Genomic DNA, 57671 nt, shown 5'->3' with positions numbered 1-57671 from the left:
TAACGTTGGCTACCTTGCGCTCGCTTTTGCTCAGGCAGCTGGGGTTGGATTTGAGACGCTCCAGAATGTTCACAGACATGGACTGACAATCCTTGGTTGATTGCGTGGGGTGCTGCAGAGGCACCAACCCCGGGTTGAGTGTTCGCGATTGTAGGGAATTCAACCCGTTGGCGAAAGCACACTGTGTGACTATCTTCCGCCCAAGGCCCTGAATCGTCATTCTCATCGGGCATTATGGTCGTCAATCGTATTGTTGTAAAATTACAAATATGGGCGACATGGGGGTTTATTTCCCGTAAAATTGAAAATAAATTACAACACGGTGGCGGTCTCTGGCGAACAGTCGGGGGTGTATGAAGCGACCGGAATGGCATTTGACCTGGAGTGATCTATGCAACACAACACGACCTGCTACCCTTGCAACGTCGTCATTTTCGGCGGCAATGGCGATCTGGCCATACGCAAACTGCTACCCGCGCTGTACAACCTCGACCGGGGCGGCTATCTGTGCGAGGGCACTCAGGTCATCGGTGCCTCACGGACCGACCTGGGCCGTGATGGCTACATAGAGATGGTCCGTCAGGGCATCGACGAATTCGGCGATCCGGACTGCTGGGACGAAGCGGTTTGGGAGCGGTTTAAGGAGCGTCTTAACTACGTTGCCGTCGACGCGCGCAATGTCGACAGCTTCAAGCTCTTGAAGAAAGCGTTGGGCAAATCCTTTACGCAAAACGACACCGTCTACTATATGTCGACTGCGCCTGACTTTTTTGGCGACATTACCGATAACCTGGCCGCAGCCGGGCTGGTCAGTGAACGTACCCGGGTGGTGATGGAAAAGCCCATTGGCAAAAGCCTGGCGTCATCCAAAACCATCAATGACGCGGTGGCTCGTTCCTTCCCTGAGAAAAACATCTACCGGATCGACCACTACCTGGGCAAAGAGACCGTACAGAATTTGCTGGCGGTGCGCTTTGCCAATGCGTTGTTCGAGCCGGTCTGGACCAATGCCCACATCGACAACGTGCAGATCACGGTGGCCGAGACCGTCGGTGTCGAAGGTCGTTGGGGCTACTACGACGACTCCGGCGCGCTGCGCGACATGATTCAGAACCACCTGCTGCAATTGCTTAGCCTGGTCGCCATGGGTGTACCCGTCTCGCTCGATGCAGAAGCCGTGCGGGCGGAAAAACTCAAGGTGCTGAAGTCGCTGAAGAAAATGTCGGTCGATCGGGTTCGTCGCAATACGGTTCGGGCGCAATACACGGCCGGCAACATGGATGGCCGCAAAGTACCCGGTTATAAGGAAGAAGAGGGCGGCGTGCCCGACTCGCAAACCGAAACCTTCGTCGCCATTCGAGCCGACATTCATAACTGGCGCTGGCGCGGTGTGCCGTTCTATTTACGCACGGGTAAGCGCTTGCCTGCCCGCTACAGTGAAATCGTGATTCAATTTAAAGACGTGCCGCATTCCATTTTCCCGGGCACGGCCAACATGAGTCCGAACAAACTGGTTATCCGGCTGCAGCCGGAAGAATCGATCCAGCTGTATATGATGAACAAGCTGCCGGGTCTGGGCGAAGGCATGGAAGTCACGCCGGTGACCCTGAACCTGACATTGCCTGACCGCATCGCTGACTCACGGGTGCCTGAAGCCTATGAACGCCTGATCCTCGATGTAATTCGCGGCAATTCGACGCTGTTCGTCCATCGTGATGAAGTCGAAGCGGCCTGGGTATGGGCTGATGCCATACTGGAAAGCTGGGCGACGGCAACGGTTGATCCGCACGTCTACCCGGCCGGAAGCTGGGGCCCGCAAGCGGCGTTCGAACTGGTCGCACGCGATGGTCGCAGCTGGCATGAGTCAAATTAAGGAGTCCGACATGACGTTGACACAACACGACTTTGACAGCCGTGAAACTCTGACCGAAGCCCTGGCGGGTGAGATTCTTAAGCGACTGAAAGCCGACATCGATGCGAACGGTGAAGCCGGTTTGGCGGTCTCTGGCGGGCGCACGCCAGTGGCTCTGTTTCAGACGTTAAGCCAGGCAGATCTCGACTGGAGCAAGGTGACAGTTACTCTGGTCGATGAGCGCTGGGTAGCACCCGACCACGATGACAGCAATGAGAAGCTGGTGCGCACTCACTTGTTGCAAAACAAGGCTGCTGTGGCCCGTTTTATTCCCCACAAGACCGCCGCAGACTCTCCGTTTGAAGCCGAGTCGGAATTGAATAAAGCACTGGCCGGTTTGCCGGATAAGTTGACCGTTTCGATTCTGGGCATGGGAGAAGATGGCCACACTGCCTCTTTCTTCCCGGGTGCCGATACCCTTGAGAAGGCCCTCGATACCGACGTGCACAGTGATTGCTGTGCGGTGGTGCCGAAGACCGCACCGCACCCGCGCATGACACTAACGCTGCAACGTATTTTACGCAGCGACTGGATAGTCCTGCACCTGACCGGCGCCGGTAAAAAGCCGGTGCTTGAGGCGGCACTGAAAGACGGACCAGTGAACGAGTTGCCAGTGCGCAGCGTGCTCAAGCAACAACAGGCGCCAGTCGCGGTTTACTGGGCGGAATAAAGGTCATTTGAAGGAGGCCGGGCAGCCATCGCAATGCGTCAGGCTGGTGGTATAGAAGACCGCAGCAGCGAGACCGGATTGTCCGAAGAACATGCCGCGGGCCACTTTCAGAACAGGAGCTAACGATGAATACAGAATTGAACCGCGTCACCGAACGCATCATTGAACGCAGCCGTGCCTCGCGTCAGTTGTACCTCGCGCGCATGAAACAGGCGGGCGATAACATTCCGGATCGCAAACAACTCAGCTGCGGCAATCTTGCGCATGGGTTTGCGGCCTGTTCGGAAACCGAGAAAAATACCATCAAGATGATGAATGCCGCAAACCTCGGCATCGTTACCGCCTACAACGACATGCTCAGTGCGCACCACCCCTATGAGCGTTTTCCCGCTCTCATCAAGGCGGCGGCGCGCGAAATGGGTTGCACGGCGCAGGTAGCGGGCGCGACGCCGGCAATGTGCGACGGCGTAACACAGGGTCAGCCCGGTATGGAACTGAGCTTGTTCAGCCGTGACAACATCGCCATGTCGGCGGGCATCGGTCTGTCGCACAATATGTTTGATGCCGCGCTCTATCTGGGTGTGTGCGACAAGATCGTGCCGGGGCTGGTGATGGGGGCCCTGCGTTTTGGCTACTTACCCACGGTCTTTGTGCCAGCCGGTCCAATGCCATCGGGCTTGCCCAACAGCGAGAAAGCCCGGGTTCGACAGGAGTACGCTCAAGGTAAAGTCGGACGCGATGCATTGCTGCAAGCCGAATCGGACTCCTATCACAGTGCCGGTACCTGTACCTTTTATGGCACCGCCAATACCAACCAGATGCTGATGGAATTCATGGGGTTGCACCTGCCCGGCAGCAGCTTTGTGAACCCCGAAAACAGCATGCGCGATGCGCTGACCCGCGAAGCCACCCAACAGGCTGTGCGCATCACTCAACAGAACGGTCAGTACACGCCGCTGTATGATGTGCTTACCGAGAAAGCATTCGTCAACGGCCTGGTCGGGCTGCTCAGCACGGGCGGGTCCACCAACCTGACCATTCATCTGATCGCCATGGCGCGTGCTGCCGGTATCATTCTGACCTGGGAAGACTTTTCGGATCTGTCCCGTGTAGTGCCATCGCTGGCGAAGGTCTACCCCAACGGCATGGCCGATGTGAACCACTTTCATGCCGCCGGTGGCCTGGGCTACCTGATCGGCGAACTGCTCGAAGGCGGTTTGCTGCACGATGATGTCAACACCATTATGGGCAGCGGTCTGCGCAAGTACACCGAAGAACCGTTTCTGGACGGTGATGAGATCGTGTTCAGGCCCGGTGCTGGCAAGTCGCTCAATGAAGACATCGTTCGGCCAGTCAGCAACCCCTTCAGCCCCGAAGGCGGTTTGCACGTCATCAAAGGCAACCTGGGCACCGGTGTCATCAAGGTTTCGGCGGTCAAGCCGGAGCATCAGCACATTGAAGCGCCAGCGGTCATTTTTGAGAGTCAGCATGATTTGCAGGCCGCTTTTGAAGCCGGTGATCTGAATAAAGACTGTATTGTCGTGGTTCGTTTTCAAGGGCCGAAAGCCAATGGCATGCCCGAGCTGCACAAACTGACGCCGCCGCTTGGCGTCTTACAGGATAAAGGCTACAAGGTCGCCCTGGTCACCGACGGGCGCATGAGTGGTGCCTCGGGCAAGGTGCCCGCAGCGATTCACCTGTCACCGGAAGCCAGTGAGGGTGGGCCGCTTGCCCGGGTTCAAGCGGGTGACATGATCAAACTCGACGCCCACACCGGCGATTTGAACATTCAGGTCGACCCAGCAGAATTTGCCGCGCGCGCGCCCGTTGTCGGCGACTTGTCGGCCAATCAGTTTGGTGTCGGTCGTGAGCTTTTTGGTCACATGCGCAGCGCGGTCAGCACCGCTGAAGAGGGCGCAACGGTATTCCGGTTTGAAGATTCCGAGGTGGCGCATGGCTGAATACGGACTGGTCGCCGACATTGGCGGCACCAATGCGCGCTTTGCTCTGGCACCGATCAAGCAGTTTGACCCGGTAGCCGGGCTGCCACTGACCGAGCAGGATCTGGTGGCCGTTGCCGCCTTGAACGGGGCCGAGTACGAGACCATTGCCGATGCAATTGCGGCCTATTTGTCCGGGCCTGCCGCAGGCTATGACCGGCCGCTGCATTCGGTAATGGCGATTGCCTGCCCGACTGATCAGGACCAGATCACCATGACCAATCACACCTGGTCATTCAAGGTGAGCGAATTGAAAGCCACGCTAGGGTTTGAATCGCTGGTGTTTGTGAACGATTACAACGCCCTGGCCAATTCGATCCCGCAACTCGATCAGGACGGCCTGGTCAAAGTCGGCCGGGGTGAGGCTGTTCCGGGTTTGCCCATGGCCGTAACAGGCCCGGGAACCGGGTTGGGTCTGGCAGGCCTGGCGTTTGGCGATGCGGGCCCGGTTACCCTGCAGACCGAAGGCGGTCATGCGCATTTTGCCCCGACCGACGAGGTCGAGATTGGCATTCTGCGGTTCCTGCTGAAAAAGTACGAGCGCGTGTCGATCGAGCGACTGGTATCGGGCATGGGGCTCGAAAATATTTATCAGGCGTTGTGTCATTTGCGTGGCGTTGCGGCTGAAAGCCTTAAGGCGCCCGATATTTCGACGCGTGGCCTGGAAAAAACAGACCCTTTGTGTGAGGAAGCGCTGGCGCGATTCTGCGCCATTCTTGGCAGCTATGCGGGAGACATTGCGCTGACGCTCGGTGCCAAGGGCGGGGTCTATATCACCGGTGGTATTGTGCCGCGCTTTTTACCTTATTTTCAGGCCAGCCAGTTTCGTTCCCGGTTTGAGGCTAAGGGCCGCTTGAGTGGTTTTAACCAGCCGATTCCCACCTACGTTGTCGTTGCCAGACAGCCCGGTTTGCTTGGGTCGGCCGCGGTATTGAATCATCGTTTACAGTCAGTAACCCCCTAGTCGGCGCAAGTCGCCGTAACGGGGTAACTCAGGATTACGCAGAGAGACCATTATGAGCTATCAAGTCCAGGACATTCTCGATCACGCCTTTCCGGTGATGCCGGTGTTGGCCGTTAGCCGCGTCGAAGACGCTCAGCCACTGGCCCGTGCCCTGAAAGCGGGCGGTTTGACGGTGCTGGAAGTGACCTTGCGCACCAGTGCTGCCATCGATGTGATTGCCGAAATGAAAAAAGTGGAGGGTATTATTGTCGGTGCGGGTACGGTGACTCGCGTTGATCAACTGAAGCAACTGGAGGCTGTCGGCGCTGATTTTGCCATCAGCCCGGGGGCGACACCGCGCTTGCTCGAAGCCGGCCAGCAAACCTCGATGCCGTTCTTACCCGCCATCGCCAGCGTCTCGGAAATGATGCAGGGGCTGGAAATGGGCTATAACCATTTCAAATTCTTCCCGGCGGCTGCATCGGGTGGGGTGTCTGCGCTGAAGGCCTTCGCGGGTCCTTTCCCGGATGTGCAGTTTTGCCCAACCGGCGGTATTTCGGTCAATGATTTCACCCAGTACCTGGCGTTGCCCAATGTGGCCTGTGTCGGTGGTTCCTGGGTGGTGCCTGCCGATGCCCTGAATCAGGGCGACTGGGGTCGCATTGAACAGCTCGCTCGCGAAGCCTGTGAGTTGGCAAAGCAAGTCTGAGCCTGCACCTGTGAGCGTTGTACCCGTTAGGCACGAAGGTTGCACAATGGGTTGTAGTACGGCCCCACTCTGGAGTGTCAGCAAATGACCGATGCCACCAATCACCAGGGCGCCAATGAGCGCCTTGATCAGTATTTTGACGAAGTATACGCCACCATCCTCAGTCGTCAGGACGACACAACCGGTCTGTTTCCGGCCAGTACTGACGTAAACGGACACGGCGACTATACCGATGCCTGGGTGCGCGACAACGTCTATTCCGTGCAGGCAGTCTGGGGCTTGTGGCTTGGCTATCGTCGTACCAACCATAACCCCGGGCGCACGGAATACCTGGGTGACTGTGTCACCCGGCTGATGCGCGGCTTGCTGTCTGCCATGCTGCGCCAGTCGCATAAGGTTGAGCGGTTCAAGTACACCCAGAACCCGATGGATGCCTTGCATGCGAAATACGGCACCCAGAGTGGAGATGTGGTCGTCGATGACGACAAATGGGGCCATTTGCAACTGGATGCCACCTCAATCTTCCTGTTAATGCTGGCTCAGATGACGCGATCGGGATTGCGGCTGATACACACCGTCGATGAAGTGAATTTCGTTCAAAACCTGGTCTGGTACATCGGCCGTGGCTATCGCACTCCGGACTACGGTATCTGGGAGCGAGGCAACAAGATCAATAACGGCCATGTTGAAATCAACGCGTCATCCGTGGGGATGGTAAAAGCCGCCCTGCAGGCAATGCGCGGCCTTAACGTGCTGCACGACACCCACAGTTACCGGGGGGTGATTCATGTGGTGCCCGACGAAATTGCCCGGTGCCGAACCACTCTGGAGAACCTGTTACCACGTGAATCCCTGTCGAAGGAAGTCGACGCCGCCTGTTTGTCGGTGATTGGCTACCCGGCATTTGCCGTGGAAAAGAAAAGCCTGGTGAACACCACGCGTGAGCACATTCTCAATAAATTGGCCGGACATTATGGCTGTAAGCGTTTTCTGCTCGATGGTCATCAGACGGTTTTGGAAAATCACGACCGGCTGCATTACGAGCCCGAAGAGCTGCGCAATTTCGAAAACATCGAGTCGGAATGGCCTCTGTTTTTTGCCTTTTTGTATTTGGATGCTTTGTTTGCCGGCGATGTTGAAGGCAGCGACGCCTATCGGAAAAAGCTGGACAACCTGCGCGTCGAAAAAGACGGACTGTTGCTGTTACCCGAATTGTATTACGTCGATCAGGATCACATAGAAGCAGAGCGCGCCGAGCCCGGCAGTCAGCCACGCCTGGCCAATGCCAATGTTCCCCTGGTGTGGACCCAGTCGCTCTATGTACTGGGGTGCCTGGTGCATGAAGGTCTGGTGACAACCGATGAACTTGACCCGGTAGGCGCACACAAGCGCATCGGTCGCAAGCAACGGTCACCGGTTCTGGTTGGATTACTGGCTGAAAGCGATTCGGTTAAGGATCGGCTGGCAGCACGCGGACTCTGGTCTGAAACCGTGGATCAGCTGGACCCGGTTCGGGTATTGCCGCCGTTGGAGCTGGCGCGGGTGTTTAACGTCATCGGTCAGAATCGTACCCTGGGGTTAACCGGTCGGCCGCAACGTCGACCCCGGTCTCTGGCAACCGCACAACTGTATCAGTTGGGTGGCGAAAGCTGCGTGTTTTTGCCCCAGTTTCAGAATCGGGATACCTTCTATCTGGCCTCTGACAATCAACTGTTGTGTGAAAAAGTGCAGGCGGAACTGAGTTACATCAGCCGACATTGGAATCAGGACAAACAGCCGCTGATGATGCTGTACCTGACCGAAACCATGACCTCAGCGATGGATGCCGATGCCGTTTTTAATCTGGTTGGGGAGCTGACCACCGGCACCTGCAACGGCGTGACCGTTCGTACCGGGCCCGTACTCACCTTGCTGGAAGACGTCGGAACAGAACGCATAGACGACCTGAACGACTATTACGTACCTGATGCCCTGAGCCTGGTTCGGTTGCGTCGCAAAAACTGGTTGCCCGAAGCAGATCATTGCCAGCCAGCTCAACCTTCTGCATTGTCTTTGCTGGAGCCGACTGAAGGCCTCGAACAGCAGCGCGAGCGTCTTCAGCAAAGCACCAATCTGCGTGAGCAAATGGACATCGTCACCGATTGGGCACAGGTTCACGGTTTGGATTTTGAACCTGGAGTTGGCGCCCGGGTGACCGTTAAGGTATTGCTTGAGGAAGTGTATCGAAAAGCCGGTTGTCGACATGAATGGAGTGTTTTGCGCACGGCCGCCGGCGTGCTCGGTAAATACTGGGGCGGGTTGGAAGACTCTGTTGCTGAAATACTGGCACGCCAACGCATTATCAATGTTGGCCGGGCGTATTCGGATCAGGGCTTGATTCGAATGCCACTGAGTAACCGGGAAACATTGGCACTGATCCGGCAAAATTGCGGAGCAGACGTGCGCGAAGCCATACTGAATCAGGAAATTCTGGTCATTCTGTCGGTGATCATGCGTGGCGAGCCGGAATTGTTCGACGGTATGATGACTATCAGACCGGGTCATTTGGCTCAGCTAATGATGGGTCGTTTTGCTCAGGAAGCTGCGCTGGAGCCCGATCAGGCGTTTGAACGATTGGCGGCGATGAGTCCGTTTGATATTCAGACTCGGATTCGGGAAATACTGGAAAGTTACACCGAAGAAGTGGGTCGGTTGTTTTCCACCGAGGCCTTGCATCTGCGCACGGTTCCCGGCGTTTTGCACCGCGCCGATTCAGCGTTGGCTTATGTGTCGGAAGCTACGACCGATAGCAACGTGACCGATTGGCAGATCTGGCGTCAGGAGCAAGGTGTTATGCCACGGTTTCCCGAGTCTTTTCATCAGCGACTCTGGTCAGTGTTGCAACAGTGCAAGGGGATTGTCTTGGGTGACCGGTTCGACCCCCGTAGCCGTCTGCAAAGTGACCTGGTGACCGGACACATGACCGGCGGCGAACCGCAGTTTGCTCAGTTGGTCGAGCGACTGCTGAGCCAGATTGAAAATGCTGAGTATCGCCAGATGTCGGTTGAAGCACTGGCGGCACTGATGGCTTTTGCCGAAGCCAATCCGGCTCTGGAGCTTGAGGATTTCGTCATACTCGACGTGGTGATCTCGCATGCGGTGCGACTGAGCTGGCAGCGCGAGCATGGCGATCAGGCTGATGCCTACAATCAGCATCGGGGTGAAGCCTGGCAGCGGTTTTACCAGGCGCCGCCGGAAACCGCCAGATATTGGTTGCTGGAATCGTTAACCTATTTGGTGGAGCAGGCGTCTGAAACAGCCTGACAGAGCGGCTCAATGCGGTTGTATTGTGCCCGGAATTTCCTCCCGAGGTTAAATCCTTCTGGTTTCAGTGGGATGGACAGGGAAAACCTGCCCCAGTCTCGCTACACTGGGAAGATCGACGACCGGGCAGGGTCGTTCATGCCACACTGACCGTCGTTATGGGCGGGGCATGGAGCACCCTTGTCGGGTCAGGTTTGAACCGCACTTTGACTGAGGTTTCTATGGCGAATTCGGAGCTGGTCAGCAAGCTTGCTCACTTGCGAAACATTTCCTCCACCTTTCAGGATTACCGCGGGGCCAAGACTCAGGTTGAAGCGGCCAACATAGAACGCATTCTCTCAGCCATGGGCTATGACCTGGAAGACGATGCCGGGCTCGCCCAGCAGGCAGCGCAACTTGATCAGCAGCAATGGCAGCAACGACTGGAGCCGGTCGTTGTCATCAATCCTCTGCGGGGTTTTGGCCTTAACCTGTACCTGAGCGGTGCGGAACGCGACCAGGGCGGAACCTGGCGCATTGATTTCGAGCATTCTGAATCGCCTCGCCAGGGCCGGTTTGAGCCGGCTGAACTGGAACAGACTGGCGACTATTGGATGAACGACACCCAATACCTGCGCCTGGAATGGCTCTTGCCGGAGGATCTGCCGACGGGCTATCACCGCATCAGCGTGACGCTGGGTGGAAGAACCGATGAAACCTCGCTGATCGTGACGCCGGCAACCAGCTTTCAACCTGAGGCCATGGCCCGGGGTGATCGTATCTGGGGGACGGCCATTCAGTTGTATACGCTGCGCTCTTCCAGCAACTGGGGTATGGGCGATTTTGGCGATCTGGCTGAACTGGTTGATACCCTGGCCGATCAGGGGGCCGATGTGATCGGCCTCAATCCGATTCACTCGCTCTACCCGATCAGTCCCGAGCATGCCAGCCCTTACAGCCCCTCCAATCGCAGTTATGTTAACCCGCTCTATGTCGTGATCGAACAGGTACCTGAGTTCGCAGCGGCCACCGAACTGCAACGGGCGTTGTCCGGCATTGACATGCAGGCTGAACTGACCCGGCTGCGCGATGAGCCGATGGTTGACTACAGCGGTGTAAGTGCCCTGAAGTATCGGGCGCTGAATGACCTGTACCAGCTTTTCCGGCGCGATCATCTGGGGCAGGGCACCGACCGGGATCTCGCCTTCCAGGCCTTTGTTGAGCAACAGGGTGCGCCCCTGCACGAACACGCCACCTTCGAAGCCCTGCTGGCTCATTTTCGCAAGCAGGATCCCATGGCCTGGGGCTGGCCGCGATGGCCAGACGCCTATCAGGATCATCACAGTGACGCCGTTGCAAGCTTCGCGACCGAACACGATGACGACGTTACCTATTATCAGTATTTGCAATTTGTGGCCGACGAACAGCTTCAGGCGGTTGACCGGCAAACCAAAGCTCGCGGCATGCGCATCGGCCTGTACCGGGACCTGGCCGTGGGTGCAGACCGGGGCGGAGCCGAGGTCTGGGGCAACCGCGAGAGTTTCTGCCTGAATGCGGCAGTGGGCGCGCCGCCTGATGCTTTGGGGCCAAACGGCCAGAACTGGGGCTTACCACCCTTTGATCCGATCAAACTGAAAGCCCAGGGCTACGACTCCTTTATCACACTGCTGCGCAACAACATGCGCGCCTGTGGTGCCTTGCGAATTGATCATGCCATGTCGCTGTTGCGGCTCTGGTGGTGTCCGCCCGGTGAATCGGCGGCCTATGGGGCTTATGTCTATTACGATCTGTACGATCTGCTCGGTATTCTGAATCTGGAATCGCAACGCAACCAGTGCATGGTCATCGCAGAAGATTTGGGCACCGTACCGGATGAAGTCATCGAAACCTTCCCGCGCGCGCAACTCTACTCAAACAAGGTCTTTTATTTCGAAATGTCAGACGGCGTTTGCACGCCGCCGGAAAACTACGCCGAGCGCGCACTCGCCATTGTCTGCAACCACGACATGCCGACCGTCCATGCGTTCTGGGCGATGTCGGATCTGGACTTGCGTCAGCAACTGGGCATGTTTGCCACAGAAGCGGACTTTCAGGGTGAGCGGCAGGCCCGGGCGAACGCCAAGCAGGCCATTATTGACGCGCTTGCAGCGTACAAGCGATTGCCCGAGGGCGTCTCCGCTGATGCTGACCAGGTGCCGGAGATGACCCTGGCGCTGTGCCTGGCCATTCACTGCCACCTGGCAGCCTGCCGGTCGCAAATTGTCGCGGTTCAACTGGAGGACCTGATGTTGATCAACGCTCCGGTTAACATTCCCGGAACCAGCGATGAATACCCCAACTGGCGTCGAAAATTAACCGAATCACTGCCCACCCTGTTCTCCAAGTCGGAGATCACGACCTTTTGTGGGCAACTGAACACCCTACGAGGCGGCGGTTGAGGCCCATTCCAGAGCGGTTTGGAAGAAAAGTACAGCGTTCTGGCCAGATTCGGGCTTGCAATTGGTAGTATTATTACGGCTATAATGGGGTCATTCGTCGGATGAGTCGAAAATGCCTGTAAGAAAACTACAAAGGCATCTGAAACATCCTTTGCCCCGGCACTGGGTTCGTATAACGACAACAATGAGTGGAAGCTGATGTCTAGCATAAAATTTGACAACGTAGTGAAGAGCTACGGCGACGTACAAATCATCAAAGGCCTGGATCTTGAAATTCGTGATAAGGAATTCATGGTCCTGGTCGGCCCATCTGGTTGTGGTAAATCGACCACGTTGCGCATGATTGCCGGTCTGGAAGAAATCACCGACGGTAAGCTCTATATTGGCGACCGGGTGGTTAACAACGTCCATCCCAAAGACCGCGACGTTGCCATGGTATTTCAGAGCTATGCGCTGTATCCACACATGTCTGTCTACGAAAACATTGCCTTTGGCCTGCGCTTGCGCAAGTTGCCCAAAGACGAGATCGATCGTCTGGTCAGCGAAGCGGCTGATACATTGGGTCTGACGCCATTGCTTGATCGCAAGCCCAAAGCGTTGTCCGGTGGCCAGCGTCAGCGGGTTGCTCTGGGTCGTGCCATTGTGCGTAAGCCCTCGGTGTTCCTGTTCGATGAGCCATTGTCGAACCTTGATGCCGAACTTCGCGTGCACATGCGCGCCGAAATCGCCAATTTGCAGAAACGGCTGTCCATTACCTCGGTCTATGTGACCCACGATCAGGTAGAGGCCATGACCATGGGCGACCGTATCGCGGTATTGCACGATGGTAACCTGCGTCAGGTGGGCACGCCTCTGGATCTGTACGATAACCCGCAAAACGTATTCGTTGCGCAGTTTATCGGTACTCCGAACATGAACATCCTGAAGATGACCGTGTCGGACGACGGCACCGAGTTGAAGCATCCGGACATCACCTACAATACACCGGCTGAATGGAAAGCGGCTATTAATGAGCGCAAAGGCAAAATGGTTTACGTAGGCTTTCGCCCCGAACACATTCGCGCCGAGGGTGAGCACGATTGGAAAAACGTCGCCGAAATCAAAGCCAAGGCTCAGATCGTTGAAACCCTGGGCCATGAAGTGGTTGTTCACTCCAAACTGGCCAATGACGATAAGTCCATTGTTGCCAAGATGGATGTTCACAAGACGCCGAAGGTTGGTGATGACCTGGTGTTGTATGTGAATGCGGACAAACTGCATATTTTCGATGGTGAAACGACCAACCGTCTGTAAGTCGCTGAGTTCGATACAGCGCCATGTAGTTGCCCTATAAAAGCCGGCTTGCAAGCCGGTTTTTTTGTTTCAGTTTCAGGGAATAGTCATGAAAATTCAGATTCACTCTCCCAGTCACTACATTACGGATCTTCGTTACCCCTGGTCCAAGCATCTCAGTCAGTGGCCGCCAGAACTCTTTGTTGAAGTCGCTCGGGGGATTCATCGCAACGTTGTCCGTTTTATCAGTAACAAAGGTCGTGTTTACGCACTCAAAGAGTTGATGACACCGATCGCACGCAACGAATACAACTTATTGCGTGAAATGGAAGAAATGGGACTGCCCGTCGTCGAACCGGTAGGCCTGGTCACCAATCGGGATGAGGGTGTCTCACAGGCCCGGTCGACGTTCGATCTGGTCGGCGACAGTATGGACATGAGTAACCGGGCCTTGCTGGTTACCCATTATCTGGAAGGGGCGTTACCGTATCGGATCATAATTCAGCAAGGTATCTCTCAACAGCAACTGGGGCAGATGCTCGATGCCCTGGTTGAATTGCTGGCGCGTTTGCACCTCAGCGGTATTTACTGGGGCGATTGTTCATTGTCGAATACCTTGTTTCGTCGCGATGCCGGTCTGATGGCGGCCTATCTTGTCGATGCGGAAACCAGTGAGATTTATCCGACATTGAGCGATGGCCAACGCGCTTATGATCTGGAATTGGCGGAATTGAACCTGGCTGGGGATTTGATGGATCTGGAAGCAGCAGAACAGCTTCCGGTAGGGTCTGACCCGGTTGAACTGGCCAACTCAGTCGTCGACCGGTACAACAAGTTGTGGCAGGAGCTGACCCACGACGAGATATTTGAGCCCGAAGATCAGTTCAAAATCGAACAACGAGTGCGTCGATTGAATGACCTTGGGTTTGATGTTGAAGAAATGGAAATTACCACGGTCGACGACGGCCAGCGCGTGCGCATGGTACCGCGTGTGGTTGAACACTGGCATCACCGGCGCCGGTTGAACAGTCTGACCGGGCTGCAGGTTCAAGAGAACCAGGCTCGCCGGCTACTCAACGACCTCAGTCGCTACAAGGCCTTTCTGGCCGAGCATGAAGGGCGTGAAGTTCCTGAGCCGGTTGCAGCCTACCGATGGCTTTCAGAAGTATTCAACCCCAGTCTGCAAAGCATTACCAGTGACCTGAAAGGCAGTTTGGACGACGCTGAGGTTTTTCATGAAATTCTCGAGCATCGTTGGTATCTCAGTCAGGCTAAAGGCCGGGATGTTGGCCAGGCCGTGGCCACTGAAGACTACATTAACACGGTACTCCAGCGCCGCAAGGCAGGGGATTTCAAAGCGGGAGATGATCCCTTTGTGAAGACAATCCAACGTTAACAACCGGTGGTCGAGGGTCGTTACTGATTGCCCGCCTGCGCAGCCTGAAGCTGTTGGTAGAGTTTCTCAGCTTCCTCAGAGAGCATGGAGTAACTGCGAATGTCGCCGTTGCGTTGCGCTTGCTGGGCTTCAGTCAGTTTTTGCTCATAAGCTTTTTGCAGTGCCTTGGTGGGGTCTTTCTTCAGAAAATTCAGCATCACAGTTTCTCTTATAGGATTTAACAATATCCTACGGAGCGCAGTGATGATTGGCTCACCGACTCAGATGAATCTGCCGGTCAGCCTTGGGTAGCACACTGTTTTCATGTGCAAGCCAGATCATTGTTTTGCCTGTCAGTGTCTGTTTGATGTTCGCCAGAACCCGTTGGGCTGTCGCAGTATCCACGCCACGGAAAGGTTCATCCAGCAAATACAGTTGCGCTGGTCGCAGCAGTGCCCGGGCCAGTGCCAGTCGGCGTTGTTCACCGCCTGACAGTGCAAGTCCGGTTTGCCCAATCCAGGTATCGAGTCCTTTGCGCGCTTGCTTAAACCGGTGCTCCAACCTGACGGCGGCCAGGACAGCCCAGAGCTCAAGCTCTGTGGCCTGAGGGTTGGCCAGCATTAAGTTGCCCCTCACCGTAGATGAAAACAGTACAGTCTCCTGGGTCAGCCAACTGATCCGGCTGCGCCAGGCTGAACCGTCGGTCGTCGCAAGCGGCTTGCCGTTCACCAGAATTTGCCCGGATACCGGAGGCCTGTCTGCTGCCAATAGGCTGGCCAGGCTGGTTTTTCCGCTGCCCGAATCGCCAGTGACAACCAGGGTCTCTTTGTCAGCCACTTCCACCGATACCGGAGCTAAAAGGGGATGTCCGGGGTAGGCCGGTTGCACCTGACGTAAGATGATAGAGCGCAGTGAGGTTTGCCTCCCAGTGGCTACCGCAGCGTCATGCCGGCGCTTGGGCAATGGCTCCAGAGTGTTTAACTGCCGGGCTGCCCGCAGAGTTTGACCCAGTTCGGCGAAGGTTTTGGGCAAACCGGTATAGGCCTCACCGAGGGCAATGACAGCCAATGTCCAGAGTGTGACGACGGGGCCGGATATCAGACCGTTCTGCCAGGCCTGCAAACCGTATAGCAGCGTCAGTAACGCCAAAGCGCCCAGCACCGAGCTCTGCAGTGCCACTGTCAGTGAGTCGATCAGGGTTTGCTGGCGCTGTCGGCTCTGCAGTCGATCTTGTGACAGCATGAGGGTCTCTGCCTGGTTATTCGCCCGACGAGCGGCTTGCAATTCCGGCAATCCGCTGAGGTAGTCAATGCTCGACTGCCTCAACTGTGACGTCAGTGTGACCAGGTCACTGCCGCTGTGTCGCCCAAACCAGGCAGGTATAACTGTACTCAGCGCCGCAAGCAACACAAACCCGGCGGCCAGTATGGCAGCCGCCACTGGCAGTATGAAAGCCATGGTGCCAAGCACCATAACGGTCGACAGTGCCGCCACAATTGGTGGCGCCAGCAAGCGCAGATAGAGGCTGTCCAGTGCATCTACATCCCGTGTCAGCCGCGATAGCCAAACCGCAGAATGCGTTTCCCTGAGTGCGCCGGGGTCTGTCTCGCCAAGCGTTTTAAACAGCCTGATCCGAATGTCTGCCAGCAAACGCAGCACCGTATCGTGGTTGTAAAGGCGTTCTCCATACCGTGCCAGAGTGCGGGTAAGGGCAAAGGCCCGTATGCCCGAGCCCGGCACATAGACGTCCAGATGCACACTAACGCCTGCCGCTAATAGCAGACCGGTCAGCGCACTGGCCGTGATGAACCAGCCCGACAGCGCGAGCAGGGCAGTGCCCGCCAGTAGGGTCAGTGCCATTAACAGGGTGCCTGTGACTACACGATGCCGGTGTAGAAGAATCAACCGGATCCAGGGAAGCAGTGGGCTCATGTTGGGTTGTTTCCGCTAAGGTCAATCACATGGTCTGCCGCTGTCAGCGACTGAGGGTCGTGGCTGGCCATGATGACTGTGCGCTGCTCGGTAATCAGTGATCTGATCTGAGTCAGCACGATCCGGGCACTGCGTGGATCCAGCGCCGCTGTTGGCTCATCGAGCAGGAGTATTTGCGCATCGGACAAAAAGGCTCTGGCCAAGGCCAGACGCTGAGCTTGCCCTCCGGACAGGCCGTACCCCATTTCACCTATGGGTGCATCAAGTCCATCGTGAGTCTGACGGACCAGGGTGTCCAGTTCGACCCGGTGCAGCGCTGCCAGCATTTGGTCATCGCTGGCACCTGGCGCCAGCCATTGCAGGTTGTCGCGCCAACTGCCAGACAGTAACCAGGGCAACTGGCCAAGCCACAATACCGGTTCCTGACCCGGTGGCTGACCAAGGAGCTCTACGGTGCCGGCATCAGGTGGCAGAAAGCCAGCCAGCATATTGAGCAGACTGGTCTTGCCAGACCCGCTTTCGCCGGTAATGACTGTCCAGCTCGGGTGTTGAATGTTGAACGAAACGTTGCGTACCACCGGGCCGCGACCTTCAAACGCCAGGTCTATGTTCTGCATCGACACCATCGCATGGCTTTGTTCAGATTTCACCGCTTGGGCGTGGGCAGGTATTGGGTGCGCATGATCGCCTGTTGTTGTTTGCCTATTTTCTAGCCCGTTGTCTATTTCACGAGCCAGCTCATCTGCGGCGCCTATCGCTGCTGCCCGGTCATGGTAGTGTTGTGCCAGGGTGCGCCAGGGCTGAAAAAAGTCGGGTGCCAGAAGCAGAATCAATAACCCGGAGTACAGATCCAGGTTAGCTGCCGGCCCCCAATTCAGATAGCCCAGCAACCCGAAGCCGGTGTAGATAGCGAGCATGGCGATGGCAACTGACGCAAAAAATTCAAGCACCGCCGAAGACAGGAACGCGATTCTTAGCGTTCTCAGTGTCAGCCGCCGGTAGTCATCGCTGGTTTGCGCCAGTCCTGTTTTGGCGGTATCAACCGCATCGAATAGTTGCAGGGTGGTCAGCCCCCGAATTCTGTCCAGGAACTGGTCGGAAAGACGGCTGATGGTCAGCCAGTGTTGGCGATTAATGGCTTCGGCTCCCATACCCACCAGCGCCATAAACAGGGGGATCAGAGGTGCGGATATCAGCAGCAACAGGGCGGCCACCCAGTTCAGGGTGGCCACCAAAGCGACGATAAGAGCCGGTGCGGCCAGAGTAATCGACATCTGCGGCAGAAACCGGGCGATGTAGCCATCCAGCGCATCGGTGTGATCGAGCAGATGGCTGGCACGAGCTGCCGGAGACACTGATTTCAGGGCCAGAGGTGAGGTCGTCGCCCAGTGGTTCAGCAAGCGCTGGCGCAGCGATTGTCGCGCCCGTAAAGAGGCTATTGATCCAAAGTGTGCCTGAACCCAGGTGCCCGAGCTGCGCAACAACAGGCCCGCAATGGCGAGTGCGAAACCAGCATGCACGGGTTCTCCACGAATCACTACCGCATTGACTGCGCTGGCAACACCGACCCAGAGCAGGATTCCGCCCACACCCGCGATGGTGCCTGCAAGGGCGGATAACCTGATCAGCCCTTTAACGGGTGTCGTCAGTTCGCTCAGAAGCGCCTTCGCCTGCACCGTATCCGTTGAAGCTTCACTGTCAGTGATAACCCATGCCCGCCTTAACCTTGCCGCGAAATACCCAATAGGTCCAGGCGGTGTACATCAATACAAAGGGAATCACGAACAGCAGACCAATCAACAAAAAGAGTTGCGATTCACCGGCCGAAGCCGCATCCCACAAGGTGTAACTGGGTGGCACGATGTAGGGCAACTTACTGGCTGCCAGCCCCAGATAGGTGAAGACAAAGATTCCCATGGTGGCGACAAATGGCAATGCTTCCTGCCGTTTAATCAGTGCTCTGACCAGAATGGCCATGGAGATCAACGCGCCCACTGGCAATAGCCAGATCAGGCTAAGCTGATCGAACCAGCGTGACATCACCATTGGGTCCATCAGCGGTGTCCAGATGCTGATCACGATAAATACCGCGACAACCATAACCAGCAATCTGGGGGTAATGCGATACGCCCAGTCTTGCAAGGCACCTTCGGTTTTCAGTATAAGCCAGGTACTGCCAAGCAGAGCGTAACCGGCAATCATGCCAAGCCCGGTCAGCACAGTGAAGGGGGTCAGCCAGTCAAAGGCACCACCGACGTAGCGGAAGTTTTCAGTTTCAAACCCCTGAATATAGGACCCTACGACCGCTCCCTGTGCGAAGGTTGCCAGGATCGAACCGACCGAGAATGACCAACTCCACAGATACTTGGAGGTGCGTGCCTTAAACCGGAATTCAAAGGCAACACCCCGGAAGATAAGCCCGGCCAGCAACACAAAAACACCCAGATAAAGCGCCGGTAAAAAGACGGTGTAAACCAGTGGAAAGGCCGCCAGTAAGCCTGCTCCGCCCAGAACCAGCCAGGTCTCGTTGCCATCCCAGACCGGAGCCACGGAATTCATCATGGTATCCCGGTCCTGTTCGTTGCGCGCAAAGGGAAACAGAATGCCCTGGCCGAGATCAAAACCATCCATCAGCACGTACATGATGATGCCAAAACCGATGATACCCGCCCAGATGGGCACAAGATCAAACATGGATTCCATTATCGGGCTCCTTCTTCAAAGGGAACATCCACTGCGGACAGCGGGCGCTTGGCGCGGTGTGAGGGCGCATCTTCCTGTTCGGTCGCCGGTTGGCTTTCCATGCCATCGCGCAAAAGTCGCATCAGGTAATACAGGCCTGCGATAAAGATAATGGCATAGACAAGCACATAGCCAATCAGAGTGGTCAGTGCCATCCAGCCCTGGAGGGACGGGGTTAATCCTTCCTCAAATCGCATGATGCCGTAGATCAGCCAGGGACCCCGTCCAATTTCTGTTGTGAACCAACCAGCGAGCACAGCAACAAACGGGGTAATACTCATGAGCCTCAGTGAATGCAGATACCAGCGAGTGTTGTATACAGCGCCGTTTCGTCTCAGGATCAAGCCGGCAACGGCGGTTGCAATCATCAGCAAACCCAACCCGACCATCACGCGAAAAGACCAGAAAACGGGCCAGACCGGAGGCTGATCTTCCCGGGCAATCTGATCAAGACCCGGGACAATACCGTTTACATCGTGCGTCAGAATCCAGCTTGCTGCGCCAGGTATACCAATCTCAAACCGGTTGCTCTGTGTTTCCTGATCCGGCCAGGCAAAGAGTAGCAACGGGACATTGCTTCGTGTTTCCCAGTTACCTTCCATAGCTGAAACCTTGGCGGGCTGATGCTCCAGCGTATTGAGGCCATGCAGGTCCCCAACCCAGGCTTGCAGGGGCGCGATAAGCAGCAGTAGCCAGAGTGTCATCGACAACGCCGCCCGATTTGCCCTGACCTCGCGACCAAGTAGCAGATACCAGGCACTGACACCTGCCACTACAAAACCGGCAGTCAGGAATGAAGCCAGCGCCATATGAGCAAATCGATAGGGCAGGGAAGCATTGAAAATGGCGTCCATCCAGGAAGTAACATACAGCAGGTCGCCTCGCATCTCGACGCCGGCTGGTGTTTGCATCCAGCTGTTGGCTGATAGTATCCAAAACGACGAAATGAAAGTCCCGGTGGCGACCAAAATGGCCGACAACAGGAAAACGCCGGGTGGCACCTTACCCCGACCGAACAACAAGACGCCCAGAAAAGCGGCTTCAAGGAAAAAGGCGGTAACAACCTCATAACTCAGGATCGGACCGAGAAAGTTGGCGCTTGTGTAGGAGAAATTGCTCCAGTTAGTGCCGAACTGAAATGCCATCACGATGCCAGACACCACACCCATGCCGAACACTACGGCAAACACCCGGGTCCAGAAACGCGACAGTATCGACCAGACCGGGTTGTCGGACTTATAGGCAAAGCCTTCAAGTACGGCGATGTAAGAGGCCAGACCGATCGTAAAGACCGGAAAGATGGCGTGGAAAGAGACAACAAATGCAAATTGCAGTCGGGACAGAAATAGGGGGTCGAGTTCCATGACATACCTCTGAGGAAATAGTTTTGACAGTATATATTAGTTATATTTCATATTATTGACCATGATCAAGGTTGGTTGCCATAGGCAGTTGCTATGATGTGGATAGTCCAGCAAGCGGTTTAATTATTAGGATTATCTAATATAGTGGATTCATGGATGGCCTGTCGGCCATACCGATTCAGTCAACCAACGATCAGGAGCAAGATGATGACGTTACGATTAGGCGATACCGCACCCGACTTTACTGTTGAAACCACGGAAGGGAAGATTACATTCCACGAATGGCTGGGTGATTCCTGGGCATTTTTCTTCAGCCACCCGGCCGACTTTACGCCAGTGTGTACTACCGAAATGGGTCGCACAGCGCAGCTGTCTGGCGAGTTTTCCAAGCGCAATACCAAGCCTTTGGGTCTGTCTACCGACACTGTCGAAGAACACAACAAGTGGATCTTTGACGTGAATGACACCCAGAACACGACGTTGAATTTCCCCATTGTTGCTGATGCCGATCATGCCATTGCTCAACTCTATGACATGATTCACCCAGGTGAGAGTGAAACGGCAGCAGTGCGCTCTGTATTCATCATTGACCCGAAGAAAAAAATTCGACTGACCATGACGTATCCGATGTCTGTCGGTCGTAATTTTGACGAGATTCTGCGGGTGATCGACGCACTGCAACTGGGCGATGCCAAACGCATTGCAACACCGGCCGACTGGCGTCCGGGTGGCGATGTCATCATCCCGCCGTCAATCAGTGACGAAGAAGCCAAGGACATTTTTCCGCAAGGCTGGAACGAGATCCGTCCTTACCTGAGAACCACCAAGGTTTAACGGAGCGTTTCGCAAAAAAAACCCCGGATGTCCGGGGTTTTTTTTGTTCGGTATGGTTCACGGGTTGGTTTTTACCAGCCATTCCCTGCCGCGCATCATCAGGTTCCAGTATACCCAGGGGAAACCGGTTGTTTTCATCCACCAGTACAGACTGCGCGGTACCCTGGGGTCTAGCGGAAAGCTGGGTTTGAGGCTGCCGCCATAACCAAACTCCGCGAGTACGACTTTCCCGACTTCCACGGTCAACGGACAAGCACCATAGCCATCGTAAACGCCCGGCATGGATTGTTGTTTTCGCACAGCCAACAGATTATCGGCCACGATTGGAACCTGCTTGCGCACTGCAGCTGCGGTCTTGGCGTTGGGCGCCGAGCATACATCACCCAGCGAGAACACATTGGCAAAGCGGGTGTGCTGAAGCGTCTTCTGATCGACATCGACCCAGCCAGCGTCGTTGGCCAGAGAGCTGCCGGCGACAACATCGGGTGCGCATTGCGCAGGCGTCACATGCAGCAGGTCGAAATGAGTCTCCGTCACACTGCCATCCCCCTGTTTGAACCAGGCTTTTTTGGCCGGCCCATCAACCTTGATCAGCGTACTGCCATAACAGGTGTCAATGCCGTACTTCTTAACATAACTTTCCAACACCGGTACAAATTCGCCAACCCCGAACAGGACGGCACCGGCATTGTGAAACTCAACATCGACGCCGGACAGTCGATGCTCTTTTAGCCAGTAATCGCAACTGAGGTACATCGCTTTCTGAGGCGCACCAGCACACTTTATGGGCATGGGCGGCTGGGTAAATAGAGCCCGGCCGGATCTGAGTTGCTGTACCTGCTCCCAGGTGTAGGCAGACAACTCGGTTACGTAGTTCGAAGTGACGCCATTCTGGCCAAGCGTTTCACTCAACCCCTCAATACCCTCGATATTCAACTTGAGACCCAGGCTAACAATCAGGTGTTCGTAAGTCAGCGTGTCGCCATTGTCGAGTGCAACCTCATTTGATTCAGGCTTGAACTCAGTAACCGAGGCTTTTATCCAGTCGACATTGGCTGGAATGAAAGACCGGGTTGGTCGTTTGAGCTGTTCCAGTGACATGACTCCGCGACCCACCAGTGTTTGCCCGGGCTGATATACATGCGTTTCCGAAGGCTCAATGATGGCGATGGTCAGGCTGGAGTCGCGCTGCTTCAACGAGGCGGCAACTGATATTCCGGCAGCCCCACCACCGGCGATCACTATCTGATAGGTTTTCATCCTGTTCCCCTTGTGGGTAAGCGACTGATTCACATTGATTGAGAGAGTTTTGTCACTTTAATTTAGAAACATCTAATATAAGGAAGGATAGTGTGCATTCCGCAGTACGTCAACTGTGCGCATCATAAGGTCAGTTTGTTGGCTCCGGTAGGTTACTGGGGGCTGGCCGGGCCGGGATACAAACCCGGTTGCGGCCGGTTTCCTTGGCGCGGTACAGGGCATTATCGGCCAGAACCAGCAATTCATCGGGGTCGGCGCAATGCTCCGGCCAGGTCGCGATACCGGCGGACAATGTCAGGTGACCCAAGCCCCGGTTCTCATGAATGATCGGTATCTGATTGACAGCAATCAGAATGTCACCAGCCAGTACTTCGGCATCCGCCGAGTTTGCACCGGGTAGAATGGCGATGAATTCCTCGCCCCCATAGCGGCATATGACATCGGTTTCTCTAAACCGGCTGCGCATGGTGTCGGCGACCAGACGCAGGGCCCCGTCACCGGCCTGATGACCGTAGCGATCGTTGAACTCCTTAAAGTGATCCAGGTCGACCATAATGAAGCTCAGAGGCGTTTGGGTTCGCAGGGCAATGGCCGATTCACGGGCATAGAGCTCATTGAAAAAACGCCTGTTTTTCAAGCCAGTGAGCGAGTCTTCATAAGACAGCGTTTCCAGGCGTTGCCGCAGGATTACACTCGACAACAGAACTCCCACCTTGTCCATTGCCTGACGGATCGATTGAAACAGGTGTCCGCGCCCGCTGCGGCGTTCACCCGCCGCGACCTGTTCAGGCAATGCAATGATCAGCAGACCCAGGACATCGCTGCCGCGGTCAACATCTTCGACGGCAATTGGAAAGGCCCAGTATGGGTGCCCGTCAAGGTTGATTCGTGCCTGACTCATCGGATCAAGATAGGTTGATGGCTTGGCGTTGTTTATCTTCTTGTGGGGCCAGGCTTCGGGCAAGCCCAGCTCATGTTCACCCCACTGCGCCAGCAGGATAAAATCCGGGGTGTCATTCAGGCGACGATACAGAGCGCCAACCAGTGGCTGGGTATAAGCTGGCAAGTCGCTGGCCAGGTTGTCGAAGCCTTGCTCGAGTGTCTGACTGGCATGCAAGCGGGTAACCAGGTCATTCAACAACAGGTTTTTTTCGTGTTCATACGACAGAATCCGGGTGCGCAGTCGTTCTTCATTGGCCAGTGATTCGAGTTTACGTGTGCGCTCGTCGACTTTCAGTTCCAGTTGCTGATTGAGGGCATGCAGTTCCTGGCGGGTCTGATGATACTGGCGCAGCGATATTAGACTGATAACCACAGAAAACGCGAGCCCACCCCAGCTCAGCGGGGTTTGATTCCAGGGTAAGAAACCATGGGCGACCGCCATGTCAGTGATCAACAAGGCTGAATATAGGGCAAAGCTGGCAATAATAGCCTGTTGTTCCCGGTTGACCTTACGCAGGTTGGGCATAACTAAAATGAACAGGGTTGTCAGTGTTGCCAGTAATAGAAAGTCAAACACATAAAATGCGGATGGCAGAATGATAAAACCCAGCAAAGACAAACCCAGTGCGCCGACCAGATACAGCAGATGACCTTGCCAGAGTCTGCGTATCAACCGGAATCTGGTTTCAGGCAACCATTGTTCAAGTAACAGGCTAATGGCCACGGGCAGCATGAAATAGGCACCGGCGGCGACATAGTCCCACGCGATAGGCTGGTAGAACAACAGAAGGCTGGCGGGGCTTTCAGCGGTTACCATCAGGGCCGACGACAATGAAAACAATCCCACACTGACAAAGGTTCTTCGCTGGGTTTCAATCAATGCAAAAAACAACGCCAACACGGCAATCAGCAGGGAAAAAGCGCTGGCCGCCAGGGCATCGGCTGAACTCACCAGCAACGTCAGCACCTGATCCTGGCGAGAGTTAATCTTTACTTCACCCCACAATCCGATGTCGCTGTAGCTGGAATAGATGCGGAAATAAAGTGGCTTGCCCTGAAAGCCTTCAGGGAGCGTTATCATGTGCCAGGGCCAGCCCTCGAATGAGCCCTGACCCTGATCGTCGAAGGTGCCGTATTGATAGATTTTTTCGCTATCCAGGTAGACTTCCGTAATCAGGTCAACGCTGTAAATATAGAGGATGGGCTCCCACCATTGGCTATCTGGCAGGGTGACCCGGTACCAGACATTGGTTTGTCCGTTGCGCCCGGGCGGGTTGGAGGGGAAGTCGATGGATTGCCAGGTTTCGCTACCGGGTGGATCCTGACTCCACATCGGAACACCATCCTCTGTGAACGGTGAATCACCCCAGCGGTATTGCCATCCTTCATCCAGTGTCATGGCCGGAGACAGGGCGTGTGCACCCAACGCCAGTGACCAAACCAAAGGCAGCGCCCACAGTGCTCTGAGAAATGCGTTGACCATAGTGGCTTGGGCACCTGGAACGTTTGAACATTAGCCTTTGATTATAGATGGGAATAGCCCGTTTGCCCCAATAAATCGTCCTGAAAAGGCTTTTGAGCAACCCCGCTATTCGCACCTAGTCCGATCAAAGGTGGGCATGCCATATCGTGGAGCGCTGACGCCGCGACCTGAAGGCGTGTTCCTGTGTGAATTGTGTCGCTTTGTTAGAGATGACGGGATGTTGATCTGGATCAATGGTTCGCGCAATAGTCGGTCTAGTCTGTGAACTGAAGTCACGGGTATGGTGCTGGTCTGTTGCGGTGTTTCAGTGACGAATCCCGAACTGGAGATTCCTGATACCGGTTGTGGTGTTCGGGATCAAATAGGCACTAACGACAGGATAAGACCATGGAAAACACACATCAATCCCAATCAAAGCTGGCTCCCAAAAACTGGTTCAAACATCAGGATAGCCGCGAATTGTCCGCCATTGATCGACGCAAGCCGCTGTTTTCATTGATACGCATGCGCGATGACATGGACCGGCTGTTTGATCAGGCATTTGGTAGTACTCAACTGCCGAGCCTGTTCGATGATTCCGACTGGTTCGCTGACAGTACAGACATGCTCAGACCCAACGTTGATATTGCCGAGCGTAAAGACACCTATGTCATTACCGCGGAAGTGCCTGGTGTCGAGGAAGCAGATCTGAAACTGACTCTGGAGCAGGACTGTCTGGTGATCAGCGGAGAAAAGCACTCGGAACATGAGGATACGAAAGACAAAAGGGTGCATCGGGTTGAGCGCAGCTACGGTCAGTTTAGACGAGTGCTGGCGTTGCCTTCTGACGCCAAGGTCGACGATGTTGTTGCTCGTTTCAAGAACGGTGTGCTGACGGTGACCATTGGCCGCGACCTCAGTCAGGCCAGTTCACGGCGTCAGATCAAGATTGAAAAAGCTGAGTGACCTCTGCGTGATGCCCACCGCCTGAACATTGGGTGGTGGGCATCGATTGCCCGACAACTGGCGGACGATACCTGTCAACGACGCCCCTATTTAACGCTATGGAGGGGTATCCGGTTCTGGTAAAAATGATCCAGCGGTGCTGAAAACCCACTGTCAGTAACCATTCTTACGTGTTTGCGTTCCAGTTCCGACGGACCGGGAACACCGCATGAGTGAGCAATCATCTCCAGGAAATACACCATCTGCTGATGATATTGAGCAACCCGTGCAGCTTTGTCAGCCGGTACCAGGCCTCTCTGCAACTGTGGATTGTGAGTGGTTACACCGGTCGGGCAGGTGTTTCTATTGCACTGCAACGCCTGTATACAGCCCAGCGAAAACATGAATCCGCGTGCCGAGACCACATAATCCGCTCCGGTGGCCAGTGCCCAGGCTACCTTGCTGGGAACCATGAGTTTGCCCGATGCGATGACCCGTATGCGGTCCCTCAGCCCGCTGGCTATTAATTGGTCGACCAGCCATGGCAGGCTTTCCCTGACGGGTAAGCCAATATAGTCCATCAGTGGTTGCGGGGCTGCCCCGGTGCCACCGTCGGCACTGTCGAGGGTGATAAAATCCGGTGCGGACTCCGGGCCTCGTTCACGGATCAACTCAAACAAAGCCACCAGCCAGTCGGTATCACCCAGCACACATTTGAACCCGACCGGCTTGCCGGTGATGTCACGAATTCGGTGAATCATGGCGAGCAGGTCGTTATTTGACGCTATGTCGAGGTGTCGGTTCGGGCTGATTGAATCTTCACCGACGGTGATGCCTCTAACCTGAGCGATCTCATGGGTCACTTTATCGCCCGGTAAAATGCCTCCTTTGCCGGGTTTTGCGCCCTGGCTCAGTTTGATTTCAAACATCTTCACCTGATCATGGCCGGCAATCTCTCGCAGTTTGCTGTCGCTGAGTTGGCCTTCCAGATCCCGGGCACCGTATTTTGCCGTACCTAACTGAAAAACCAGGTCGCAACCCCCTTCGAGGTGAAATGAAGATAGCCCCCCTTCGCCGGTGTTCATCCAGCAACCGGCCGTCTTCGCACCCTGCGACAATGCCCGAACCGCAGGTTTCGATAAGGCGCCATAGCTCATCCCGGATATGTTAAAAAAAGAATTCGGCTCATAGGGCTGGCGGCAGTGCGGACCTATGAGTTTGGGTTTCCAGCGGGAGGCGGTGTCACTCAACGTGGGAAAAGCCGAGTTCATGAACATCATGGTCCCGGTTGGTTCCAGTGAGCGTGTTGAGCCAAAGGCGATGGTGTTGTCGAGGTTTTTGGCGGCACGATACACCCAGCTGCGTTCAGCCCGGTTGAACGGCAGTTCTTCGCGATCCATGGCAAAAAAATACTGACGAAAAAACTCGCCGAGGTGTTCAAAGAAGTATCTGAAGCGCCCAATCACCGGGTAGTTGCGGCGGATTGTGTGTTTACTCTGGTTGCGATCAATAACGTACAGGATTGCAATGGTGACCAGACCGGCCGCCAGGGCCAATAGAATCAGCAGACCGACCGCAGCCAAAACGGTCGATCCCAGGCTCATTAAATTGCTACTCATTCGGCATCCTCATCTTGCTTTGTCGATTGGGTCCTATCAGCCTATCAAATTTTCGTCTGTCGGGCCTGGATGGCCGGGATCTTTGCTCCCTATGCTAAGGTGGTTACCAGAATCGACCTTTCATTGCAGGAGCCTTTCATGTCACGCAGCAAAGTAGAGTTTACTAACCGGGACGGGCACACCCTGACCGGCGCTCTGGAACAACCGGATTCGGGGCCGGCCAGGGTGATGGCACTGTTTGCGCATTGTTTCACGTGCGGGAAGGATGTGATCGCAGCCAGTCGTATCTCCAGCGAATTGGCCGACAAGGGCATAGCCGTGTTCCGCTTTGACTTTACCGGCCTGGGTGGCAGCGATGGTGATTTTGGCAACACCAATTTCAGCTCCAATGTCGAAGACCTGCTGGATGCGGCCGACTTTCTCAAAGAGCACTATCAGGCTCCGACGTTGCTGATTGGTCACAGCCTGGGCGGTGCGGCGGCGCTCGTCGCTGCCAATCGGCTGGATTCGATAGAAGCCGTGGTGACCATTGCCGCCCCGGCAACGCCGTCTCACGTTAAACATCTGTTTGCCGACCAGCACTGTGATCTGGAACGCGATGGCCAGGCGGAAGTGGATATTGGCGGGCGTCATTTCAACATACGAGCCCAATTGCTGGACGATCTGGCTGACTGGTCATCGCGGAACCTGGTGGCAAGCCTGCGCAAACCCTTGCTGCTGTTTCATTCCCCGGTCGACAAGGTGGTGCCCATTAGCGAAGCGGCGGATCTGTATCAGGCGGCCATGCATCCGAAGAGTTTCGTGTCCCTGGATGATGCCGACCATTTATTGTCGAAACGAGCCGACTCCGATTATGTTGCGGCTACACTGGCTGCCTGGGCCAGTCGTTATCTCGACTTTGAGCATGAAGCACTGCCAGATGAACGTCCGCCCGTGGCGGACGGCGATGTCCTGGTTACGGAACAGGATGCTCGCTTTTTGCGCGGCCTCTACACCCACAACCATCAGGTGTTGGCCGATGAGCCAGCCAGTCAGGGCGGTACAGACCAGGGGCCGACGCCTTATGACCTGTTGCTTATGTCGTTGGGTGCCTGCACGTCAATGACGCTGCGCATGTATGCCAACCACAAATCACTGGATGTAAAAGACATACGGGTTCGCTTGCGCCATTCACGCATCCACGCGCAGGACTGCCGTGACTGTGAAACCCAAACGGGACAGATAGAACAGCTCGAACGTCACATTACCTTTCAGGGGCAATTGACCGATGCTGAACAGAAACGGTTTATTGAAATAGCGGATCGGTGCCCAGTGCATCGTACCCTCAAGCGTGAGATCCACATCACGACTGAGGGCAGCCAGGAATAAAGAGTCACCCGTTAGGTTATTGCCGGCAAGCGAATGCGAGCAGCGAAGCCCCAGCCAAAAATGGCGACGGCAAGGCCGCAAAACCAGATGCCCAGCGCCATCGGCAGCGGCGAACCATCCATGGCCTGGCCCAACCAGAGTCCGATCAGAAACGAGACGATCACCATGACCAGGCTGCTCAGTGCCGACGCTGCGCCGGCGGCGTGCGGGAAGGGCCCCATGACACCACTCTGGGCGCAAGGCTGGTTGATGCCATGCCCGACCATAAAGACGTAGAACGGCAACAACAAAGCCCAGAGTGAGGTGAATCCCAGCACGACCAGCAGGATCATCAGTGAACTGCCCACGAAGGCGAACAGGCCACCGACCACAACCGTGCGTTGAATACTGATGCGCAGCAGCAGCCGTCGGCACAGCAATGTGCCACCGATGTAGGAAGCCGACATCGAAAACATGATGATGCCATAGTGCGTTGCAGACAGGTTCAGATAGCCAATAAACACAAAGGATGACGACGCCAGAAAGACATAGAGGCCGCCATAGGTGGCCGCCTGCAACAGCGCGTAAGACCAGAAAGTGTGGTGAGTCAGAATGCCTCGCCAGGTGCGCAACAGGTGGCTGGGTTTCAGCGATTGCGTACGGGGTTCTCGCAGCGTCTCGTCCAGGCGAAGGGCGATCAGCAGCAATACCGCAAAACTGAACAGAGCCAGAAACACAAAGGTAAACTGCCAGCCAAAGTGGGCTGTCAGCAGAGCCCCCGTGGGGGCTGAAATGCAGGCGAGTACACCCAGGCCAGAAAGCCCCCGGCTGAGAGCGTGAGCAGCCTGAACCGGATCATCAAACAAATCGCGGACCAAGGCCCGGGCACACATGACAGCAGCTCCCAGTGCGATTCCCTGAACCAGCCGCCAGCCAATCAGCCATTCCATGGCCGGCGCCAGGGCAGCGCCCACAGCCGACAAAGCGTACAAGCCCAACCCGGCCAGTAGCACCGGCCGACGGCCATAGCGGTCAGACACCGGGCCCCAGACCAGTTGGGAGGCACCAAACGCCAGCAACATCACCGAGAGCGTAAGCTGGGCATGGGCAACGGTGGTATCGAACGAGGCGGTGATGTAGGGCAGGGCAGGTAGGTACAGATCAGTTGTGAACGGCTGCAAACCCAGCAATAGCGTCAGGATCAGAATCAGAAAAGCGGGGTTTACAGACATTAAAACGACATTCCTTGCGGGTTAGTGTTACAGAAGCTGCACTATATCGCAGATTCTGCGCGGTCGCTGGAACGCTGCTGTCTGGCTGGGTGAACGACCGACAATCGTGATGGTTTTGAGGTCGAATGACACCTTCTTTATAGGTGATCTTTACCTGGCTTTATGGTCACTGAGGTGTTGAAAGTCTGGCAGAGAAGGCAGCATTAACCGGAGCTTAGACTTGTTGCGCAATGCAAGTCCAAAAAGCCGGGCCTGTTTGAGCCCCGGCAGGTCATGGACAGTGAAAAGCCTTAATTCAACTCGGCAGCCAGTGCGGTGACCAGGGCATCGTGATTGGCTGCAACCAGGTTTTGCAAAGCGGCGACCCGGTCGGGCGTGAAGTGGTCTTTGGCATCGAGAAAATTGACGGTACCGACGACTTTACTGTCTTCAATGACCGGTACGTTCAGCACAGATTCACAGCCCAGGGAGTTGATCAGTGGGTGGTCTGAAAACACATCGGAAAACCCCTCGGTCGAATTGGCGATAAATGGCTTATGGTTAACAATAACCTGCTCACTCCAGCGATCTTGCCGCATTGGTTTGGAACCGGTTGCCGGGTAGTCGATTGGGTGAGACGTATAAGCCCTGCGCGCCAATCCGGCCTCGTTATCCAGAACCATAACTGTGAACAGCCTTGCACCAGCTGCTTCTTCGGCTTTTTGATGCAGTGCTTTATAAATTGAAACGGATGAATCAAGTGTCATTGCGTATCCAGAATTCAGTCAAAAAAAGGGGGCGCCGGAGCACCCCAAGTCTTACTTTATGAAGGTAAAATCCTACCTGTGCTCGCTTACTTGGTGACCAGACGATAGAACACATAGTCGGAAATGGCGCCGTTAACAAAGCCTTGCACATCGTCGGTCATAGCAACCTGTTTGGTCGCTTGAAACATGATCACGATGGGTGACGATTGTTGAACACCGCGCTGCAGTTGTTTGTACATTTCCAGACGCTCGTCAGCATCCTGTTCACGCAGCGCCGCCATGGTCATCTCGTTCATCTCATCAGACGGCTGCCAGCCATTGCGCCAGGTTGTTGTGCTCTGGTAATTGTCATCTGAATTGTCGCTGTTGTAAGAAAACGCTTTGGCGTTCGAATGCGGGTCCATGAAGTCCGGGCCCCAATACAGCAACATCGCTTCGTGCGTGCGTGCACGGTATTTGGTGATGACCTGAGCACCGGTGCCGGGCAGAATCTCAAAGTTCAGACCCACGGGAGCAAAAGTAGCCTGCAGAGCCTGGGCCATGTCGGTAAACGGTGCCGAGTTGATCACATCCAGCGTCATGGTCATGGGCAGTTCAAAACCGGCGTCTTCCAGAATCTGGCGGGCGCGTTCCGGGTCGTAATCATACGGTGTCTCGGTGACAGCGCCCGGGAACCCGGCTGGCCAAAAGGCTTGATGTACGCGCATTTGACCGTTCAGGAAGGAGTCGGCCATGCCGTTGTAATCAACCAGGTAACGAGCTGCTTCCCACAGTGCTTCTGATGTCAGGGCGTCATTTTTCTGGTTGAACGACAGAAAGTGAACCGCTGCCTGAGGAAACGTCTCAATCTTAACGTCGTCGTTGTCGGCCAGGCCACTGACCTGATCCGGTGTCAGGTTCATGGCAATGTCGGCATCGCCCGAGGTCAGCAGCAAGCGCTGGGTGGCGGCTTCAGCCACATGACGAATGATGACGGAATCCATGGCGGGTGCACCGGCAAAGTAATCCGGATTGGCGTCCATGATCAACAGTTCTGCCGGGCGGTAAGTGCGCAGCTTGAACGGTCCCGTACCGGCGGAATTGCGGTTTAGCCAGTTGTTGCCCATGTCGCCATCGACGGCCTGGGCTTTCACCGTTTCGGCGTCTACAACAGAAGCCGGGCGTGAGGCCAGGACGTTCATGACAAAGGAGGGGGCAAACTCACCTTCATAGCGAACGGTGATCTGGTTGCCGTCGGCGGTGACCATGTCCAGGACGTTGTCTGGCGTCCAGCCCAGCTGTGTCAGGATGAACGCAGGTGCTTTGTTCAACTTGATGACACGTTCAAAAGAGTAAAGCACGTCTTCGGCGCGCAGAGGGTTACCGGAGTGAAACGTCACGTCATCGCGCAAGGTGAACACGATTTCTTTGTTGGCCGCATCAATCTCCCAATCGGTAGCCAGGCCGGCTACCAGAGTTGTGGTGTCATCGGCATCGTATTGAATCAACTGGTCGTAGACATTGGCTACAAATTCACCGGATGAAAATTCATAGGCCTGGGCCGGGTCAATGCTGACGATGTCATCGATGTTTTGCGCGACGACCAACGCATTGTCGGGCGTGGCGGCCGATGCATAAGTACCGGTCAGCGTCAGCAGCGCGGCAGCTGCGACGGTTTTAAAGCGGTTAACCATAGTTATAGTTCTCCAGAGTGTTTACCGTTTCCATCGGTTAATCCCGTGCTAGCGGGGTTCTTTTTTGGCCAATCAATCGGGGTGAGGTGCCGGTCCAGACCATGCGAGCCGGTACGTCTCCAATGTTGGCAAAACTGTGGGGTGTATCGCCCATGAAATGCAGGGTGTCTCCTGCGTTCAGTACAAAGGTACTGTCGCCGAGCGTCTGTCGGACCGTGCCTTCGAGCAGCACGATCAGCTCTTCCCCGGCGTGCTTGGTGAGTTCGGAGCTATAGCCCACCGGAATGTGAATCATGAGTGATGTCAGGGTGCCCCCGGGCAGGTCGGTCGACAAACCCTCGTACTGCAACGATGAATCGGCAATCGCGAACCGCTCCCGCTCCTGACCGCGGGTAATGCTGTCGTTGGCGCGCGGTGTGGCAATGAAGTACTCGATGCTCACGCCCAGAGCCGATGCCAATTGAGCCAGGGTACCCAGCGACGGGGTGCCCTTGTCCCGCTCTACCTGACTGAGGAACCCGACCGATATACCCGCCTGGTCACTCAACGCCTGCAGCGTGAGCCCGGCCCGGCGTCTCAAATCACGGATACGCTGGCCGCTTAAAGGCGGTTTTTCGGGGGCTTGAGCCGGTCTGGGGTCGTTCATCGGGCTACCTGTTTTTGTGAAAGTAATTTGACACTAGTAAAAAAATTTAGTTAAGTCAAAAAATGTTTTCTATAACAAGATAGGATTTTGTCCTCCATGAAAAGCCTTGTGCTGAAAAACTCATCCTCTGACGATGTCTGGCAAAGGCGACGCCAGCGATCGCTGCGTTGGCTGAAATCGCTGGGTGGCTTTGCGGCCACCATTGCGATGACTTTCCTCGGCTTGTTAGCTATTACCTTTGTGATCGGGCGTGTAGTTCCTATCGATCCGGTGCTGGCTGTGGTCGGTGATCGTGCCCCACAAGACGTCTATGACGCGGTGCGGGCTGAGATGGGGCTCGATAACCCCTTGATCGTTCAGTTCGTTCACTACGTTGGCGCCGTACTCAGTGGTGACCTGGGGATGGCTGTTACCAGCCAGCGCCCGGTCGCTGAAGAGCTGGCAAGAGTGTTTCCGGCCACCCTGGAGATGGCTACCCTGGGCATTTTGATTGGTGTGCTGGTTGGCGTACCAGCCGGTGTTTTGGCGGCAGCCCGGCAAGGCAGTTGGGTCGATCAGGTAATCCGGGTGCTCGGTTTGGCCGGTTACGCCATTCCCGCTTTTTGGCTGGGTCTGGTCGGGCTGGCATTTTTCTACGCAAACCTGGGTTGGGTCGGTGGACCCGGACGGGTCGATATTTTCCTGGAAGGGTTGGTGCCGAGCGTCACCGGGTTGTTGTTGGTCGACAGCATCTTGTCTGGCGACTGGGCGGTGTTTCGCAGTGCCTGGTCACACATAATACTGCCGGCGATGATTCTGGGCTTTTTCAGCTTGGCTTACATCGCACGAATGACGCGATCCTTCATGCTTGAACAGCTCAGTCAGGAGTATGTAATCACTGCACGAGTGAAGGGAGCACCGGAACGGGTTGTGATCTGGCGCCATGCGTTCAGGCCGATTCGTATTCAACTGGTGACGGTGATCGGGCTATCTTTTGCACAGCTACTGGAAGGCTCGGTGATGATTGAGACGGTTTTTTCCTGGCCAGGTATTGGTAATTACCTGACCAGTGCCTTGCTAAACGCCGACATGAATTCTGTATTGGGCGCCACTCTGGTCATCGGGGCGGTGTTTATCGGGGTCAACAAGGTCTCTGATCTGTTGTATCGCATTCTTGATCCGAGGGCACGATGATGCAGCTGTCACATACCTGGTTATTGGATGAAAATCCGGAAACCCGCTTTCAGGCGGGTGCCGGTCAAACCTATCGCATGGTTCGGGCTCTGCTGCGCAATCCGCTGGCGGTGGTCGGGCTGGTGATTATTATTGGCCTGTTGATCGTTGCAGCGTTTGCACCGGTACTTGCTCCCTATTCGCCGATCGAAAGTAACCTGGGTGCACGCTTGCTGGCACCGTCGGCAGATCATTGGATGGGCACCGACGAGCTCGGCCGGGACATTCTCTCGCGCATTATTCATGGCGCGCGCATCACCCTGATGATCGTCTTGATGGTGGCCGTTATTTCAGCACCTATTGGCCTTTTGGTAGGCACCGTCGCCGGTTATTTTGGCGGCTGGGTCGATCGGGTGCTCATGGGCCTGACGGATGTTTTCCTGTCGATGCCGAAATTGATTCTGGCGCTGGCGTTTGTCGCTGCCCTGGGGCCGGGTATTGAAAACGCTGTCATTGCCATTGCTATTACGGCCTGGCCGGTATACGCACGCATCGCCCGGGCAGAGACACTGACCTTTCGCAATGCAGAGTTCATTTCGGCAATTCAGATGCAGGGTGCCAGTCACACCCGGGTCATTTTCCGGCACATTATGCCGCTGTGCCTGTCGTCCACCATTGTTCGGGTAACGCTGGATATGGCCGGCATCATTCTGACCGCCGCCGGGCTTGGCTTTCTTGGGTTGGGCGCGCAGCCACCACTTCCCGAGTGGGGGGCTATGATCTCCAGTGGTCGGGCGTTCATTCTTGATCAGTGGTGGGTGGCGACCATGCCGGGGTTTGCCATCGTGATCGTCAGCCTCGGTTTTTGCCTCTTTGGCGATGGCTTACGCGACGTGCTTGACCCTCGCAACAGGACACGATGATGAGTTTACTGAACATAGAAAATCTGCGCGTCAGCTTTCCCACCGAACAGGGCCCAGTCGAGGTTGTTAAGGGCATCAGTTTTGAACTCGGTCGCGAGCGCTTGGGTATTGTTGGCGAAAGCGGTTCGGGCAAATCGATGACCGGCCGTGCCATTCTCCGCCTGATTGACAAGCCCGGAATCGTGACCGCCGACAAGATGGAATTCGACGGACTCGATCTGACAACACTGCCCAACAAGCAAATGCGCGCCTTGCGTGGTGCGCGTATTTCCATGGTCATGCAGGATCCGAAGTTTTCGCTGAATCCTGTCATACGCATCGGCGATCAGATTGCGGAGGTGCTCAGCTTTCACAGTAAGCTGAACGCCCGGCAACGACGGGCCCGTGTGCTGGAATCCCTGGAAGCGGTTCGAATCACTGACCCGGAACGGGTGTACAAGCTGTATCCGCATGAAGTATCCGGTGGCATGGGGCAGCGCATCATGATTGCCATGATGGTCATTCTGGAGCCGGATCTGATGATCGCCGATGAACCGACCTCGGCACTGGATGTATCGGTGCAGGCACAGGTGCTTGATATCATGGACGACCTGGTGACTCGCACCGGCATGGGTCTGATCATCATCAGTCACGACCTGAACATGGTGGCCCGGTATTGCGACCGCATTCTGGTCATGTTCAACGGTGAGATCGTTGAGACATGTGCGGCAAGTGAACTGGCCAATGCTAAGCATCCCTATACGCAGGGTTTGCTCGCCTCGATGCCGACACTCGACGAACACAGAAACCGTTTGCCGGTGCTGGATCGCGATCAGTTGGGGAGTGTGTGACATGATCGATCTCAAGCATCTGTCCATCGCCTACGGTGAAACCTCGGTGGTCAAAGACGTCAGTCTGCACGTACCGGAAGGCGGCAGCTTCGCCCTGGTTGGCGAAAGTGGTTCGGGTAAGTCCACCATTCTGAAAGCCATTGCCGGCCAAATTACCAATTGGACTGGCCGGATTCGACTGGGCGATCACGATTTGCAACAGGGGCGTGACCCGGCGCTGATCCGTCTGTGCCAGATGGTGTTTCAGGACCCGTTTGGCTCCCTGCACCCGCGCAAAACGGTGGATACCATTCTCAGTGAACCGCTCAGTATTCACGGTTTGGGCGATCAGAACAGACGCGTTCTGGAAACTCTGGATGCTGTTGGTCTCGCTCGTAAATTTCGCTTTCGCCTGCCGCATCAACTGTCCGGCGGGCAGCGACAGCGGGTGGCCATCGCCCGGGCGCTGATGCTGGATCCGCCAGTGATGTTGCTCGATGAACCCACTTCCGCGCTGGATGTTTCGGTGCAGGCTGAGGTGTTGAACCTGCTGAAAACACTGCGCGAGCAGCGTGGGCTGACCTATTTTCTGGTGACACACGACTTACCCGTGGTGTCATTTCTGTGCGACAACCTGGGCATTCTCCGACAAGGCGAATTGGTTGAGTTGGCGACTGTAGAGCAACTCAAGCAACAACGGTTCAGCAGTGAGTACGGCAACGAGTTGCTGTCGAAGAGTTATTAATACAAACGGGCGTATGATCAGCCTCAGGAGATTCCATGAACACACAACACTACAGCCGCCATTTGGCGACATTGATGGAGCGTTACCAGCAAGCACTGGAAGCAACCGGGTACGATCAGGTCGTGATCAGCGCAGGCAGTCTGGTGATGGTTGCAGAAGACGACCGGGCCTATCCTTTTACGCCGCGAGCCTATGCACAGCAGTGGTTGCCCTACGATGTTCTGCCCGATACCTTTATTGTGTTTACACCGGGTGACAAACCCCGGTTACTCTGGCCCGCGCGTCAGGATTTCTGGCACATCACACCGACCGAACCGACGGGCGACTGGACCGGCATGTGGCATCTGCAACCGGCCACCCGCCTGGATGACTGGCTGCCGTCCCTGACGGGTCGAACCGCCTGGATTGGGCCCGAGCATCCGGCGCTGGCACAGAACAAACCGGGTCTTGAGATCAACCCGGCCGCTTTGACGTCAGCATTAGCCTATACACGCGCCTATAAAACCGATTTTGAAGTGGACTGTCTGGCCGAGGCAAACGTTCGTGCCGTGCGAGGACACCGGGCGGCGCGTGACGCTTTTTTTTCGGGCCAGTCAGAAGCGGGCGTGTACCGGGACTATCTGGCCGCCAGCGGTCAACTGGAAAGTACCGAGCCCTACAGTGGCATCATTGCCCTGAACGAATCGGCAGCGACTCTGCATTATGAGCGCCGCTCGTTCGACGTTCCGGCGACGCATCGCACCCTGTTGATCGACGCCGGTGCCAAGGTGAACGGCTATGCCAGTGATATCACCCGAACCCACACAACCGATACCGGTCGGTTCGCTGAGTTGCTCGCGGGTGTCGATGCGTTGCAACAGGACATTAACGCAGCCATCAAACCTGGCGTGAAGATGACCGACTTGCACCGCATAACCCAGGCGGGTATTGCCGGATTGCTGAACCACCACAAGCTGTGCAGTTTGTCTGTTGACGAACAGCTCAGTAAGAACATACCCCGGGCATTTTACCCACATGGCCTGGGTCACTTGCTCGGCCTACACGTTCATGATGTAGGCGGGCATCAGCAATCGGTGCAAGGCGACGTGCGCAACGATCCGGAAAATCCTTTTCTGCGGCTGACGCGTACACTGGAAGAAGGGATGGTGATTACCATTGAACCCGGTCTGTATTTTATCCCTATGTTACTGAACAAACTGATCAACGCTGAACCGGCTCATGGCTTGAATCTGGCATTGATCGAGCAATTGAAACCCTTTGGTGGTGTCCGCATTGAAGACAACATCGTGGTCACTGGCAACGGTCACCGCAATCTGACCCGGGAAGCCTTTGGCGATTGATGTCTGGCTGAGCCACCTAGGGCCGGCAGGTATGTTAAGCCGGCTCCTTTGATACTGTTGTTACGAGTAGCTGATTCTGGCGATGTTCAGCAGCAGCCGGGCCTCGTCCATGGTCTGGCGAATCAACCTCACGGGTTGGTTGTTAGCGGGCTGCATCGGCTGAAACTGGGCAGCGGCTTACGAGTGGTGCGGATTCTGCCACACCGCGGTAGGGGGTTGAATACACCAGTACACTGCCAGCCAAAGGCTCGACGTCGAGCTGGTGGTCGGTCATGTTCTCTGTCGCTGATGTGATGAATAACAGGTTCATGCCGGGTCCGCCGAGTGCAACACAAGTGGGTTGCGATACCGGTAATTCATGCAGGGTTGTCAGGATGCCCTTCGGGCTGAATCGCGCAACGGCGCTTCCCCCGAAAAGTGCACACAATAAGTGATCCTCCGCATCGATGGTGGCTCCATCCGGGTACCCTCGTGGTACCTTTGCAAATTCGGCAGCGTGACTGGGGGTACCGCTGACGGGATCAAACTGATACTGGTTGATGCGCCCGGTGGGTGTATCTGCGTGATACATACGCTGACCATCCAGGCTCCAGCACAGGGTGTTGGGAATCGTGAGATTTTTCAAAACCGGGTGGCAACCTTGCTCGTCACTCCGGTAGAGGGTGCCCGTTGGCTTTCGGTCGCCCAGACTCTGCATGGTGCCAGACCAGAAACGACCCTGTCGGTCTACCCGACCGTCGTTGAAGCGATTGCCCGGTAAATGCAACTCCGGACGCGCGAGCCAATTCAGGCCGTTGCGGTCAGGCTGGTAACGAGCGATGCCAGAGGCAAAACTGACCAGCAACGTCACAGGGTTAGCCGAAACAATTCCAAAGGCTGTTAACGGCTCGGGTGTTGTCCATTGATGCAGCGTTTGGCTTGACCAGTCGAATCGATAAAGAATACTGCCGATGATATCAGTCCACCACAAGCTGTTGCTTTCGGCATGCCATTGCACGCCTTCACCCAAGGTATTGGCAACGTCGATTGTTTGAACCAGTTCAAGTGTGGACGTCATTTCAAGGTTACTCCGGATAGGAATCGGTTTTGGCCCGGGCAAGTGTGATTTTCGAATCGCTCCTAGTGACCCTGTCACTGTGTGGGCGGTTTCCAACCCTTTAGAATGCCACTTAAACACCCATGAGCATTGTCTAATTACTTTTTGCGGTGACCTGCAAGTATGGACCACCGAGGTGTTTCGGGTAACCCAGCGTTTCGGTGGCGATAACATCTATGTCCGAACCGCGATAGCACAGGCCGGCTTCCCAAATACTCAAGGCTGCTTGCTCAAGTGTATTTCGGTCGACTGTTGCTCCTTTTTGTTTGTCCCTCAAGGCGCTATAGATACTGCGACCTTTGCTTGGAACAATCGAGAGGCCGGATGATTTGAGCAGCTTGATCAGTGCTTGTTGAACATCCGGCTGTTCACCATGGTCAATGAGTTCAGCCCATTTGGTCTGGGGGATAAGCAGTAATGAAAAGTCAGTGTCAGCCTCAGCTGGCACTGAAACCGGATCAATGAGTGCGACCCTGACCGGTGTGTCAGGACGGGTTGTGTTTTCTGGTTGAAACCATACCTTCAAGCCCGGCGACCCGGACTCAGACCTCTCGACCAGTGGCTGATCAGTCAGGGCCGACACCGCTGGGTGGTCTCCGGTAACAACCACACGGGTTATGTCAGCCGGAGCGTCTGCACCAGGCACCTTGCCGATGGCTTTGCTGGCAAAGAAATGATGAATCAATCCGGCCCGTTGCGGTGACTCCATGCATTGAAAAAAGAGGCCGCGTTCGCGAGCCAGGCCTTCTGCCAGGGGCAATGTACAGCTGGCTTCCAGTGCATCCAGGATGCGAAACGGGGAATACAGCTCCGGGCAGCTTTCGAGCAATTGCTGGCGAGTATTGTCGATGACATTCCCCTCGTCGCGGGCGTTGGGCAAGTCGCCCGTTTTGCGCAGCACAATTCGGTCTTCTTTCCATTGTCTGGCAACGGTTAATGCGGCTTCCTGCGCGGTATTCGCATCGCTGATGGCATCAATCAGCCCTGAGGTCAGGGCGGTTTGGGCATCGACGAGCTCACCCCAGGTGATCCAGTCGGTAGCCGATGCCAGGCCGGTCAGCCTGGGCATCCGTTGAGTTCCTCCGGCCCCGGGCAGCAAGCCCAGCTTTACTTCCGGCAGTCCAAGGCGGGTGTCATTAAGGGCCACCCGGTAGTGACAGCCCAGCGCAACTTCGAGCCCCCCGCCAAGTGCTACCCCATGCAGTATTCCGATAACGGCTTTATCGCTGCGTTCCAGCCGCGCTATGACGTCGGGCAGGATAGGCGATTGCGGCGGTTTGCCGAATTCTTTGATGTCGGCCCCGGCGATAAACACCTTGCCTCGCCCCAACAGGGCAATCACGTTTATTGCCGGGTCTGCTTCGGCCTTGTCCAGTGCGTCCAGTAATCCGGCACGGACTGATTGCGACAAGGCGTTGACCGGTGGGTTGTCAATCTCGATCAGGGCCGTGTCGCCCTGGAAGCTTAAGTATACGGTCTGGCTCATCTTCACCCTCTGAGTTCGTGCACTGAACGGTGTCTTTGGAACAGGGTCTTAAGGGTGGTGAGCCCGGCGTCATTAGTCAATAGAAACAAAATAGCAAACTGCACTGCGAAACAGTATGGGCCCGCGAACGTTCCAGGCCATTGACAGGAGGAATGAGCGGGGGCTAGGATAACACTGCATGCGAAAGATAATTCCGCACAGCAAAACAAAAACAAAAAACACTCAGGAGTGAACTATGAGACGTTTTGCGCTACGCCTTGCTGTTGCCGGCTTGCCACTGTTATTTGGTGCGTCTGCCAGCCTGGCATCCGAGGTTGAATTACCCTCTACCATGGCCTGGACGGCCTATGGCACAAATTCCAGTGGTTATGCCCAGGTGGTCGCCATTGGCAACATGCTGCAATCCCAATACGGCACGGCGGTTCGTATTCTGCCTGGCGACAACGACGTATCCCGTATGACCCCATTGAAAACTGGCCGCGTTGACCTGTGTGCCTGCGGTATTGCCAGTTATTACGGGGCCGAAGGCGTGCTGATGTTCGCTGACCGCGACTGGGGGCCACAACCGATTCGTCTGATCACAACGTCCAAGGCGTCGTTTGGTTTGTCCATTGCTGTCGCGGGCGATCTGGGTGTTGAGACGCCTGCGGATCTCAGAGGCAAGCGGGTCGCCTACATTCGCGGCGACGATGCCCTGAACAAAGGTACCGAGGCGTATCTTGCGTTTGGCGGTCTGACCTGGGATGACGTAGAGCGGGTCGACTTCCCCGGCTACGCACGTTCGTTCGATGGGATTATTGCGGGCAACGTCGACGCTTCTTTTACAACATCGGTGACACCACCTGCCCAGCAACTGGCCAGCAGCCCCCGTGGCATCAGCTGGCCGGTGCTGGACCCGAACGATGCGGAAGGCTGGGAACGCATGAGATCGGTCGCACCTTACTTTCAGCCTCACCAGGTGACCGCCGGTGCCGGTGGCGTGAGCGCAGACAACCCGGTCCCAAGTGCCAGTTATCCGTATCCGATCGTGATTGGTAATGAGACGCTGGATGACGACGTCGCCTACAGCCTGATCAAGGCCATGCAGGAAAAGTTTGACTCCTACAAGGATTCAGCGCCGGGTGCCAACGGCTATGCTCTGGAAAACCAGAACCTGAAGTGGGTGATTCCATTCCATGAAGGGGTTGTGCGTTATTATCAGGAGACCGGTGTCTGGAATGACGACTTGCAAGCTCATCAGGATTACCTGGTGCGCCGCCAAAACCTCATCGTGGAAGCCTGGGACGAGTTCATTGACGATGCGCCAAGCGACAACGATGCCTTTACCCAAGCCTGGATGAATGCACGTGCAGGCGCGTTGAATTCAGCCGGTATGGATCTGATATTCGAATAATGGCCTGTTCAGTCAGCCAGCGGTTAGCTGGCTGATCTGTTTTTTTGATGAGTAGATGTTATGACTACCAAGGCTCAGGGTAACCCTGTCGGTCCCGACGAGACAGACCAGAAAGCGCCAGATACAGAAAAAACGATTAGTATTCGCACGTTACCCAAACTTATAGCATGGTTGCCAGCAGCAATAACCAGCCTGTTGTTATTAATGACACTGGATTATCTGTTCAATTTTGGCTGGTTTCTGTTTGTCTCCAGCCTTGAAACTCAGTTTTATTATTCGGTGGTTACCTTGCTGTTGCCACTGGTGTTTCTGCTTTGGCCTGCGACACCATCGTTGGCTGCAAAACCCATTCCCTGGTACGACTATGGGTTAAGCCTGCTGACCCTCATTACCGGTGCGTATTTCGTCATACACGCCGAACCGATTCTTGAGCGTGGCTGGGCATTTGCTGCTCCGGATCTCGCCATTTATTTCAGCTACCTCTTCTGGGTGTTGATTATCGAAGCGGCGCGCCGTACAGGCGGCTGGCCAATCGCGATCATTGCCGCGACGTTTTCCCTGTATCCGCTGGTGGCGGACATCATGCCCGGCCCCATTCAGGCATTTTCAAGTTCGCTTTCTGAAACCGCTATGTATCACACCATGAGCACGGAAAGTGTGATGGGGATTCCGCTGCAGGCGTTTGCCAGTCTGGTGGTGGGCTTCCTGGTGTTTGGCGTAGTTTTGCAGAAAACCGGGGGCGGTGAGTTTTTTATCAACCTGGCGTTTTCGGTGCTGGGCCATGTGCGCGGCGGCCCCGCCAAGGTGTCCATTTTTTCAAGTGGCTTAATGGGCTCGATGAGTGGCAGCGTGATCAGCAACGTGCTGACCACCGGTACTTTGTCGATTCCCGCGATGCGCCGAATTGGCATGAAGCGGTCGTTCGCTGCCGGTGTCGAAGCCTGCGCCTCCACTGGCGGTGTGTTGATGCCGCCGGTGATGGGGGCAACGGCCTTTGTCATGGCGATGTTTCTGAACGTGCCCTATTCGGCGGTGGTGCTGGCGGCGATCATTCCATCCGTCTTGTATTTTCTCGGCCTTTTTATTCAGATTGACGCTTACTCGGCTCGCAACGAGCTGGAAGGGTTGCCGAAGGAAGACCTACCGACCTTATCGACGACGCTGAAAGAAGGCTGGTATTTCATTTTCGTCTTCGCTTTGTTGATCTGGATGTTGCTGGTGATGCAGCGGGAAGCGGTTGCGCCTTTTTACGCAACAGCTTTGCTGCTGGTGTTGAATCAATTTTCAAAGAAGCATCGCTGGGGCTGGAGGCAGGCCTATATGGCCTTGACTGACGGCGCCAAATTGTTTGCCGAGTTAACCGCCATTTTGGTCGGTGTTGGGTTATTGGTCGGTGCACTGTCAATTACCGGCTTGTCTGGCACCATTGCCAACGACCTGATTTTTCTGGCCGGTGGCAGTGTATTGTTACTGCTGTTGATGGGTGCGCTGACCAGTTTTGTGCTGGGGATTGGCATGACAGTAACGGCGGCCTACATCTTTCTGGCGGTCGCACTGGCACCAGCGTTGACGAGGGGTGCCGGCCTTGACCCAATGGCTGTTCACCTGTTCATTCTTTACTGGGGCATGCTCAGCTTTATTACTCCGCCGGTGGCACTCGGTGCCTTCGCAGCGGCAACGGTTGCTGGCGCCCGGCCGATTGAAACCGGCTTCCAGGCGATGAAGCTGGGCAGTGTGATTTATTTCATTCCGTTTCTGTTTGTCCTGAACCCGGCGCTGATCATGCAAGGCGGCATGCTGGAGATTGCCATCGTGTTTGTACAGGCCGTGGTCGGTATAGTGTTTTTTGCGTCGGCGATGCAGGGCTACATGATTGGCGTTGGTCGGTTGGGGTATGGCGTTGGACAGGAAGTTGTTATTCGCGGCCTGATTCTGATCGCCGGTCTGGCTCTGGCCTTGCCAGGCGGTGGCGATTTGATTCCGGTTACTCACTGGCAACTGTTGATAATCGCTGCTGTCTGCTTGTTCCCGGCCATCGCTCTGGCCCGGTGGGGGCAGGGCCGGCACGCTGTCGCAGCATAGTGGCAGCAGAGTCGCCCGGGTGATTCGATGCAATGACCGCACAGCCGCTTGCTGCGCGGTCATTGTTTTATCCGTGTTTCAGTTCATTCTGAATGGTGCTGGCCAGGCGTTTTAGTCGCGGGCCGAGCTTTTCAATCAGGATGTCATGGGTCAGCCTGAGTGACGCACCACCGCAGTTAATTGCCATGACTTCAGAGCCGCCCTCAAGAATCAAAGGCACAGCAACGGCGCTGATTTCGTGTTCCCAATCCCCTTCGGAAAACACAAAACCGTAACGCTGATAATCATCCAGGCTCTTGTTAATCACAGCCTGTGCTGCATCCCATTGCTTCGGGTCTGCTGTTTTTAACTGCTTCAGAAAGGCAGCTCGGCGTTGCTCGCTGACGCCACACAACCAGGCGCGGCCAATCGCCGTTGAGACAACCGGCAAACGTGAACCCGCTTCTAGTCGCATGACCAGTGGACCCGTACCCTGACACACCTCTACATAGGTGATGGCGCTTCGGTCCACATCACCCAGCGCAATGGCGCAATCGGTCGAGTTGGCCAGTTCCTGCATATAAGGCCGCGCCAGTTGGCGAATGCCATGGCTGGCGAAGAACCGGTAACCGAGTGCCAACACACCGGGTCCGAGCTGGTACTTTTCCAGGTGGCTGTTGTATTTGAGGTAACCCAGTTGCGTGAGGGTATAGGTCAGACGGGACACACTGGGTTTTGGAATCCCTGTGCGCTTGGACAATTCACCATTGCCCAGATAGGTTTCACCCGCTTCAAAGGCGCGCAACAATTCAAGTCCGCGTGCCAGGGCGGTGACAAAATTACGATCTTTTTCTTCGGGTTGATCGTCCTGCATGTGAAGGCATCACTCTGTAGATATTGACTCAGGATCCGAGGCTTGCTGATTTGACGAGCGGCGGGTGCCGGTAGTGCCTCTGTGGGGTAGTCCGCAGCAGGGATGCTGCGGCCTAGGCTCCATGGACGGATCTACGCCGACCCCACAGAGGCACTACCGGCATTCGGCGCGGCCCATTACCACTCATGGTAACTCAGCCAGTGTTGGGTGACATCAGCGACAGCGCTCAATGATCACAGCAATTCCCTGACCCACCCCAATGCATAGGGTGACCAGGGCGTATCGGGTTTGCTGTACTTCAAGGTGTCTCAGTGCCGTCAACGCCAGTCGGGCCCCGGAGGCACCGAGCGGATGTCCAATGGCAATGGCACCGCCATGGGCATTCAGGCGTGAATCATCAAAGGCCAGCCCGAGGTGCTGGGCGCAGCCCATGACCTGAACCGCAAACGCCTCGTTGATTTCAATCACGTCCATATCGTTCAGCGTCAGACCGGCCAGTGCCAGCGCCTTTTTTGCAGCTGGCACCGGGCCCAGTCCCATCACTCTGGGCTCAACGCCGGCTACCGCACAGCTTACAATACGGCCACGGGGTTTGATGCCAGCCTCAGAGCCTGCCTGTTTGCTGCCGAGAATCAAAGCGGCAGCGCCGTCGTTGATGCCGGAGGCATTACCTGCGGTGACCACACCGTCGGTGAATAAAGGGGGCAGTTTCGCCAGCTTGTCGGCGGTGCTTTCAGCGCGCGGGTGTTCATCCTGTGAGACCTTGAGGGCCGGTTTTTTTCGACCCTGACTGACTTCCACTTCAAGCAGTTCCCCGTCGTAGAAACCCTGGGCCAATGCCTGTTGATAGAGAGCCTGGGAACGCGCTGCAAAAGCATCAGCCTGGTCCCGGGGCAAGCCCAGGTCGGAAGCGATGTTATCGGCGGTCTCCGGCATGCTGTCGAGGCCGAACTGCTCCTGTATGCGGGGGTTGGCAAAGCGCGCACCAATAACGGTGTCATACATCGTCTGGTTGCGGGCATAGGGGCTTTCCGCTTTGGCCAGAACATAAGGCGCGCGGCTCATGCTTTCTACGCCCCCGGCGATGTACAGGCCGCCCTCTTCGCAGCGAATGGCGCGGGAGACATCGATTACGGCCGACAGGCCACTGCCACACAGACGGTTGACGGTTTGCCCGGCTACCGAGACCGGCAAGCCAGACAACAGCCCGGCATGGCGGGCGACATTGCGGGAATCTTCGCCCGCCTGGTTGGTGCAGCCGGCCACCACGTCTTCAAAGTGTCCGGGGTTAAAGGGGTTGCGTTGCACCAGGGTGCCAATGGCCAGGCCGAGCAGGTCGTCTGGGCGCATGCTGGCCAATTGTCCGCCAAACCGGCCAAAGGGGGTGCGAATTCCATCGTAGATGTAAGCGTCTTGCATGATGTACCTCGGTCAGTAGGGCGATTAGCGTTCTTCGGCCGTCAGTGGCAGGCCAAGTTGGGCGCGACGGCGCAGCCAGGGGCTTGGGCGATAGCGTGGGTCACCGGTAGCGTTCAGTAGGGTGTTCAGTATCTCTAGTATGCGGGCCGAGCCGAAATGGTCGCCAAGCGCCAGCGGGCCTTTGGGGTAGCCCAGGCCCAGTTCGACCGCCCGATTGATGGTGTCCGGCTGTGCAATGCCCTGTTGCGCCATATCGCAGCCGATGTTGACGATGCAGGCGATGATGCGTTGCAACACGAACCCCTGGCTGTCTTTCAGGCGGGTAACGGCGCTGCCGTCTTCACTGAACAGCGTCAGGGCGGCTTGGGTGTAAGTGGGCTCTGTAGCCGGGCTGGTCATCACGCTGCGGCGTTTGTCGAGACCCGCGAGCATATCGATACCCAGAGTCCGGGCCGGTGGCAGGCCTTGTCGCAGTGCGCAGTCGGTGACGTCTTCACCCCAGGGTGTGACCAGGCACAGTGCCTGGGCGTCCTGTGAAGTCTCTGCCAGCGGCCAGCCAGCGGCCTCGACCAGGGACGTTAGCAAAGCATGACTGGGTTCATCCTCAGGGCTGATCCAGACCGGGCAGGGCGCCGAGCGTTCGATGGGCGTTTCGTCCGGCATGATTTGTTGCCCGTCTTCATAAGGGTAAAAACCGGCGTTTGTTTTTCGGCCCAGTAACCCGGCACTGACCCGGGGGCGAATCAGTTGCGCTGGCCGGTAGCGGGGTTCCTGGTAATACTGGTGGTAGATGGATTCCATTACCGCACTGGAGACGTCGAGCCCGGTCAGGTCCATCAGGGTGAAGGGGCCCATTCTGAACCCGCCCTGGTCGGTCATGATGCGGTCGATGTCTGCACAGCTGGCGCTGCCTTCCGATAGAATCCGCAAGGCTTCGGTACCGAAGGCCCGGCCAGCGTGGTTCACCAGAAACCCCGGTGTGTCGGTGGTTTGTGCGGTGAAGTGGCCAAGCTTCTGGCCCAGAGCCGTCATGCGCCCGGTCACCTCGGGTGCGGTTTTGATGCCCGGAATCACTTCCACGATTTTCATCAGCGGCACCGGGTTGAAGAAATGAAAGCCGATCACCTGCTCCGGCCGGTTGCAGCCAGAGGCAATGTCGGTCACCGACAGCGAGGAAGTGTTGGTTGCCAGAATGGTGTCCTTGCCGACCAGCCCTTCCAGCTCTGAAAACAGGCTTTGCTTGGCCTCTGTTTTTTCAACAATGGCCTCGATGATGACGTCGCAATTGGCCAGGTCAGCGAGGTCTGCCCCGGGTATGAGATGAGACAGCAAGCGGTCGTGATCTGCCTCCGTCAGCTTGTTTTTACTCACTTTTTTCTGCCAGAGGCTGGAGACGAAGTCGATGGCGGCCGCAGTTGCCCGGGCATTCTGATCGTACAAGATCACCTCAAGCCCGGCTTCGGCCGCAATTTGCGCGATGCCCCGGCCCATGGCGCCTGTGCCGACAATGCCCAGGCGTTTGAACGTCAGCGACGGTGGCGTCGCAGTAGGGTGTTGACTCGACATAGCGGGAGTTCCTGTGATGTGTGCGTTTTATTGTTATGGCAGAACCGGTGGTTGGGTTCCGCTCTGAAAAACTCGATTCTAATGATTGACTGACATCCTAGGCTATGTAAAAGTTCGACGCAATATATGCGGAAGAAGATACCGCATAGCGGAATAACAAAAAGACACGCGGAGAACATCGATCATGATCAGAGACCAGGAAACACTGGACCAAATACTGAGCACGCTGCGCAAATTTGTGCGCGAACGCCTGATTCCCAATGAAACCGTACTGGCTGAGACAGATCAGGTGCCCGCTGACATCGTTCAGGAAATGAAAGACATTGGCCTGTTTGGGTTGGCCATTCCGGAAGCCTACGGCGGTCTGGGTCTAACCATGGAAGAGGAAGTTCGGGTGGCGATGGAAATTGGGCAGACATCACCCGCCTTTCGCTCCATTTTTGGCACCAACAACGGCATTGGTGCCCAGGGTATTCTGATTGACGGCACCGATGAGCAAAAAGCCTACTACGTGCCTCGTATGGCAACCGGCGACATCATCAGCGCGTTTTGTCTGACCGAACCCGATTCCGGTTCAGATGCGGCCAGTTTGAGAACCACGGCCGTGCGCGATGGCGATCACTATGTCCTGAACGGCACAAAACGCTACATCACCAATGGCCCTGAAGCCGACTTGTTCACCGTCATGGCGCGGACCGATCCGTCGAATAAAGGCGCGGGCGGCATCACGGCTTTTGTGGTTGAGGGCAATTCTCCGGGCCTGTCCCGCGGGGCTATCGACAAAAAAATGGGGCAGAAAGGCTCCCATACCTGCGACATTATTTTTGAGGATTGCAGGGTGCCTGCGGCCAATATCATTGGGCTTAAAGAAGGCCAGGGTTTTAAAACGGCCATGAAAGTACTGGACCGTGGCCGACTGCACATTGCCGCAGTGTGTGTCGGCGTGGCGAATCGCCTAATCGATGAATCGGTACGCTATGCGATGGAGCGAAAGCAGTTCGGTGTGCCGCTGTCCGATCAGCAACTGGTTCAGGCCATGCTGGCCGACAGTAAAACCGAAACCTATGCCGCTGAATGCATGGTGCTCGACGGTGCGCGTCGCAAAGATGCGGGCGAGAATGTCTCGACCCTGGCTTCCTGCAGTAAACTGTTTTGCTCGGAAATGGTCGGGCGGGTCGCTGACCGGGCGGTTCAGGTTCACGGCGGTGCCGGTTATATGGCGGAATACGCAGTTGAGCGCTTTTACCGGGATGTACGGTTGTTCCGCATCTACGAAGGCACCAGCCAGATACAGCAACTGGTGATTGCGCGCAACATGGTGCGGGATGCCAGCTGATGGACTGGTCTACTTCCCGGCTTGCTCCGGATGAGCTGATTTTTGGCCGCTGGGCCAGTGATCTGATCGCCGAGCTGCCCGATCGACTCAGTTCTCGTATTCACGATAACGCGCGACGCATTCCTGAACAACTCGCATTGGTTGAAGGCACTGTGCGCTGGAACTATCGGCAACTGTCAGCCGAGATAACCTCGGCCAAAGCCTGGCTGACAGAACAGAGTATTCGCCCGGGTGACCGCATCATGGCGGTCAGCGAGAATTGCCGGGCACTGGTGGTGCTGTTGCTGGCCGCCACCGAACTGGATGCCAGTGTTGCCATCGTTAACCCTCGCTTATCCGCCAATGAAGTGGATGCCATTGCGCTCGATTGTTTGCCCAGACGCATCTATTACACGGCAGCGGTGTCGTTAGAAGCTGAGCAGCATGGCATCCGGCATCAGGCGCAGGGCCTTACCCATGCCAGTCTGGGTGAACTGATGATCAGTTCAGTTCAGAATGTGGAGCCGGACCCCGTGTATCGGGAAGGTCATCGTCAATTGGCGGCTTTGATATACACTTCTGGCACAACCGGTCAGCCCAAAGGGGTGATGTTGAGTCACCGAGGAATTCTCTACATTGCCTCTATTTCCGGGGGCATGCGTCATCTGACCGAAGGGCAGCGCGTCTACGGTGTTTTACCCATGTCGCACGTGTTTGGTTTGTCGTCGGTGTGTATGGGCTCGCTCTATAACGGAGCTTGCTATTACGCTGTGCCAAAGTTTTCGCCCGGTGCCGTCTTCGAGGCACTCGAACAGGAATCCATTACTGTATTACAGGGGGTTCCGGCCATGTACGCCAAAATGCTGGAGCATTTGCGTACACGTCAGACACCGCTGAAAAAAGAGTCGCTGGTCTATATGTCGGCGGGTGGTTCGCCGCTCGATCTGGAAACCAAGCAGCGGGTGGAATCGGTATTCAACCTGACGTTGCACAACGGCTATGGGCTGACCGAAGCCAGCCCCACCATCAGTCAGACCCGGATCGACCAGCAACCGCTGGACAATACCGTCGGTGCGGTACTGCCGATGCTGGAGTATCGAATACAACCATTGGACAAGAATGCCACGCACAATGAGCCGGCAGGTGAGGGTGTACCCGGGGAGCTGTGGGTGCGGGGTCCCAACGTCATGTTAGGCTATTATCGTCAGCCAGAAGTAACGGCGGCTTGCCTGACCGATGATGGCTGGTTGAATACCGGGGATATTGCGCGGGTTGATGATCAGGGCCAGTTGTACATAGTCAGCCGCAGCAAGGAACTGATCATTCGCTCGGGGTTCAATATTTACCCGCCCGATGTGGAGGCTGTGCTCAACCGTCACCCCGATGTGATCATGTCGGCCGTTGTAGGACGACAGGTTTCCGGTAATGAGGAAGTGGTGGCTTACGTTCAATGTGATCCGGGCTCGGTCGTTACCGGGCAGACGTTACATGAGTTTATTGCTGATCAGCTGGCGCCTTATAAACGTCCCAGCCAGATCCACATCATGGACCAGTTACCGGCAACAGCCACCGGTAAAATACTCAAAGGCCGGCTGCGCGATCTGGCCAATAATGAAGGGCATTGAATGACGGACGAGCAACCTTACTCAGGATATCAGGCACTCATTGGCTGGGAGGTGAAAGAGCGTCAGCCCGGTGAGGTTAAGATCGAGCTGGCTTTGACGCATCACCACCTGAATCGCAGTGACTATGTTCACGGCGGGGTGTTGGCATCGCTACTGGATACCGCCATGAGCTTTGCCGGCCTTTACAGCCCGGCCCCCCAGTGGGTGCGCAAAGCCGTGACCCTGTCGATGACCACCACCTTCGTCAGCCCGGTGCAGCAAGGAACTCTGACGGTAATTGGCCGGGTACGCGGCGGTGGGCGCAAGACATTCATGTCGACCGGTGAGGTGTTTGATGAGCAGGGTAAGCTCATAGCCTTCGGCGAAGGCAGTTTCCGGTTGCGAACGGGCAGTGAACTCGACCCGGCCTGAACTCAAGCGGCCAGGTTGATTCAATGCCACCTTTCGGGCGCTGGAATCAGACCGCCTCAACCGCTTTAGCCAGCAGATCACGAACCTCAGCAGCTACGGTTTTTAGTGCATCGTTGTCGATTGCGGACATGGATGCCACAGGGTCGATCGCACTCACTTCAACGCCGCCCTCAACTTGACGCAGAATCACATTGCAAGGCAGCATGGCACCTGCTCGGGGCTCCATCCCGATCGCTTCATAAGCCATGGTGGGGTTGCAGGCTCCGAGAATGCGGTAGGGGCTCATGTCTTTGTCGAGTTTCTTCTTCATGGTGGCTTTTACATCGATCTCAGTCAGCACACCAAAACCATTATCTGCCAGGGCCTGGCGAGTTCTGGCGTCTACCTGCTCAAAGTCAGCGTCCGTGATCAGCCTGTTTAGCGTGTAACTCATGATGTTCTCCCTAGTGGTTGCTTGTTTCGGGTTGACTGAGGCTAAATAGTAGCAAATTCTAATATATATGCCAAATTCAGCGGGTGGTATCCGTTGGGTTCGCACGGCTGGGCGAATGGATCAGTGTAGGTCAGCAGGTCTGATTCAACACATCAACAGCAAAAAGCACCAGCAACCCGGTCATCTCATCACAGCAACGGCTGCCTCTGCGATAATGGCATGCCGTGCCGCCAACGCCTGGCGATCATCGTCGTACCCACCGCCAATAACCGTTGCTACTGGAATACCCCGACGCACCAGGGTGCCAAGTACCTGCGTGTCGCGTTGGCGGATACCGCCTTCCGTGATGTTGAGTCGCCCTAGCGGGTCGCCTGAAAACACATCGACGCCGGCATCGTAAAGCACAATATCCGGAGAGAACGTGTCCAGCAGCCGGTTGAGTGTTCTGTCGACAACGCTCAGATAATCGTCATCGTTCATGCCAACTGGCAGACCAACATCCAGATCGCTTGTTGCCTTGGTGAACGGAAAATTGTTTTCGCAGTGAATGGAGCAGGTGAAGGCATTAGGCTCATTTTTTAGCAACGATGCTGTGCCGTCACCCTGGTGAACATCGCAATCAAAAATCAGCACCCGCTTTACACCCGTCTGGCGCAACAAGACATGGGCGGTAATGGCCAGGTCATTCAAAATGCAGAAACCGGAGGCGTGATCGTAATGGGCGTGGTGAGTGCCGCCAGCGAGATGACAGGCCAGCCCATGATGAAGCGCCAACTGAGCTGCGAGCACCGTGCCGGAAGGGGCCAGCAGGGTGCGCTTGACCAAACCATCGCTCCAGGGCAGGTTCATCTGACGGCGTTCATCGCGCGACAGGGTATTGTTGATAAAACGGTCGAGGTACTCCGGGCAGTGGGTTTGCTTGAGCCAGTGGTCGCGGCAGCGACCCGGCCGGTAGGTATTGGCAGCGGTCAACAGGCCTCGGGTGCGCAAATAGTCTGCAAGCAGGCCGAACTTGGCCATGGGGAACCGGTGCTCGGGCGGGAACGGGAAGCTGTAGTCAGGGTGGTGCACCATGGGCGGCAAGCCAGACATTGTGTCATCCTTCGGGTAACTACTTCGCAACATCGTATTGGCTCAGATCAATTTACTGAGTTGTCTCGATGGTCTCGTCAAAGTGGGCCGGATCAAATACCATGCGCCCGGCAATGGCGGTCATGGCATCCGTAGGATGTTCGTAAACCCAGACTGAATCCTTTATAACCCGGTCGCCATAGACATAGTTGTAATAGGTTGCATGGCCCTTGAACGGGCAGTAAGTTTGGGTATCCGACCTTCGCAGCGTGCCCTCGACGATGGCATCGCTTGGCAGGTATTGCCGGTCGGGATAGCCTGTTTCGCTTAATTGCACAGCCTGGTCGGTTTCAGCAATGACCTCATCGCCCAGTCGAACGGTTACACGGGCTGAATGCGGTTGCAGTGTGATGCGGCTTTCCGGGTTGTGAATCATTGCAGGCTCCCTTGTTGAATGGTTGATAGGAACAGTCTACTCCAAACCAGCCCGTGATGTGCTGTTCCGGTGCGACGCAGGCCAGGGTCGATATTGCCGGATGTCTGGGTCCGCTTCCGGCCAACAGCGCAACCAACTGGGCGGGCACGTAGCGTTTTCATCTTTTGGGTGCGAAGAAAAGGATTCCGACGGTAGCAAGTTGTGGAAAAAGGCTTGCTGCCTTTTCCAAAACACGAGAACGAAGCATTGAGATTGTGCTTCTCTTACAATATTAATGACTTAACAGTCATCGATCATACCGGAAAGTCCATATTCCGGTAGCAGGCCGCCGAAATTCTACAAATTTCAACAGCCTGCTAATAGCAAGATTATCGAATCAGCGTAAAGGATGAGTCCGTGGGCAGTGAGCCATGTGCAGAACTCGATGACTGTTTGCGTCATTCAGTCGGTTATCAGAATACTGGTTTTTCGAAGTTTCCCATGTTTTCCTGGGTAATCTTTGGAGTATCGAAGTAATTGTACTTTGGAACGGTTTCACCATTTGCCGCAGCGAGTGCGGTGCGCAGTGCGTTGCGTGCATCTTCTGCAGGTGATTGGTACACCGATCCGTGGTATTCGCCACGTTCCATCGCTTCATATCCGACGGCAAAGTTAGTGGCACCAAAAAATTTTATGTCTTGAGATCGGCCTGCTGCTTTGGCGGCATTCAGTGCGCCAAGACCCATGTTGTCGTCACCGGAATAAACGGCATCAATGCTAGTGTACTTGTTAAGAAAGCTGTTCATAACCTGTTGCGCCCTTTCCCGGTTCCAGTCGCCTGCCTGGCTTTCGATAAGTTCTACATCGGGGCACACTTCGGCCAAGCGTTCTTCAAAACCAACCTGTCTTTCGATGGACGTGGTGTAGCCGGGCTGACCGGTAATCTGAACAACCTGACCCACCCCGCCCAGTTGATCACACATCATTTCAGCAGAATATTCTCCTTGCAGAATATTGTTAGGCCCGGAAAAGGATTCGATGTACTCCTGACCTTCGTCTGCAATATTGGAGTTGGTAACAACAACCGGAATGCCAGCCTCTTGTGCCTGGCGAACAACGGGCACTACGGCCTGGCCGTTTGTTGGCCAGATAATTATGGCGTCGACTTGTTGTTGAATCAGGTACTGCATTTGGGCGATTTGGCGAGCAACATCACCACCGGCATCCATAACAACAGTGTCGAGGTCGTTGCGTTGCGAAGCGGCTTCAATGAACGCACTTTCGTACGTGGTCTGGTAACTGTCAACGCCTACATTGTTTTGAGTGATCCCGATACGAATCAGGCTTTCAGCATGCACGTTAACCGAGCCCGTCACTATGCTAAAAACACCCGCAATGAGTGGTATGACTGAGAATATTCTACGCGTCGGGATGGGGTCTATTGAGAACATACTTTGCTCCACTTTATTTATTGTTGCTGACTCTGGAACGCCACTATTCTGAGACTTTAAGGTAATCCCTTTGGCCAGTTCGTGTGTTTGAATAATGCATTACCTAATGGTGCAAGCGTGTCTAAAGATTATGTGATTCATCAAAGGACATCCACAATGAATATATCCAAAGTGAATAAACACTCATATTTGGGTTAAGCTGATATAGCACAATCAGGCATGAGCGCGGTTTACAGCGCTACAATAATAAAAATCAATTTGGTAACTAACCACGATGAGCAGATCTGGTGCTGAGACTAATAATGGCCCTACCGTAAGGTCGGTTAAAGAAAGACTCAAGCGACTGATCAGGGTTTTTCGCTTAACCCTGGCCAGTCGTCTGACCCTTGGTTTCGGGTCTGTAGGGTTGGGAGTGGTCGGTATAATGCTGGTTAGTCTCTTTAGTCTTGAGCAATCCAGTAATGGTTTGAATAGCTTGGTATCAGAAGCGTTGCCCGTGAAAGAGGCTCTTGCCAATGCGAGACTGACGTTGAAGGATATCAGTACTGGAGCAGCAGAGCATTACAATGCCCGCGAGTCACAGACGATGATGTCAATTCGATCGCGGGTTGAAAGCAACATTGAAGCGTTTAATCAGATGGCAGTCCGACTGGAAACAGAGTATCCGCTGTTGACCGTCGACCCAGATCTGGCAGAGCGACTGACGGCGGCGGTTACCCTGGCTGGTCAGCAGTTTGAGGCTGTGGTTCGGAATATGAACACGCACGAGCGCTCTATCGATGCCGAAGCCCGAATTGGCGAGGTGCGAGATGAAGTCAGCGTACTGAAAGAAGAGGCGGGTCCTGTGTTCAATCGAACGTTGAACGAAATGACCAGCGCTGATGCGAAGGCATTGGCATTTCGACTGCAACGCTTATTTGATAACGCCAGCTTGCTCGCCATCAATGCTTCTCTGGCTGACAGTCTGGAGCTGGTTGAATCGATACAGACGCAATTGCGAGACACTCTGGACAGTGTCGCCCGGCTGACATTCGACATTTTTGACCAGGTAGATGCTGACCCGGCCTTCGCCGAGTATCACGAAGGTATCAAGCCACTGCTCGCACAACTGGGGAGTCTGGCAACATCAAATGATGGACTGATTGCTCAGCAAAAAAACCTTTATGTCGAGATCCGAAGTACGTTACCTGTGAAGATAGAACAGGTTCAGATAACACTGGCGCAGGCAGGAAGCCAACTTCAGGAGGTATCCACAAAGGTGGATTCGGCTGTTGTTGGTATCAGCAACAACGCACTGGAACAGGTATCTGTTGGTCGCAGCATTGTCATCATGGCTACCGGATTGATTCTATTTTTGTGCTTGGTGGTGACCTGGGTTGTCATCAGAAGTGTGCGCCAGCCCATTAATCGCCTCAACCAGTATATGAAGCAAGTAGGAAACGGTGATTTCAGTGTTGGTGTTGGCCAATACGCTCATGATGAAATCGGGGAGATATTCCAGTCGACCGAGCAGTTGGTGCATAACGTTCGCGATATGATTGTTAGGATTGCGGAACTGAATCGCGAGATAAGTACTATTTCAACTGACTCTGCAACTGCAACGAATGCGGTGAGAACACGGTTAAATGACCAGAGTCACGGCTTGAGTCTGGTTGCGACCGCCATTACGCAAATGTCAGCCAGTGTTCGGGAGGTCGCACAGAACACACGGGAGGCATCCGATGAAGTGACGCAAAGCGAAGAGCGGGCACACGATATTGAAGCGGCAGTGGATGAAGCGGTTGGGTCCAGCGGGCAGCTGACTGCCTCGATGCAATCGGCAACCGATGTCATTAAAACACTGCACGGTGAAGTAGCGGGAATTGAGCAGATACTGGATGTGATTCGAAACATTGCAGAACAGACAAATTTGCTGGCACTAAATGCAGCAATAGAAGCAGCACGGGCTGGCGAGCAAGGTAGAGGCTTTGCCGTGGTTGCCGATGAAGTCCGGACTTTGGCAAGCAGAACCCAGACAAGTACTGAAGAAATTAGACAGAAAGTGGATGCCGTCATGGCGGGTTCCAGCGATGCAGTAAACTCAATCTCGACCAGTGTTGACAATGCGAACGAGATAGCTAGTCGGGTACACAGTATTAGCGAAACTTTTCATGAATATCTCACCTACATCGCCAGAGTTAGTCAACTCAATGGACAGGTATCGGTAGCGACAGATCAGCAGCAGGTTGTATCGGAGGACATTACCCGGCGAACTCAAACCATTAGTGATAGTGGGGCTGATGTTGCGGCGGAGTTTGAAACCACTGCCAAACGAGCGGCAGGACTTGAAAAAATCGCCAGCCAACTGGATCAGGCGATCAAACGATTTCAGCTATAACCCCGGAGGCGCTCGATGTTTGTATTACTCCTGAATCCGTGATTTTATTGCATTAACTCATTTCTTCTCTGTAGACACTGTTAGTCATGCCAATAATACGATGTTAGTCTCCATTATTCTTGCCTTTCTGATATCTGCTCAGCATAAATAGCGCGTTAATATTTTCGTATTGCCATTTTATCTACAATTTCTTCTTTTCAAGCGAGTCTATTCTGCAGAACCTAGCCTGAGAAGAAGTTAATCATTCAATACCATTTTATTTAGCTACTCATAAGCTAATTTTTCATACACATGCTTAAAAGCATCCAGTGACCGGCAGCCTTTCCCGAATGATAAGTGAATTGAACGGGCTGTTTTAATGATA

The 57671-nt window shown here is 55.4% G+C and carries 45 protein-coding genes (1 of these 45 running past the window's edge); 23 read left to right on the top strand and 22 right to left on the bottom strand.

The window, feature by feature from the left end; translation table 11 throughout:
• On the bottom strand, positions 1-79 hold the 5' portion of the coding sequence (gene hexR / locus G565_RS0107615) for a transcriptional regulator HexR (protein WP_028670392.1). Its footprint begins 782 nt before the window's first position; 79 of the gene's 861 nt are visible here — the first part of the coding sequence; the start codon lies at positions 77-79; the stop codon falls past the left edge of the window.
• A 312-nt stretch (positions 80-391) separates the two neighbouring features.
• Here hexR and zwf point away from each other — a divergent pair, with 312 nt between their 5' ends.
• The 9 genes from zwf to G565_RS23395 all read left to right on the top strand — a co-directional run bounded on the left by zwf (position 392) and on the right by G565_RS23395 (position 14622).
• The gene (gene zwf, locus G565_RS0107610; protein ID WP_028670391.1) at positions 392-1873 is read left to right on the top strand and encodes a glucose-6-phosphate dehydrogenase; all 1482 of its coding nucleotides are present in this window, start codon (positions 392-394) and stop codon (positions 1871-1873) included.
• A gap of 10 nt (positions 1874-1883) precedes the next feature.
• Complete coding sequence (gene pgl, locus G565_RS0107605) at positions 1884-2582, top strand: 6-phosphogluconolactonase (RefSeq protein ID WP_028670390.1); 699 nt, start codon at positions 1884-1886, stop codon at positions 2580-2582.
• Between the two features lie 125 nt (positions 2583-2707).
• Complete coding sequence (gene edd, locus G565_RS0107600) at positions 2708-4543, top strand: phosphogluconate dehydratase (protein WP_028670389.1); 1836 nt, start codon at positions 2708-2710, stop codon at positions 4541-4543.
• Entirely contained in the window at positions 4536-5546 is a 1011-nt protein-coding gene (glk, locus tag G565_RS0107595) for a glucokinase (RefSeq protein ID WP_037338209.1), read from the top strand. Before edd ends, glk begins: the two co-directional genes overlap by 8 nt.
• A gap of 52 nt (positions 5547-5598) precedes the next feature.
• A complete protein-coding gene (locus G565_RS0107590) occupies positions 5599-6234 on the top strand; it encodes a bifunctional 4-hydroxy-2-oxoglutarate aldolase/2-dehydro-3-deoxy-phosphogluconate aldolase (RefSeq protein WP_028670387.1) in 636 nt (211 codons plus the stop codon).
• A gap of 84 nt (positions 6235-6318) precedes the next feature.
• Entirely contained in the window at positions 6319-9537 is a 3219-nt protein-coding gene (locus G565_RS0107585; protein ID WP_028670386.1) for a glycoside hydrolase family 15 protein, read from the top strand.
• 221 nt (positions 9538-9758) lie between these two features.
• A complete protein-coding gene (gene malQ / locus G565_RS0107580; protein ID WP_028670385.1) occupies positions 9759-11954 on the top strand; it encodes a 4-alpha-glucanotransferase in 2196 nt (731 codons plus the stop codon).
• 198 nt (positions 11955-12152) lie between these two features.
• On the top strand, positions 12153-13247 hold the full coding sequence (locus tag G565_RS0107575) for an ABC transporter ATP-binding protein (RefSeq protein WP_028670384.1): 1095 nt from the start codon (positions 12153-12155) through the stop codon (positions 13245-13247).
• Positions 13248-13335: 88 nt separating this feature from the next.
• Entirely contained in the window at positions 13336-14622 is a 1287-nt protein-coding gene (locus G565_RS23395) for a DUF4032 domain-containing protein (protein WP_084649277.1), read from the top strand.
• A 20-nt stretch (positions 14623-14642) separates the two neighbouring features.
• Here G565_RS23395 and G565_RS26740 read toward each other — a convergent pair whose 3' ends face one another.
• Genes G565_RS26740 through G565_RS0107545 form a run of 5 tightly spaced genes read right to left on the bottom strand, consistent with a single transcriptional unit; the run spans position 14643 to position 20639 of the window.
• Positions 14643-14819: a DUF6435 family protein gene (locus G565_RS26740; protein WP_157600022.1), complete on the bottom strand. Its 177-nt coding sequence runs from the start codon at positions 14817-14819 to the stop codon at positions 14643-14645.
• A 55-nt stretch (positions 14820-14874) separates the two neighbouring features.
• Positions 14875-16533: a thiol reductant ABC exporter subunit CydC gene (gene cydC / locus G565_RS23390; RefSeq protein ID WP_037338206.1), complete on the bottom strand. Its 1659-nt coding sequence runs from the start codon at positions 16531-16533 to the stop codon at positions 14875-14877.
• Positions 16530-18209 (bottom strand): thiol reductant ABC exporter subunit CydD, encoded by a 1680-nt coding sequence (gene cydD / locus G565_RS0107555; RefSeq protein WP_051207551.1) that lies wholly within the window; start codon positions 18207-18209, stop codon positions 16530-16532. The genes cydC and cydD overlap by 4 nt, the downstream gene beginning before the upstream one ends.
• A 22-nt stretch (positions 18210-18231) precedes the next feature.
• The gene (gene cydB / locus G565_RS0107550; protein ID WP_028670382.1) at positions 18232-19236 is read right to left on the bottom strand and encodes a cytochrome d ubiquinol oxidase subunit II; all 1005 of its coding nucleotides are present in this window, start codon (positions 19234-19236) and stop codon (positions 18232-18234) included.
• A complete protein-coding gene (locus G565_RS0107545) occupies positions 19236-20639 on the bottom strand; it encodes a cytochrome ubiquinol oxidase subunit I (protein ID WP_028670381.1) in 1404 nt (467 codons plus the stop codon). Before G565_RS0107545 ends, cydB begins: the two co-directional genes overlap by 1 nt.
• Before the next feature lie 204 nt (positions 20640-20843).
• Here G565_RS0107545 and G565_RS0107540 point away from each other — a divergent pair, with 204 nt between their 5' ends.
• Positions 20844-21473: a peroxiredoxin gene (locus G565_RS0107540; RefSeq protein WP_425413969.1), complete on the top strand. Its 630-nt coding sequence runs from the start codon at positions 20844-20846 to the stop codon at positions 21471-21473.
• A gap of 57 nt (positions 21474-21530) precedes the next feature.
• Here G565_RS0107540 and G565_RS0107535 read toward each other — a convergent pair whose 3' ends face one another.
• Together G565_RS0107535 and G565_RS23385 are read right to left on the bottom strand one after the other, a co-directional pair.
• On the bottom strand, positions 21531-22733 hold the full coding sequence (locus tag G565_RS0107535) for an NAD(P)/FAD-dependent oxidoreductase (RefSeq protein ID WP_028670379.1): 1203 nt from the start codon (positions 22731-22733) through the stop codon (positions 21531-21533).
• Positions 22734-22863: 130 nt separating this feature from the next.
• Positions 22864-25158, bottom strand: coding sequence for a GGDEF domain-containing protein (locus G565_RS23385; protein ID WP_051207549.1), 2295 nt, complete (start codon positions 25156-25158; stop codon positions 22864-22866).
• 387 nt (positions 25159-25545) lie between these two features.
• On the opposite strand from G565_RS23385, the gene G565_RS0107525 reads away from it, so the two are divergent.
• On the top strand, positions 25546-26103 hold the full coding sequence (locus G565_RS0107525) for an Hsp20/alpha crystallin family protein (RefSeq protein ID WP_028670378.1): 558 nt from the start codon (positions 25546-25548) through the stop codon (positions 26101-26103).
• An 86-nt stretch (positions 26104-26189) separates the two neighbouring features.
• On the opposite strand, the gene G565_RS0107520 is transcribed toward G565_RS0107525, so the two are convergent.
• A complete protein-coding gene (locus tag G565_RS0107520) occupies positions 26190-27701 on the bottom strand; it encodes an FMN-binding glutamate synthase family protein (RefSeq protein ID WP_028670377.1) in 1512 nt (503 codons plus the stop codon).
• Between the two features lie 138 nt (positions 27702-27839).
• Here G565_RS0107520 and G565_RS0107515 point away from each other — a divergent pair, with 138 nt between their 5' ends.
• The gene (locus tag G565_RS0107515) at positions 27840-29069 is read left to right on the top strand and encodes a bifunctional alpha/beta hydrolase/OsmC family protein (protein WP_028670376.1); all 1230 of its coding nucleotides are present in this window, start codon (positions 27840-27842) and stop codon (positions 29067-29069) included.
• Positions 29070-29080: 11 nt separating this feature from the next.
• Here G565_RS0107515 and G565_RS0107510 read toward each other — a convergent pair whose 3' ends face one another.
• The 4 genes from G565_RS0107510 to G565_RS0107495 all read right to left on the bottom strand — a co-directional run bounded on the left by G565_RS0107510 (position 29081) and on the right by G565_RS0107495 (position 33345).
• A complete protein-coding gene (locus G565_RS0107510) occupies positions 29081-30280 on the bottom strand; it encodes a multidrug effflux MFS transporter (protein ID WP_028670375.1) in 1200 nt (399 codons plus the stop codon).
• A gap of 290 nt (positions 30281-30570) precedes the next feature.
• Entirely contained in the window at positions 30571-31026 is a 456-nt protein-coding gene (locus G565_RS23380) for a GAF domain-containing protein (RefSeq protein WP_037338201.1), read from the bottom strand.
• Between the two features lie 86 nt (positions 31027-31112).
• Positions 31113-32699: an ABC transporter substrate-binding protein gene (locus G565_RS0107500; RefSeq protein ID WP_028670374.1), complete on the bottom strand. Its 1587-nt coding sequence runs from the start codon at positions 32697-32699 to the stop codon at positions 31113-31115.
• Positions 32700-32736: 37 nt separating this feature from the next.
• Positions 32737-33345: a helix-turn-helix domain-containing protein gene (locus tag G565_RS0107495; protein ID WP_028670373.1), complete on the bottom strand. Its 609-nt coding sequence runs from the start codon at positions 33343-33345 to the stop codon at positions 32737-32739.
• A gap of 96 nt (positions 33346-33441) precedes the next feature.
• Between G565_RS0107495 and G565_RS0107490 the strand changes: the two genes are divergently transcribed.
• From G565_RS0107490 to pepQ, 5 genes are read left to right on the top strand one after another with little or no spacing between them, the layout of a single operon-like run.
• Entirely contained in the window at positions 33442-34518 is a 1077-nt protein-coding gene (locus G565_RS0107490) for an ABC transporter permease (RefSeq protein WP_084649275.1), read from the top strand.
• Positions 34515-35420 (top strand): ABC transporter permease, encoded by a 906-nt coding sequence (locus G565_RS0107485; RefSeq protein WP_211227143.1) that lies wholly within the window; start codon positions 34515-34517, stop codon positions 35418-35420. Before G565_RS0107490 ends, G565_RS0107485 begins: the two co-directional genes overlap by 4 nt.
• Entirely contained in the window at positions 35417-36250 is an 834-nt protein-coding gene (locus G565_RS0107480; RefSeq protein ID WP_028670370.1) for an ABC transporter ATP-binding protein, read from the top strand. Before G565_RS0107485 ends, G565_RS0107480 begins: the two co-directional genes overlap by 4 nt.
• Position 36251: 1 nt before the next feature.
• The gene (locus G565_RS0107475; protein ID WP_028670369.1) at positions 36252-36974 is read left to right on the top strand and encodes an ABC transporter ATP-binding protein; all 723 of its coding nucleotides are present in this window, start codon (positions 36252-36254) and stop codon (positions 36972-36974) included.
• Between the two features lie 35 nt (positions 36975-37009).
• Positions 37010-38314 carry a Xaa-Pro dipeptidase gene (gene pepQ / locus G565_RS0107470; protein WP_028670368.1) on the top strand — a complete coding sequence of 435 codons (1305 nt, stop codon included), beginning with the start codon at positions 37010-37012 and terminating at the stop codon, positions 38312-38314.
• A gap of 142 nt (positions 38315-38456) precedes the next feature.
• Here the strand turns inward: pepQ and G565_RS23375 are convergent, their stop codons facing one another.
• Both G565_RS23375 and G565_RS23370 read right to left on the bottom strand, forming a co-directional pair.
• Complete coding sequence (locus G565_RS23375; RefSeq protein ID WP_051207547.1) at positions 38457-39371, bottom strand: SMP-30/gluconolactonase/LRE family protein; 915 nt, start codon at positions 39369-39371, stop codon at positions 38457-38459.
• 133 nt (positions 39372-39504) lie between these two features.
• Positions 39505-40896, bottom strand: coding sequence for an enoyl-CoA hydratase/isomerase family protein (locus G565_RS23370; protein ID WP_037338195.1), 1392 nt, complete (start codon positions 40894-40896; stop codon positions 39505-39507).
• Between the two features lie 235 nt (positions 40897-41131).
• Between G565_RS23370 and G565_RS0107455 the strand changes: the two genes are divergently transcribed.
• Positions 41132-42289 (top strand): TAXI family TRAP transporter solute-binding subunit, encoded by a 1158-nt coding sequence (locus G565_RS0107455; RefSeq protein ID WP_028670367.1) that lies wholly within the window; start codon positions 41132-41134, stop codon positions 42287-42289.
• Positions 42290-42349: 60 nt separating this feature from the next.
• Positions 42350-44371 (top strand): TRAP transporter permease, encoded by a 2022-nt coding sequence (locus G565_RS23365; RefSeq protein ID WP_084649274.1) that lies wholly within the window; start codon positions 42350-42352, stop codon positions 44369-44371.
• A gap of 67 nt (positions 44372-44438) precedes the next feature.
• Here the strand turns inward: G565_RS23365 and G565_RS0107445 are convergent, their stop codons facing one another.
• From G565_RS0107445 to G565_RS0107435, 3 genes are all read right to left on the bottom strand, one after another.
• The gene (locus G565_RS0107445; protein ID WP_028670366.1) at positions 44439-45224 is read right to left on the bottom strand and encodes an IclR family transcriptional regulator; all 786 of its coding nucleotides are present in this window, start codon (positions 45222-45224) and stop codon (positions 44439-44441) included.
• Positions 45225-45437: 213 nt separating this feature from the next.
• Positions 45438-46643, bottom strand: coding sequence for a 3-oxoadipyl-CoA thiolase (locus G565_RS0107440; protein ID WP_028670365.1), 1206 nt, complete (start codon positions 46641-46643; stop codon positions 45438-45440).
• A gap of 24 nt (positions 46644-46667) precedes the next feature.
• Entirely contained in the window at positions 46668-48209 is a 1542-nt protein-coding gene (locus tag G565_RS0107435; protein WP_028670364.1) for a 3-hydroxyacyl-CoA dehydrogenase, read from the bottom strand.
• 184 nt (positions 48210-48393) lie between these two features.
• Between G565_RS0107435 and G565_RS0107430 the strand changes: the two genes are divergently transcribed.
• Genes G565_RS0107430 through G565_RS0107420 form a run of 3 tightly spaced genes read left to right on the top strand, consistent with a single transcriptional unit; the run spans position 48394 to position 51560 of the window.
• On the top strand, positions 48394-49545 hold the full coding sequence (locus G565_RS0107430; protein WP_028670363.1) for an acyl-CoA dehydrogenase family protein: 1152 nt from the start codon (positions 48394-48396) through the stop codon (positions 49543-49545).
• Positions 49545-51149 (top strand): class I adenylate-forming enzyme family protein, encoded by a 1605-nt coding sequence (locus tag G565_RS0107425; protein ID WP_028670362.1) that lies wholly within the window; start codon positions 49545-49547, stop codon positions 51147-51149. Before G565_RS0107430 ends, G565_RS0107425 begins: the two co-directional genes overlap by 1 nt.
• A complete protein-coding gene (locus tag G565_RS0107420) occupies positions 51150-51560 on the top strand; it encodes a PaaI family thioesterase (RefSeq protein ID WP_028670361.1) in 411 nt (136 codons plus the stop codon).
• 46 nt (positions 51561-51606) lie between these two features.
• On the opposite strand, the gene G565_RS0107415 is transcribed toward G565_RS0107420, so the two are convergent.
• From G565_RS0107415 to G565_RS0107400, 4 genes are all read right to left on the bottom strand, one after another.
• Complete coding sequence (locus tag G565_RS0107415) at positions 51607-51993, bottom strand: DUF302 domain-containing protein (protein WP_028670360.1); 387 nt, start codon at positions 51991-51993, stop codon at positions 51607-51609.
• Positions 51994-52173: 180 nt separating this feature from the next.
• The gene (locus tag G565_RS0107410) at positions 52174-53085 is read right to left on the bottom strand and encodes a histone deacetylase family protein (RefSeq protein WP_028670359.1); all 912 of its coding nucleotides are present in this window, start codon (positions 53083-53085) and stop codon (positions 52174-52176) included.
• 52 nt (positions 53086-53137) lie between these two features.
• On the bottom strand, positions 53138-53500 hold the full coding sequence (locus G565_RS23360; protein ID WP_037338192.1) for a DUF427 domain-containing protein: 363 nt from the start codon (positions 53498-53500) through the stop codon (positions 53138-53140).
• A 452-nt stretch (positions 53501-53952) separates the two neighbouring features.
• On the bottom strand, positions 53953-54930 hold the full coding sequence (locus tag G565_RS0107400; RefSeq protein WP_084649273.1) for a sugar ABC transporter substrate-binding protein: 978 nt from the start codon (positions 54928-54930) through the stop codon (positions 53953-53955).
• A 424-nt stretch (positions 54931-55354) separates the two neighbouring features.
• Between G565_RS0107400 and G565_RS0107395 the strand changes: the two genes are divergently transcribed.
• On the top strand, positions 55355-57307 hold the full coding sequence (locus tag G565_RS0107395; RefSeq protein ID WP_028670357.1) for a methyl-accepting chemotaxis protein: 1953 nt from the start codon (positions 55355-55357) through the stop codon (positions 57305-57307).
• Positions 57308-57671 lie beyond the last annotated feature (364 nt).

It is taken from the genome of Saccharospirillum impatiens DSM 12546 (assembly GCF_000423605.1).
GTDB lineage: Bacteria > Pseudomonadota > Gammaproteobacteria > Pseudomonadales > Natronospirillaceae > Saccharospirillum > Saccharospirillum impatiens.
The sequence above is the reverse complement of the archived record's forward strand: the minus strand, read 5'-3'. Positions and strand labels throughout refer to the sequence as shown.

Coding starts and splice junctions, on each gene's coding strand:
- zwf (WP_028670391.1), top strand. CDS start 392: ATGCAACACAACACGACCTGCTACCCTTGCAACGTCGTCATTTTCGGC.
- G565_RS0107410 (WP_028670359.1), bottom strand. CDS start 53,085: ATGTCTGGCTTGCCGCCCATGGTGCACCACCCTGACTACAGCTTCCCG.
- G565_RS23395 (WP_084649277.1), top strand. CDS start 13,336: ATGAAAATTCAGATTCACTCTCCCAGTCACTACATTACGGATCTTCGT.
- G565_RS0107480 (WP_028670370.1), top strand. CDS start 35,417: ATGATGAGTTTACTGAACATAGAAAATCTGCGCGTCAGCTTTCCCACC.
- pepQ (WP_028670368.1), top strand. CDS start 37,010: ATGAACACACAACACTACAGCCGCCATTTGGCGACATTGATGGAGCGT.
- G565_RS0107545 (WP_028670381.1), bottom strand. CDS start 20,639: ATGGAACTCGACCCCCTATTTCTGTCCCGACTGCAATTTGCATTTGTT.
- G565_RS0107395 (WP_028670357.1), top strand. CDS start 55,355: ATGCTGGTTAGTCTCTTTAGTCTTGAGCAATCCAGTAATGGTTTGAAT.
- cydB (WP_028670382.1), bottom strand. CDS start 19,236: ATGGAATCCATGTTTGATCTTGTGCCCATCTGGGCGGGTATCATCGGT.
- G565_RS0107415 (WP_028670360.1), bottom strand. CDS start 51,993: ATGAGTTACACGCTAAACAGGCTGATCACGGACGCTGACTTTGAGCAG.
- G565_RS0107440 (WP_028670365.1), bottom strand. CDS start 46,643: ATGCAAGACGCTTACATCTACGATGGAATTCGCACCCCCTTTGGCCGG.
- G565_RS0107500 (WP_028670374.1), bottom strand. CDS start 32,699: ATGGTTAACCGCTTTAAAACCGTCGCAGCTGCCGCGCTGCTGACGCTG.
- G565_RS23380 (WP_037338201.1), bottom strand. CDS start 31,026: ATGACACTTGATTCATCCGTTTCAATTTATAAAGCACTGCATCAAAAA.
- cydC (WP_037338206.1), bottom strand. CDS start 16,533: ATGAGCCCACTGCTTCCCTGGATCCGGTTGATTCTTCTACACCGGCAT.
- G565_RS0107425 (WP_028670362.1), top strand. CDS start 49,545: ATGGACTGGTCTACTTCCCGGCTTGCTCCGGATGAGCTGATTTTTGGC.
- G565_RS0107435 (WP_028670364.1), bottom strand. CDS start 48,209: ATGTCGAGTCAACACCCTACTGCGACGCCACCGTCGCTGACGTTCAAA.
- G565_RS0107475 (WP_028670369.1), top strand. CDS start 36,252: ATGATCGATCTCAAGCATCTGTCCATCGCCTACGGTGAAACCTCGGTG.
- G565_RS23370 (WP_037338195.1), bottom strand. CDS start 40,896: ATGAGCCAGACCGTATACTTAAGCTTCCAGGGCGACACGGCCCTGATC.
- pgl (WP_028670390.1), top strand. CDS start 1,884: ATGACGTTGACACAACACGACTTTGACAGCCGTGAAACTCTGACCGAA.
- G565_RS0107535 (WP_028670379.1), bottom strand. CDS start 22,733: ATGAAAACCTATCAGATAGTGATCGCCGGTGGTGGGGCTGCCGGAATA.
- G565_RS0107540 (WP_425413969.1), top strand. CDS start 20,844: ATGATGACGTTACGATTAGGCGATACCGCACCCGACTTTACTGTTGAA.
- G565_RS23365 (WP_084649274.1), top strand. CDS start 42,350: ATGACTACCAAGGCTCAGGGTAACCCTGTCGGTCCCGACGAGACAGAC.
- G565_RS0107585 (WP_028670386.1), top strand. CDS start 6,319: ATGACCGATGCCACCAATCACCAGGGCGCCAATGAGCGCCTTGATCAG.
- G565_RS0107495 (WP_028670373.1), bottom strand. CDS start 33,345: ATGAACGACCCCAGACCGGCTCAAGCCCCCGAAAAACCGCCTTTAAGC.
- G565_RS0107430 (WP_028670363.1), top strand. CDS start 48,394: ATGATCAGAGACCAGGAAACACTGGACCAAATACTGAGCACGCTGCGC.
- G565_RS26740 (WP_157600022.1), bottom strand. CDS start 14,819: ATGCTGAATTTTCTGAAGAAAGACCCCACCAAGGCACTGCAAAAAGCT.
- G565_RS0107420 (WP_028670361.1), top strand. CDS start 51,150: ATGACGGACGAGCAACCTTACTCAGGATATCAGGCACTCATTGGCTGG.
- glk (WP_037338209.1), top strand. CDS start 4,536: ATGGCTGAATACGGACTGGTCGCCGACATTGGCGGCACCAATGCGCGC.
- G565_RS23360 (WP_037338192.1), bottom strand. CDS start 53,500: ATGATTCACAACCCGGAAAGCCGCATCACACTGCAACCGCATTCAGCC.
- G565_RS0107525 (WP_028670378.1), top strand. CDS start 25,546: ATGGAAAACACACATCAATCCCAATCAAAGCTGGCTCCCAAAAACTGG.
- G565_RS0107455 (WP_028670367.1), top strand. CDS start 41,132: ATGAGACGTTTTGCGCTACGCCTTGCTGTTGCCGGCTTGCCACTGTTA.
- G565_RS23385 (WP_051207549.1), bottom strand. CDS start 25,158: ATGGTCAACGCATTTCTCAGAGCACTGTGGGCGCTGCCTTTGGTTTGG.
- edd (WP_028670389.1), top strand. CDS start 2,708: ATGAATACAGAATTGAACCGCGTCACCGAACGCATCATTGAACGCAGC.
- G565_RS23375 (WP_051207547.1), bottom strand. CDS start 39,371: ATGACGTCCACACTTGAACTGGTTCAAACAATCGACGTTGCCAATACC.
- G565_RS0107575 (WP_028670384.1), top strand. CDS start 12,153: ATGTCTAGCATAAAATTTGACAACGTAGTGAAGAGCTACGGCGACGTA.
- G565_RS0107485 (WP_211227143.1), top strand. CDS start 34,515: ATGATGCAGCTGTCACATACCTGGTTATTGGATGAAAATCCGGAAACC.
- G565_RS0107445 (WP_028670366.1), bottom strand. CDS start 45,224: ATGCAGGACGATCAACCCGAAGAAAAAGATCGTAATTTTGTCACCGCC.
- G565_RS0107400 (WP_084649273.1), bottom strand. CDS start 54,930: ATGTTCTCAATAGACCCCATCCCGACGCGTAGAATATTCTCAGTCATA.
- G565_RS0107510 (WP_028670375.1), bottom strand. CDS start 30,280: ATGTCTGTAAACCCCGCTTTTCTGATTCTGATCCTGACGCTATTGCTG.
- G565_RS0107490 (WP_084649275.1), top strand. CDS start 33,442: ATGAAAAGCCTTGTGCTGAAAAACTCATCCTCTGACGATGTCTGGCAA.
- G565_RS0107515 (WP_028670376.1), top strand. CDS start 27,840: ATGTCACGCAGCAAAGTAGAGTTTACTAACCGGGACGGGCACACCCTG.
- G565_RS0107520 (WP_028670377.1), bottom strand. CDS start 27,701: ATGAGTAGCAATTTAATGAGCCTGGGATCGACCGTTTTGGCTGCGGTC.
- malQ (WP_028670385.1), top strand. CDS start 9,759: ATGGCGAATTCGGAGCTGGTCAGCAAGCTTGCTCACTTGCGAAACATT.
- G565_RS0107590 (WP_028670387.1), top strand. CDS start 5,599: ATGAGCTATCAAGTCCAGGACATTCTCGATCACGCCTTTCCGGTGATG.